Annotated in this window: 51 protein-coding genes and 1 pseudogene (2 of these 52 only partly in view); 27 read left to right on the forward strand and 25 right to left on the reverse strand. The window is 61.7% G+C overall.

The window, feature by feature from the left end:
* Positions 1-1,436: the 5' portion of an ATP-binding protein gene (locus tag HNP48_RS07545; RefSeq protein WP_184856262.1), read on the reverse strand. Its footprint begins 775 nt before the window's first position; only the first 1,436 of its 2,211 coding nucleotides appear in the window; its start codon is at positions 1,434-1,436; its stop codon lies off the left edge, out of view.
* A gap of 1,278 nt (positions 1,437-2,714) precedes the next feature.
* Positions 2,715-2,993 carry a hypothetical protein gene (locus HNP48_RS07550; protein ID WP_184856263.1) on the reverse strand — a complete coding sequence of 93 codons (279 nt, stop codon included), beginning with the start codon at positions 2,991-2,993 and terminating at the stop codon, positions 2,715-2,717.
* A gap of 921 nt (positions 2,994-3,914) precedes the next feature.
* Between HNP48_RS07550 and HNP48_RS07555 the strand changes: the two genes are divergently transcribed.
* From HNP48_RS07555 to HNP48_RS07565, 3 genes are all read left to right on the forward strand, one after another.
* A protein-coding gene (locus HNP48_RS07555) for an IS3 family transposase (protein ID WP_260420132.1) occupies positions 3,915-5,035 on the forward strand; the annotation gives its coding sequence in 2 pieces (ribosomal slippage) (positions 3,915-4,164 and positions 4,164-5,035; 1,122 coding nt in all).
* A gap of 109 nt (positions 5,036-5,144) precedes the next feature.
* Positions 5,145-5,606 (forward strand): HU family DNA-binding protein, encoded by a 462-nt coding sequence (locus HNP48_RS07560; RefSeq protein ID WP_409362537.1) that lies wholly within the window; start codon positions 5,145-5,147, stop codon positions 5,604-5,606.
* 101 nt (positions 5,607-5,707) lie between these two features.
* Positions 5,708-6,157 (forward strand): DNA-binding transcriptional regulator, encoded by a 450-nt coding sequence (locus HNP48_RS07565; protein ID WP_184856266.1) that lies wholly within the window; start codon positions 5,708-5,710, stop codon positions 6,155-6,157.
* Positions 6,158-6,203: 46 nt separating this feature from the next.
* On the opposite strand, the gene HNP48_RS07570 is transcribed toward HNP48_RS07565, so the two are convergent.
* From HNP48_RS07570 to HNP48_RS07585, 4 genes are all read right to left on the reverse strand, one after another.
* Positions 6,204-7,892: a methyltransferase domain-containing protein gene (locus HNP48_RS07570; protein WP_184856267.1), complete on the reverse strand. Its 1,689-nt coding sequence runs from the start codon at positions 7,890-7,892 to the stop codon at positions 6,204-6,206.
* Positions 7,893-7,903: 11 nt separating this feature from the next.
* Positions 7,904-8,191 carry an exodeoxyribonuclease VII small subunit gene (xseB, locus tag HNP48_RS07575; RefSeq protein WP_184856268.1) on the reverse strand — a complete coding sequence of 96 codons (288 nt, stop codon included), beginning with the start codon at positions 8,189-8,191 and terminating at the stop codon, positions 7,904-7,906.
* A complete protein-coding gene (gene xseA / locus HNP48_RS07580) occupies positions 8,188-9,924 on the reverse strand; it encodes an exodeoxyribonuclease VII large subunit (protein WP_184856269.1) in 1,737 nt (578 codons plus the stop codon). Before xseA ends, xseB begins: the two co-directional genes overlap by 4 nt.
* 278 nt (positions 9,925-10,202) lie before the next feature.
* Complete coding sequence (locus HNP48_RS07585; protein WP_184856270.1) at positions 10,203-10,502, reverse strand: hypothetical protein; 300 nt, start codon at positions 10,500-10,502, stop codon at positions 10,203-10,205.
* Between the two features lie 75 nt (positions 10,503-10,577).
* On the opposite strand from HNP48_RS07585, the pseudogene HNP48_RS07590 reads away from it, so the two are divergent.
* Positions 10,578-10,790: pseudogene (locus HNP48_RS07590) on the forward strand (integrase core domain-containing protein); the annotation flags it as partial.
* A 39-nt stretch (positions 10,791-10,829) separates the two neighbouring features.
* Here HNP48_RS07590 and HNP48_RS07595 read toward each other — a convergent pair.
* The 5 genes from HNP48_RS07595 to HNP48_RS07615 form a co-directional block, all read right to left on the reverse strand.
* Complete coding sequence (locus HNP48_RS07595) at positions 10,830-12,116, reverse strand: hypothetical protein (RefSeq protein ID WP_184856271.1); 1,287 nt, start codon at positions 12,114-12,116, stop codon at positions 10,830-10,832.
* Entirely contained in the window at positions 12,109-13,155 is a 1,047-nt protein-coding gene (locus tag HNP48_RS07600) for a nucleoid-associated protein (RefSeq protein WP_184856272.1), read from the reverse strand. Before HNP48_RS07600 ends, HNP48_RS07595 begins: the two co-directional genes overlap by 8 nt.
* Before the next feature lie 514 nt (positions 13,156-13,669).
* On the reverse strand, positions 13,670-14,188 hold the full coding sequence (locus HNP48_RS07605; RefSeq protein WP_184856273.1) for a hypothetical protein: 519 nt from the start codon (positions 14,186-14,188) through the stop codon (positions 13,670-13,672).
* 167 nt (positions 14,189-14,355) lie between these two features.
* A complete protein-coding gene (locus tag HNP48_RS35790) occupies positions 14,356-14,535 on the reverse strand; it encodes a YHYH domain-containing protein (protein ID WP_184856274.1) in 180 nt (59 codons plus the stop codon).
* Complete coding sequence (locus tag HNP48_RS07615) at positions 14,516-14,722, reverse strand: hypothetical protein (RefSeq protein WP_184856275.1); 207 nt, start codon at positions 14,720-14,722, stop codon at positions 14,516-14,518. The genes HNP48_RS35790 and HNP48_RS07615 overlap by 20 nt, the downstream gene beginning before the upstream one ends.
* A gap of 165 nt (positions 14,723-14,887) precedes the next feature.
* Here HNP48_RS07615 and HNP48_RS07620 point away from each other — a divergent pair, with 165 nt between their 5' ends.
* From HNP48_RS07620 to HNP48_RS07640, 5 genes are read left to right on the forward strand one after another with little or no spacing between them, the layout of a single operon-like run.
* Positions 14,888-16,699: an AAA family ATPase gene (locus HNP48_RS07620; protein ID WP_184856276.1), complete on the forward strand. Its 1,812-nt coding sequence runs from the start codon at positions 14,888-14,890 to the stop codon at positions 16,697-16,699.
* 7 nt (positions 16,700-16,706) lie between these two features.
* Positions 16,707-17,372, forward strand: a complete 666-nt coding sequence (locus tag HNP48_RS07625; protein WP_184856277.1) for a 4Fe-4S cluster-binding domain-containing protein — start codon at positions 16,707-16,709, stop codon at positions 17,370-17,372.
* A complete protein-coding gene (locus HNP48_RS07630; RefSeq protein WP_184856278.1) occupies positions 17,353-23,640 on the forward strand; it encodes an AAA domain-containing protein in 6,288 nt (2,095 codons plus the stop codon). The genes HNP48_RS07625 and HNP48_RS07630 overlap by 20 nt, the downstream gene beginning before the upstream one ends.
* Positions 23,637-25,001 carry a hypothetical protein gene (locus HNP48_RS07635; protein WP_184856279.1) on the forward strand — a complete coding sequence of 455 codons (1,365 nt, stop codon included), beginning with the start codon at positions 23,637-23,639 and terminating at the stop codon, positions 24,999-25,001. The genes HNP48_RS07630 and HNP48_RS07635 overlap by 4 nt, the downstream gene beginning before the upstream one ends.
* 40 nt (positions 25,002-25,041) lie before the next feature.
* Entirely contained in the window at positions 25,042-25,512 is a 471-nt protein-coding gene (locus HNP48_RS07640; RefSeq protein ID WP_184856280.1) for a hypothetical protein, read from the forward strand.
* Between the two features lie 581 nt (positions 25,513-26,093).
* Here HNP48_RS07640 and HNP48_RS07645 read toward each other — a convergent pair.
* Genes HNP48_RS07645 through HNP48_RS07655 form a run of 3 tightly spaced genes read right to left on the reverse strand, consistent with a single transcriptional unit; the run spans position 26,094 to position 29,066 of the window.
* Positions 26,094-26,924 carry a hypothetical protein gene (locus tag HNP48_RS07645; RefSeq protein WP_184856281.1) on the reverse strand — a complete coding sequence of 277 codons (831 nt, stop codon included), beginning with the start codon at positions 26,922-26,924 and terminating at the stop codon, positions 26,094-26,096.
* A gap of 52 nt (positions 26,925-26,976) precedes the next feature.
* Positions 26,977-28,023 carry a dienelactone hydrolase family protein gene (locus HNP48_RS07650; protein ID WP_184856282.1) on the reverse strand — a complete coding sequence of 349 codons (1,047 nt, stop codon included), beginning with the start codon at positions 28,021-28,023 and terminating at the stop codon, positions 26,977-26,979.
* Complete coding sequence (locus HNP48_RS07655) at positions 28,020-29,066, reverse strand: dienelactone hydrolase family protein (RefSeq protein ID WP_184856283.1); 1,047 nt, start codon at positions 29,064-29,066, stop codon at positions 28,020-28,022. Before HNP48_RS07655 ends, HNP48_RS07650 begins: the two co-directional genes overlap by 4 nt.
* Before the next feature lie 252 nt (positions 29,067-29,318).
* Here HNP48_RS07655 and radC point away from each other — a divergent pair, with 252 nt between their 5' ends.
* Positions 29,319-29,786 carry a RadC family protein gene (gene radC, locus HNP48_RS07660; RefSeq protein WP_184856284.1) on the forward strand — a complete coding sequence of 156 codons (468 nt, stop codon included), beginning with the start codon at positions 29,319-29,321 and terminating at the stop codon, positions 29,784-29,786.
* On the opposite strand, the gene HNP48_RS35155 is transcribed toward radC, so the two are convergent.
* Positions 29,729-30,268 carry a hypothetical protein gene (locus HNP48_RS35155; RefSeq protein WP_221480113.1) on the reverse strand — a complete coding sequence of 180 codons (540 nt, stop codon included), beginning with the start codon at positions 30,266-30,268 and terminating at the stop codon, positions 29,729-29,731. The genes radC and HNP48_RS35155 overlap by 58 nt on opposite strands.
* Before the next feature lie 172 nt (positions 30,269-30,440).
* Between HNP48_RS35155 and HNP48_RS07670 the strand changes: the two genes are divergently transcribed.
* The 4 genes from HNP48_RS07670 (at position 30,441) to HNP48_RS07685 (ending at position 34,393) form a co-directional block, all read left to right on the forward strand.
* Positions 30,441-31,454 carry a DUF932 domain-containing protein gene (locus tag HNP48_RS07670; RefSeq protein ID WP_184856286.1) on the forward strand — a complete coding sequence of 338 codons (1,014 nt, stop codon included), beginning with the start codon at positions 30,441-30,443 and terminating at the stop codon, positions 31,452-31,454.
* Positions 31,455-31,610: 156 nt separating this feature from the next.
* On the forward strand, positions 31,611-32,657 hold the full coding sequence (locus HNP48_RS07675) for a YqaJ viral recombinase family protein (protein ID WP_184856287.1): 1,047 nt from the start codon (positions 31,611-31,613) through the stop codon (positions 32,655-32,657).
* Positions 32,658-32,763: 106 nt separating this feature from the next.
* Complete coding sequence (locus HNP48_RS07680) at positions 32,764-33,741, forward strand: phage capsid protein (RefSeq protein ID WP_184856288.1); 978 nt, start codon at positions 32,764-32,766, stop codon at positions 33,739-33,741.
* Positions 33,742-33,793: 52 nt separating this feature from the next.
* Complete coding sequence (locus tag HNP48_RS07685; protein WP_221480114.1) at positions 33,794-34,393, forward strand: hypothetical protein; 600 nt, start codon at positions 33,794-33,796, stop codon at positions 34,391-34,393.
* 32 nt (positions 34,394-34,425) lie between these two features.
* On the opposite strand, the gene HNP48_RS07690 is transcribed toward HNP48_RS07685, so the two are convergent.
* Positions 34,426-34,722, reverse strand: a complete 297-nt coding sequence (locus HNP48_RS07690) for a helix-turn-helix domain-containing protein (RefSeq protein WP_184856290.1) — start codon at positions 34,720-34,722, stop codon at positions 34,426-34,428.
* Between the two features lie 151 nt (positions 34,723-34,873).
* On the opposite strand from HNP48_RS07690, the gene HNP48_RS07695 reads away from it, so the two are divergent.
* The 3 genes from HNP48_RS07695 (at position 34,874) to HNP48_RS07705 (ending at position 37,610) form a co-directional block, all read left to right on the forward strand.
* Positions 34,874-35,803 carry a hypothetical protein gene (locus HNP48_RS07695; protein ID WP_184856291.1) on the forward strand — a complete coding sequence of 310 codons (930 nt, stop codon included), beginning with the start codon at positions 34,874-34,876 and terminating at the stop codon, positions 35,801-35,803.
* A gap of 42 nt (positions 35,804-35,845) precedes the next feature.
* The gene (locus HNP48_RS07700) at positions 35,846-37,036 is read left to right on the forward strand and encodes a DUF3472 domain-containing protein (protein ID WP_184856292.1); all 1,191 of its coding nucleotides are present in this window, start codon (positions 35,846-35,848) and stop codon (positions 37,034-37,036) included.
* 358 nt (positions 37,037-37,394) lie between these two features.
* Positions 37,395-37,610 (forward strand): hypothetical protein, encoded by a 216-nt coding sequence (locus HNP48_RS07705; protein WP_184856293.1) that lies wholly within the window; start codon positions 37,395-37,397, stop codon positions 37,608-37,610.
* Between the two features lie 42 nt (positions 37,611-37,652).
* Here HNP48_RS07705 and HNP48_RS07710 read toward each other — a convergent pair whose 3' ends face one another.
* From HNP48_RS07710 to HNP48_RS07740, 7 genes are all read right to left on the reverse strand, one after another.
* The gene (locus HNP48_RS07710; protein WP_184856294.1) at positions 37,653-38,057 is read right to left on the reverse strand and encodes a nucleotidyltransferase domain-containing protein; all 405 of its coding nucleotides are present in this window, start codon (positions 38,055-38,057) and stop codon (positions 37,653-37,655) included.
* A gap of 282 nt (positions 38,058-38,339) precedes the next feature.
* On the reverse strand, positions 38,340-39,395 hold the full coding sequence (locus tag HNP48_RS07715) for a hypothetical protein (RefSeq protein WP_184856295.1): 1,056 nt from the start codon (positions 39,393-39,395) through the stop codon (positions 38,340-38,342).
* Positions 39,382-40,569, reverse strand: a complete 1,188-nt coding sequence (locus HNP48_RS07720) for an inovirus-type Gp2 protein (protein ID WP_184856296.1) — start codon at positions 40,567-40,569, stop codon at positions 39,382-39,384. Before HNP48_RS07720 ends, HNP48_RS07715 begins: the two co-directional genes overlap by 14 nt.
* Positions 40,570-41,003: 434 nt before the next feature.
* Positions 41,004-41,270: an AlpA family transcriptional regulator gene (locus HNP48_RS07725; RefSeq protein ID WP_184856297.1), complete on the reverse strand. Its 267-nt coding sequence runs from the start codon at positions 41,268-41,270 to the stop codon at positions 41,004-41,006.
* Between the two features lie 199 nt (positions 41,271-41,469).
* Complete coding sequence (locus HNP48_RS07730; protein WP_184856298.1) at positions 41,470-42,741, reverse strand: site-specific integrase; 1,272 nt, start codon at positions 42,739-42,741, stop codon at positions 41,470-41,472.
* Positions 42,742-43,116: 375 nt separating this feature from the next.
* Positions 43,117-43,353, reverse strand: a complete 237-nt coding sequence (locus HNP48_RS07735; protein ID WP_184856299.1) for a 4-oxalocrotonate tautomerase family protein — start codon at positions 43,351-43,353, stop codon at positions 43,117-43,119.
* Positions 43,354-43,363: 10 nt separating this feature from the next.
* Complete coding sequence (locus HNP48_RS07740; RefSeq protein WP_184856300.1) at positions 43,364-44,074, reverse strand: SDR family NAD(P)-dependent oxidoreductase; 711 nt, start codon at positions 44,072-44,074, stop codon at positions 43,364-43,366.
* Positions 44,075-44,183: 109 nt separating this feature from the next.
* On the opposite strand from HNP48_RS07740, the gene HNP48_RS07745 reads away from it, so the two are divergent.
* From HNP48_RS07745 to HNP48_RS07765, 5 genes are all read left to right on the forward strand, one after another.
* A complete protein-coding gene (locus HNP48_RS07745; RefSeq protein ID WP_184856301.1) occupies positions 44,184-45,077 on the forward strand; it encodes a LysR family transcriptional regulator in 894 nt (297 codons plus the stop codon).
* 157 nt (positions 45,078-45,234) lie between these two features.
* Positions 45,235-46,554, forward strand: a complete 1,320-nt coding sequence (locus HNP48_RS07750) for an MFS transporter (protein WP_184856302.1) — start codon at positions 45,235-45,237, stop codon at positions 46,552-46,554.
* A gap of 55 nt (positions 46,555-46,609) precedes the next feature.
* Entirely contained in the window at positions 46,610-48,043 is a 1,434-nt protein-coding gene (locus HNP48_RS07755; RefSeq protein WP_184856303.1) for an FAD-binding oxidoreductase, read from the forward strand.
* Positions 48,044-48,059: 16 nt separating this feature from the next.
* Positions 48,060-49,622, forward strand: a complete 1,563-nt coding sequence (locus HNP48_RS07760) for a tannase/feruloyl esterase family alpha/beta hydrolase (protein ID WP_184856304.1) — start codon at positions 48,060-48,062, stop codon at positions 49,620-49,622.
* An 83-nt stretch (positions 49,623-49,705) separates the two neighbouring features.
* Positions 49,706-50,659, forward strand: coding sequence for a LysR substrate-binding domain-containing protein (locus HNP48_RS07765; RefSeq protein WP_184856305.1), 954 nt, complete (start codon positions 49,706-49,708; stop codon positions 50,657-50,659).
* A 15-nt stretch (positions 50,660-50,674) separates the two neighbouring features.
* Here the strand turns inward: HNP48_RS07765 and HNP48_RS07770 are convergent, their stop codons facing one another.
* Positions 50,675-51,694, reverse strand: a complete 1,020-nt coding sequence (locus tag HNP48_RS07770; protein WP_184856306.1) for a sensor domain-containing diguanylate cyclase — start codon at positions 51,692-51,694, stop codon at positions 50,675-50,677.
* A 303-nt stretch (positions 51,695-51,997) separates the two neighbouring features.
* Between HNP48_RS07770 and HNP48_RS07775 the strand changes: the two genes are divergently transcribed.
* Both HNP48_RS07775 and HNP48_RS07780 read left to right on the forward strand, forming a co-directional pair.
* The gene (locus HNP48_RS07775) at positions 51,998-52,588 is read left to right on the forward strand and encodes a flavin reductase family protein (protein ID WP_184856307.1); all 591 of its coding nucleotides are present in this window, start codon (positions 51,998-52,000) and stop codon (positions 52,586-52,588) included.
* Between the two features lie 80 nt (positions 52,589-52,668).
* On the forward strand, positions 52,669-53,529 hold the full coding sequence (locus HNP48_RS07780) for a thermonuclease family protein (RefSeq protein WP_184856308.1): 861 nt from the start codon (positions 52,669-52,671) through the stop codon (positions 53,527-53,529).
* Positions 53,530-53,541: 12 nt separating this feature from the next.
* Here HNP48_RS07780 and HNP48_RS07785 read toward each other — a convergent pair whose 3' ends face one another.
* Positions 53,542-54,291, reverse strand: coding sequence for a GntR family transcriptional regulator (locus HNP48_RS07785; protein ID WP_184856309.1), 750 nt, complete (start codon positions 54,289-54,291; stop codon positions 53,542-53,544).
* Between the two features lie 112 nt (positions 54,292-54,403).
* Between HNP48_RS07785 and HNP48_RS07790 the strand changes: the two genes are divergently transcribed.
* The 3 genes in view from HNP48_RS07790 to HNP48_RS07800 are tightly spaced (at most 33 nt apart) and all read left to right on the forward strand, a layout consistent with a single transcriptional unit that may run on beyond the window.
* Positions 54,404-55,273, forward strand: coding sequence for a fumarylacetoacetate hydrolase family protein (locus tag HNP48_RS07790; protein ID WP_184856310.1), 870 nt, complete (start codon positions 54,404-54,406; stop codon positions 55,271-55,273).
* 33 nt (positions 55,274-55,306) lie between these two features.
* Complete coding sequence (locus HNP48_RS07795) at positions 55,307-56,281, forward strand: tripartite tricarboxylate transporter substrate binding protein (protein WP_184856311.1); 975 nt, start codon at positions 55,307-55,309, stop codon at positions 56,279-56,281.
* A 32-nt stretch (positions 56,282-56,313) separates the two neighbouring features.
* Positions 56,314-56,823 carry the 5' portion of a VOC family protein gene (locus HNP48_RS07800; RefSeq protein WP_311773814.1) on the forward strand. It continues 438 nt past the right edge of the window, so 510 of the gene's 948 nt are visible here — the first part of the coding sequence; the start codon lies at positions 56,314-56,316; its stop codon lies beyond the right edge, outside the window.

Consider the following 56,823-nt stretch of genomic DNA (forward strand, 5'->3'; position numbering starts at 1 on the left):
ACAGGCCAGTCTTCCTCTGGCAGCTCGACGGTCAACTTGATGCCCGCTGGAAGCACGTTGTCGACCAGTTGTCGGAATTCCTGGATGTGCTTATGCAAACTCGCGGTTTCCATTCGCGCATCTTGGGTCCGGCCAAATGAACTGAGCTGCCCTGTCAAGACTTTGGCGCGCTTCAATGCCTTCGAGCACGTATCGAGCAACGCGTGGATGCGCTCGATGTCGCCCGAGCGCTTTGCAAGCTGAAGTGAGGTTGAGAGCGTTTGCAGCAAGTTGTTGAACTCATGCGCAATACCACCTGTGAGCCTTCCGAGCGCCTCCATTTTTTGGCTCTGCAGCAACGCTCTTTGCGCACGCTCTGTATCGGCAATAGCCTCTGCAACCCGACGCTCGAGCTCGCGTTGGCTGGATACCAACCGATTACTCACCTCGGCTATGCGCGCTCCTACGGCATCGATTTCCATGAGGCCCTGCGGCGCGTAGGCAACCTCCTCACCTCGACCGAGCGCTTCAGCTGCAGCCTCTAGCCGTTGCATCCGGGATATGACTTTCGCTCCAATCTTGCGCGCCACCAGCAGCGAAAGGATCAAGAGCATCAAGGCGGCAGCAGCGAACAGCCCCGCGCCGCGGAACGCCGAGCGCGTGATCTCTTCCTCCGGGATGCTCAGCACCACCGTCCAGTCTGACGCTGCTACGCGATGATAGAAGGTCTTCACCGAAATCCCGTCGAGCGTTACTGAGCGGGTGACACCTTGCGTGGTAGACGCGAATAGCCTTTGCAGTCGCTCGTCGGTTGAACGACCTACAAACTTCTCGGGGTCTCGCGATCGAGCAACCACCGCTCCCTTGCGATCAACAATGGCCGCCAACCAATTCTCCGGAAGCTTCTGTTGATTTATCAGGGCCTGGACAGCAGCGGCATCGACTCCCATGACGACGAAGTACTTGATGTCCCCACGTTCAATGATTGGAACTTGGACGACAAAGTCGTATCGCTTGCCAATAGGTGCAAAAAACATGTCCGAAACCAGGGCGGCATCTGCGCCATTGCGCTGCATCAACTCGCTGATGCTTGCATTGCGTCGCGTGGGAAGTTCCGAACCTAGAGGCAGCCGAGTATTGAGAATTTGCCGGCCGCTGGGGTCGATCAAAATGACTGCCGTGTCAGGGGTTGGAGCCGTCTTCCTGGCAAACTCGTAGAAGTGGTCCAGGTCGCCACTGGCAAGCGAGGGCGCGTTTGCGATTGTCCGCAGAATCTTCTGTCTGGATCGCAGTTCGTTGTCCACAAGATTGGAGAAGGTGCGTGCTGCCTCCTTCAGACTTGTCTCCTTCGATGCCTGCTCTTCTCTGTACACATACCAGATGGCAAGCAATGCTGCCAGCGATGCTGGTAGCAGCACCGAAAGAACAAGAGCGAACAGCTGACTTTTAAATCGCATCGCCGAAGATTTGCTTAGCGTTCGGGTGCCGTCCCGAGGCATTGGTTGGGCAGGACAGGGCATTGCACACGGCCATAGGCTTGGCCGGCCACGGTCCTGTAAGCGGCCATTCTAGGCAAGACTGCATGCGTGCAGTACGATTCCAAAAAAATCGTAGGAGGATGGGAAAATGCCTCTTGAATACCTTCGGGAGATCGTAGCTCGCCAACTCCCATTGGAAGTGATTGACCAGTCCAAAGTGGATAGGATCCGCGTTCTAGCCGCTGCTGGAATGATCGTTGCCGACCTGCCCGAAAGTGGCAAAACTGGCCCCGCAGTCGTCCACTCAATCACGGGTTACGGTCGCGCATTGCTAACGTCTACTCGACATGCCGCAGTAAAAAGTGAGCCTCCGACGGAGTAGCCAAAGCTGCTGGATGGCACCGCGCCACTAACTATTCATTCTTTTCGCGTCACGTGCTCGAGGGGCACTAGTGCAGTAGCTGACCATTCGGGTGAAGCGCCTATGCACGGCCACAGCCATTGTCAGCGCCCTCAACTTTCTCTTGCGCACCCCGCCACTTCCGGGCGGCAAAGACCCCGAACACTTGGGGCCCGGGAAAAATGAGCGTCTATCCCACATACAACCAAAAAATTGCGATGCAGACTGTTCTTCCAACCGTGGGAGAGGAAGGACGTTCAATGAGCATGATTACCGCAGAACATCAGCTCCGGTGCGGCTCACGTCAGACTTGCTGGGTTCTCCTGACAAAGGGGCAAAAGTGGTTTGTGGCGTCGATTGAGCTGAGTTCGGGCGCATTGGTATCGCAAATCCCCACTGAGCCGTTTGACACTGAGCAAGAGGCGCTCAATGCCGCTCGCGTGCTCGTTTGCAACTCTACCGGACTGACATTCGAATAGGGGCGAAAACCGAGGTCTCCATCGCTGTTCGGAGCCTTTGCGGCCAGCCCAGCAACGAGCGTCTTCGCCGGTGGGTTTTCCTTCTGGGTACGCCGGGACAACCCGGCTAATGCTTTGCAACCTGAAAGGTGGGTCAATTGGGAGTCTTCATGGCGGTATGCGCCATTGACTTCGTGGCTTCGATGCATGCTTGTGGGTCGACTGGTTCATGCACTCTCTTAAGGGCCTGGTTGAGTGGGTGCAAGGCATACGGGAACCCAAACTGAAGGATTGATCAATTCGTCAGTGTGACAGGGCCTTGTCCTACACCTCCCGGCGATAGACACGGTGAGGATGTCATTGCCGGGCTGACACCTCCCGGCTGAACCATCCCTCCCTCTAGCCCGCTTCGTGCGGGCCTTTTTTTGGTACATCCAGATCAGCCAGGAGGGGCGCGGCCTTGAAATGCCATAGCTGCGCACTGGCGCACTGAACAGCCGCTAGGTACTCTTGAAGCGGGTCGTGCGCATCTTTGCGCAGCTTCTTCACCAGATCCTGCTGTTCGGCCACATCGCCAGCCTCGACGGTCAAGACCATGGATAGCAGAGATCGAGTTGCCTCATTGGCGTCTTGTTCAGCCGCAAGCCAGCGGCGAAAGGCAGTTGTGACGAACGTCATATCCAACTCCAGGCGGTGCGGTGGCACGCTGATTGAGCTGGTGAGGCCCGGTGGTCGCGGCACAAATGCGGCCAGATCAGACAAGCCAGCATTGTGTGCCCAACAGTTGCTCCGTCCCGTGTCGAGGTGTAAGCCGAATGTACATGCAGCGGATCACTTCGCATCGACAAGGCCGCGCGCTGGTCTTGAACCGATGGTCGCCCTGGCCGCTCCTGTACGTGCTTGACGCTGGTCGGGATCCGGTTGACGCAGCTTTCGCGCATGGATTGCCGTCATCGGTGAGGGCCGGGGACCAGGCGGCGCTTTCTCCGTTGAAGCGCGAACACACGGTGGCCGTCGCTGAGCTGTTGCACCAACGTCGGGTTGTTGTTCGACGCAAAAATTTGACACCTGCATAAAGACCATGCTTCCGAAGGTGCGGAGAACGCATGCACATCCCACGTGCATACTAACGTCTCTTCTGATTTGGTCACATTCGTGCCGTGGCCACCGGGCTTCTGCTCAATCAGCGTGCTATCGCACCTTTGGAGCAGCGGTTTGACACCCGTTTCGATTTCTTTTCATCGTTGGCTCGCCGCAGAGGCAGATGTGGCAGACGCTTCGCGGCTGTTGCAGTCCCTCATGCGAGGGGACGGCACCGCCCATGCTGCCAAGCAGCAAGCGGTAGTCATTGAGCTTAAATGCGTTGCCGATGCACTCCTGAGAGAGTATTTCTACCTGCTGCAGTGCGAGGACTATCAATTCCCGCCGGCAAACTTGTCTCCCGAGCAGTAGCGAAGATCGTCCCAATCACGCGTGAACATTCCGGAACGCTCTTACTCAGCGAGCTGGCTTACTTGGCCGAGGTTGAAACTGACCTGCCCCCTCCCAGCCGTACCAACGTAAAGGTAGTGAAGTCCGTCAACCAGGAGAATGACGGACATGAAGAAGAGCAGATTCACCGAGGAGCAGATCATTGGCTTCCTCAGGCAGGCTGAAGCAGGCATGCCGGTCAAGGAGCTCTGCAGGCAGGGCGGCTTCAGCGATGCGACGTTCTACAAGTGGCGCGCGAAGTTCGGCGGCATGCAGGCGACGGACGCCAAGCGCTTGCGTGAGCTCGAAGCCGAGAACGCCAAGCTCAAGCGCTTGCTGGCCGAGGCGCATCTGGACATCCATGCGCTCAAGGATGTCTTCGGCGTAAAGCCCTAGCCCAGCAGGCCAGACGCGAAGCGGCAGCCAGGATGATTGCCCAGCATTACCTGTCTGAGCGACGCGCCTGCCGTCTGGTGGGGCTCTCCAGGGACAGCTATCGCAACCCACCGGTGCCCAGTGAAGCGACACAGCGGCTCAGCGCCAGAATCATCGAGATCGCGCAGGTGCGGCGCCGCTTCGGCTATCGCCGCATCCACGACCTGCTGCGCCGGGACTTCCCCGGAGTGAACCACAAGCGGGTCTATCGCCTGTACAACCAGGCGCAGCTGGCCGTGCGCAAGCGCAAGAAGGCCAAGCGCGCGCTCAGCGAGCGCGTGCCGCTGGCGGTGGCTTCGCGCGTCAACGAGGTGTGGAGCATCGACTTCGTCAGTGACCGCAGTGGGCGGCGCATCAAGTGTCTGACCGTGGCGGACGACCTCTCGCACGAGTGCGTGGACATCGCCGTGGACTACGGCATTTCGGGCCAGAACGTGACGCGGCTGCTGGATCAGGCCGCAATGTTTCGGGGCTATCCCACCGCGGTGCGTACCGACAACGGGCCGGATTTCACCAGCCGTGCCTTCATCGCCTGGGCACAATCCGATGGCGTGAGGCACATCCTGATCCAGCCAGGCAGGCCCATGCAGAACGGCTACATCGAGAGCTTCAACGGCAAGTTCCGCGACGAGTGCTTGAATGAGCACTGGTTCGAGAGCCTTTCGCAGGCGCGCTCGACGATTGCGGCTTGGCGGCAGGACTACAACGAGGTTCGGCCGCACAGCAGTCTGGGGCGCGTTCCTCCGGCGGAGTTTGCGCAGCGCCATCGCAGCAAGAACTCGCCATCACCGGCTTCGGGCAACGAGATCAAGTAACCTTCAACCCGGACTTCCGCCTTGGTGCTACGGCGGGAGGGGGCAGGTCAGAGCTACAAGCTGATGCCTTCCTTGTGACGCATCGAGAGATGCCTTCCCTCAACAAGATATGGCTCTCGCACAGCAACCATGCGGAAGAATAGTTCTTCCAGCAAAACATAGTCATTGCGACGTCGATAGCACTGAACAATTGGCATGGGAGCTCAAGGCGAGCAATTGCAATATAAATCGCGCTCCAACTTCTTTTTTCCAGGAACCTATGAACCGCGCTGATCTCGTGGAAGTCCTTGCCTCTAAACACGACCTGTCCAAAGTGGCCGCTGGCGCCATCCTCGAAACCCTGATCGACACGATCCAGACCGCTGTCAAGAAGGGCGATGCCGTCCAACTGGTGGGCTTTGGTACGTTCAAGTCGGCCAAGCGTGCAGCTCGCACCGGCAAGAATCCGTCGACCGGCGCCGCGCTCAAGATCCCTGCGTCCACCGTACCCAAGTTTGTGGCCGGCGCAAAATTCAAGGCTGCGGTGGACCCAAAGGCCGCCAAGCGCAAGTCTGAGAAAGCCGGCAAGTAATTGCCGGTGAAATATAGGACCGCCAGGCCAAAAGCCCAGGCGGTCTTTTTCAATTCTGCAACAGTGCTCGGTACTAGCGCCCGCTGGTACACAATCCGCCCATGACTACCTTCTCCAATGCATTCCGCTCTGAAGTCATTCGCATGGCCCGCAAGGAGCTCAAGCCAGAGCTCCAGGGCATGCGCAAATCGCTGACCGCTCATCGCTCGGATATCGCAGCACTCAAGCGCGAAGTGAAGTCGCTGACATCGCAGCTCAAGACCGCTCAGCGCCAGGTCAAGGTACCGGTGAAGGTTGCAGTGGACGAAGAAGCGCCCGCGCGCAAAGGCGGTCGCAAATGGGTATTCAAACCAGAAGCGTTGGCAGCCAAGCGCGCAGAGTTGGGAATTTCGTCCAAGGACATGGCCAAGCTGCTTCAGGCGGGCCTCGCATCGGTGAACCGTTGGGAGACTGGCAAGGCACATCCTCGCGCCGCACAGTTGGGACGCATCCACGAGGTTCTCAGCCTGGGCAAGCGCAAAGTCCTGGCGCTGCTGGCTGAGGCTCAGTAGCTTTGCGTTTACCTTTCCGATGCACCTGCGGCTGAGTCGACGCAGTTCAAATTGACCAGCGCTCCACGCCACGCTGCAGGGCGGTCACTTCCACGGCCTCACGGAACCGCCCAAACATCGCATCCGCCCACCGCGGTGAGTTGCCAGGGGCCCACCCCAGCAGTTGACTCGCCTGCCGATCAAACAAGCTCGGCTGGGCTGCGCGCAGGACCTCCCAATCCTCCAGAACCGCGGTGCGCCGGTCACTGAGCAACTGCGCCGAAGGCAGCTTGTCGGACTTGTTGGCATTGACTTGGTGGTCGACCTGCAGGAGGTTCCACAGGTCATTGTTGGCCCACAGGGAGAACGGAATGGCGTGGTCGACCGCAAAGCGCTGCTTGAGCGGCCGTCCGGACCAGGTGCACCGGGTGACGCCGGCTTTTTCGTAGGCCTGGCGGGCGAGCATGGTGGCGCGCTCCGGGTCGGGGCGCGCAAGCAGCAGCGGCAGCACGTCGCCAGATGTGATTCCCTGCCGGTGCCCAAAGCGCTCCGTGAGCGCTGCCCATCGCAGCACGACCGCATCGGCGATCCAGTGCCCGAGCAGGCTCAACTCCTTCCAGATGTCCGCGGGCATCAGCACAAGGCCTGACCGGCTGTCGTATTCGAAGACGGTCCCCGACTCCAATGCTCCACCCGAGAACTCGACCGGGCCCAGGCGGATGGTCTGGGCGATCACACGCAGCACGGATCGGAGCTGGTCCTGCATGCCGCTGCTAAGCCGCCCGGCAAGCCAGTCCAGGTGCCAGGCGCTGAGGCCTCCATGCGCTCCCTGTTCGCGGTAGGGTTGCATCAAGGCAGTGAGCGCTGCCCGGAACTTGACGGGCTTGCTGCCCCCTGCCCCTTCAGACTGGGATTGGGGGATGAACTGCTGGGAAGCGAAGATGGGCCAGTAGTACATCAGCCACTTCTCTGCGATGCGCAGGAGAGGAACACCCACTTGGCCATTGGCCTGCCAGACGGCGGTCTTGCTCTCGTGCATGGCGATGTCAGCCAGGACACGGAACAAGGCCAGCTTGTAGGTGGCGACCTTTTTGTCCCGGTTGAGCACACCCTCGATCTGGTCGATGGCGCGCAGGGTGCCGGTAGTGCGCAACTCCAGCAGCAGCGTGTACCAACTGGTTCCGGCCCGGGCCAGGGCATCGTCGGAATCCCAGCGGCCGATGCACTGGAATCCCAAGCGCTCGAACAGCAGCTGGATCTCTTCGGCGGTGTACCCCTGGAACAGCCGGCCGCTGGCATCACGATGCGCCACCAGGTCGTCGCCACGGGTCAGTGGCAGAGACAGCAGTAGGCGGCCGTGGGGGTTGAGCAGTGCACGGATGGCCAGTGCAGCATCGAACAGCTGATGGTCTGGAACGTGCATCAGGACGGCGCTGCAAAGGATCCCATCGAACTTGCCGTCAAAGGGCATGCCCAACTCGGGCAGCGCCGCGCTCACGAGCCGGTTTTCGAGCTCGGGGTGGGCGGCCTTGGCTGCCGCGCGCAGACCGCCTGTCGGCTCCACACCGTACGCGTCATAGCCGCTCTTGAGGAGGTGCGCCAGGTCGCGACCAGACCCTGCCCCGATATCCAGCACCCGGGCTCCTGGCACAAATGCCAGCGGGAAGTACTTGGCAACAGGACTGCCCACCGATTCGTACCGGCTGGCTATGTCCTGGGCGTTGTCTTCGTAGAAGCGGGCCGTCGATGCGTCCATGGAGCGGTCACTCAGAAGGGAATGTCGTCATCCATGCCATCGGAGGCACCTGGGCTGGGTTCCGATGCCTTTGTCCGTGGTGGATCGGCTGCAGCATCCTTTGCCTGCTGTTGGGCACCACCCAGCGCCTTCTCCAAGGCTTTCTCCACCGCATCGATGCGCGTTTGGCAGACCTTGTAAGCCGCCACGGACTCTTCGACGATGGTGAGCAGGTCATCGATGTTGGGTTCGCTCTGCTTGCGCAGGGTCTGGGCGTGTTTCTGCAGCACACCGTAGGATTGCTTGAAGGTCTCGCTCATGGCTTGTCTTTCTGTTCGAGCTGCGCGGTCCGCAGCCCGTCTCGGAACTGGATGGTGATCTGGGTCTCGGTGCTGGCGGCGCTGGTGACGGCATGGCCGTCCTGGTCGCGCACCAGGGCGAAGCCGCGACCCAAGGTCTTGGCCGGGCCCTGACCCGCGATTTCTCGCATCAGGGCCTGGGTGTTCGTGCGCGCATCGACCAAGGTCTTCCGCGCAAGGGTGGAGGTGTCTTCGAAGGTTCGGGCCGTGGCGTCCGCCATGTAGCGCACGTCGGCCGTGGCGCGATCGAGAACGAAGCTCCGCTCAGCCTCGATGCCCGCACGCGCCATCTGCAGGGTCTGGCGTGCATCGGCCCGGACCTCTGCCAGCCTGGCCGGCACCTCGTGCTTGGCCTGGGCGACTTGGGCGGCGGCCAGGCGGCGCACGTCGTTCATCTCGCGCACGGTGTATTCCGAAGCAACGCGGATGGTCTGCGCCGCCTGCAGCTTCACGTCGCTGAGCAGTTCGCTCGCCTCGGTCCGGCTGCGGGCCAATTCCTGCCGGGCACCTGACTCGATAGCCGTGAAGCTCTGGACCACCGTGCGCCTGGCGGTGTCCGCCGCCCGCGTCGCATCACGGATCACGTCGGCGTACAGGCCTTTGGCTTCCTGGGCGCGCAGCAGGATCACCCGCTCGATGCCGGCGATGACCTTGGATGGAGTGTCGAACCGGATGTTCGCGACCTCATCGAGCACGGTGTTGTCGCGCTCATGGCCAATGCCGGTCAGCACAGGCACCTCCAGCTCGCACACCGCACGCACCAGGGCATAGTCATTGAGCCAGGCCATGTCGTTGATCGCGCCCCCACCGCGGATGATGGCCACGGCGTCCGGCGGTACCCCTTCAACACCCAGGCGCTTCACAGCACCGAGCAGCTCCATGCGGATCTCGCTGGCGGTGCCGTCACCCTGAAACCTGCTGTGCACGTAGATGAACTCGCAGATGCCAAGGCTCTCCAACCTGCGAGCCTCGGACTGGAAATCACCCAGCCCGGCACCGCCCTCGGGAGCCACCACCAGCACCCGGTTGTAGTCCCAGGGACTGGGCAGTTGGCGATTGAGTTCTAACAGCCCCTCGCGCTGCAGACGCTCACGGATCTCCCGCTTGCGGGCTTCCAGGTCACCCAGCGTGTAGTCAGGGTCGATGGCATCGAGTTCTATGGAAAAGCCGAACTGGGGTTTGAACACCGGTTTGGCCCGCACCAGCAGCTTAATGCCTGGGCCGATCTGGGCGCCGGTGGCACGCTCGAAATCAGGAAGGATCCGACTGGCCGTATTGGCCCAAATGGCTGCGCTGGCCTTGGCCACCACGACCCCATTCCCATCCCGCTCCGAGATCTCCAGGTAGACATGGCCGTTACGCACGCGCGTGTCCACCACTTCGACAAGGGTCCAGACGCCGGCACGGAAGGCCTGGGAAACGGCCGCAGCGACGCCACCCAGCAGTTGGGACAGGGGAATGCCCCGAGGAGCAGCGGACAGGCTCCTGGAGCCGCCCTGGTCCAGCTCAGGGGTGATCAGCGCGGTGGACGGTGAAGGTGGCTCCACTCCGCCGGCAGGCAGCCACTCGGAGAAGGGGGTGAGTGCCAGGCCATCCGGGACATACCACTGCCGCTTCGCAGGGTCCCAACGGGCACCCAGCGCCTTGACCCGGTCTTTGTCGCGAAACGATGAGGTGAGGTAGGTGCCGCTCATGGGCCCGCCTCGGGTGGTGCGGGCACCCAAGGTGTCCCTTGGCGCCACGATTGCACCTCCAGGAACTCACGCTCGCAGCCAATGCAGCGCAGGCGATTCGTGGGGCGCATGGCGCCGCTTTCGTCGCGCGCGATCACCTTGCGGTAGCTGGTTGCGCCGCAGATGCCGCAGCAGTTTCTGGGAGAGGGGGAAACCGAATCCATGCCTGCAGTTTTACTCCCTATTTTCCACCACGTTGAACTCGAATCGGAAATTGACCGCAGCGGTGTCTGGCAGCGTCAACACCAAGCGAGTCTCTTGGGGATGGTGATGGTCTCGCCGTCGCTCTGCACCGCGCCATAGCTCACGGACAGCGTATCGACCTTGGTGGTCGCGGTTTTGCGGGTCGCCTCCCAGCCGAACATTCCGGGGCGCAGCTTCTGGCGCTGCAGCCAGGTCCAGATTTCAACAAGCTCGGCTTCGACTTCGGTTTGCTGCGCGCGCCTGGTCTGGGCTAGGCCGGATAATTCGTACTGCTGGTCGCGCAGGACCCATTTGAATTGAAAGTGCATCATCGATCGCCGTTTGAGATCAAGCATTGTCTCAAACGCCCAGCCTTGCCTCTTCGGTGACTTGGCATCCCACCTCTAAGGCAACTGGTCGTGATGAGCGAGCGTGCCAATGGCAAGGCAAAGCGATTCATCCAATCGGCACTGCGCGAGTGGACCTATGGCTGGAGTTACCAGAACTCAGGTGAGCGAACGGCGGCCTTGGCAAGCTGGCAGCATCACTACGACTGGCACCGGCCACACAGTGGCATTAGCGGCTTGGTACCCATGGGCAGGCTCGATCCAACTGGAAATAACCTGTTGACTCTTCACAACTAACCGGCTCTGCCAGAGCACTTGGTGACAATGGAACGCTAGCTATGGCTTGGGGCTGCTAGCCACGGCTTGGGGAACTGGAGCGGATGCAGTGGAAGCGCTCGGTCCCGCCGAAGTTGTGGGCGAAGGAAGGACGATGGTGGTTGGTTTCGCGGCGCGGAGGCGGGTAAGAGCGTCCGGGGTAAGAATGGCATAGGACCAGTTTGCGAGCCCTAGCCCAGCAACTACTGACACCATGATGGTCCGGAGCACTATTGTCTGCGTGCGAGCGCGCGATTCAAGCGTAGTGAAGGTGCTGGACAGCATTTCCGCGACCGGTGCATATTCCCGTAGAAGCTGACGCTTTTGACGTGAAATTTCGTCCTTCAACACTTTCAGCGTATGTTGCTGATTGCGGATCAACAGCAGCGTGAGCGCCACGAATACCCAAGCGCCGAGGAGGACTGCAGTGTTGATGAACAACTCAGGTCCGCCCCCTTTGTCCTCTTTGAGTTGGGTCGCGACGATGATGGTCGCCACAGGGATTCCGAGCAGTTGGTTTTGGATATCAGACAAAACCTTGTGAATCTTACCGACGTACTCGACTCTCGCGGTCTCAACCGTGTCTTTCAACTTCTCGTATGAAAAGCCTGCAGCGTACATCTTGTAGCCTTGGTCGTACGCAGCACGAAGCTCCTTGGCATGGCTCAGCAGGAATGGGAATCTGGCCGAAGGCGGCTGAGCACGCACCAAATCAACGATCGCAGTAGCAAGAATCCCTACACACTGCTTCTTGTGGGTGTCCGTAGGGATGAGCGTGGTAAGGGCTTGGACCTCGTCTACGTCCATCTTGCTGAGGTCGTCAGCGGTGTAGTTCACTGGCACGTCGAAACGACCGTTGCTGATGAAGACTAAGCTCTGGTCGTCTGAGTCGAGGAAACCGGCTACCTCCTTGAAGGACTTGACCAGTTTGACGGCAAGGAGATACCGGCCTACCTCGCTCTCCAATTTAGAACCGTCGTCAGACGAAGATTTGGTATCGAGAATCAGGAATCGTTGGCGGGCGCGGACGCGGTTGCCAGGCTGCTTCAAAAATTCGTTGAGATTGGGAGCGACGGCAGCCCAACCCACCCTCGGCTCAAACGAGATTTCCACTGTTTGACCAAGGGCAGCGGCAGCGGAATCACCGTGGACGAGCACGCCGGTATCGTCGCTGTGCCCAAGACAAAGCTCCAAGGCCTTGAGGTCAGTGTCTTCGACGAGAACCAACGAGCCGCGCATCTCGCCGGCCGCGCGCGGCTCGAGCCGCTTCGCCACATGGGCCAAGGCTGCCCAGACGAGGTCAGTCATTCCTGCCGCCTGCACCATCGTCCTCGCCCTCTCGAACCTCGCCGTCCAACGCGGACTTCAACGTTTGCGGTAGGTTTCGGAGAATCAGCTCGCCGCGCGCCTGAACATACTGCGCATCGCCGCTGCGCAAGGCACGACGGTCAAGGTCCACAGTCCAAAACTTGGCCTTTCCATGGAACTTGATGAGAGACTTCAAACTGCGACCGTCAGGAACAAAACCATCACTTATTTCCACCGCGCTTGCCGCCAAAGACTGCGCAAGACGCTCTGGAGCTTCCGGCCACGCGGCGTTGGTCAATTCCTCGAGGCTCAACGGCTCGCGTGCTTTGCTGCGCTCTGCGCAGAACGCGTGCGCGCGCCGCAGGAAATCGTCCTCCTGAGCTTGGTCCAGATTCTCGGCATGGGCGAAAGCACGCAGTCCATCGACAAGGCGCTTCGTATCTTCTGCGTCCCTCACGACAACATTGCAACCCAGGAAATATTTGAAGTAGTCCGCAACATCGCCGCGGTGTTTTAGAAATCCGAGGTAACGATCCTGCTCGCTGCCTTCCAACCAATTCGTGAGATTAACCCGTCCAGCCACACGAAGATTGTCTACGTCGACATGCACTGACTCCTCGATTTCCAGCGTGACCTCATTGACAGCATTGCTTGGGACGTTGTTGATAATCGCCACAAGGAACCAGGCATTCCCTGCGTCGGAATCGCCGTGTGCCATGAGTACGTACCCGCCCTTGGACAGCGGTGCCTGCCGAGCTTTTCCGGCGAGCACATCAAGGAGCTGCTTCGAACCATCGACGAAGTTGAGGTCGCTGACAACGAACATCCGCCGAAGAACCGTCGAGGTCGGATAGGTTAGTACGTCCTCTTCAAAACGCCCGTACCCCTTGTTGGCCCTGGAACCGTAGAACTTGCTGATTGCGTTGATCAAGTTCTGAACGGGCTCGTTCAACGGCAAAGCTTCATCACGGGTCTGTACTGTCGTTGGACCGTGCGGCTCCTTGATGAGCTTGTGCAAAACAGCGGCGGTGATAGCCATTTTTCTCCCTCAGGCAGGTGGCATTTTCTCTCAATTCAACATGCCCTTTCGGCGAAGCTTCGAGCGTGTTGAAAAGGCGAATCGAAAACTGGAGGTCGGTCAGCTCAGAGTGCAAACCACCTTCCTGAATAACAGGCGTCCCAGGGCGACACTTTCCGCCATCAGACGATGTCGTACCAGGGGCAGGGAACAAGCCAAGCATGAACTTAGTCCGCCGGCAGTGAATCAGTCTTTTCAGACTGAAGCCTGCCGAATTTCATCCCAGATGACCGCATCTAGCAGACAGCGCAAGTCCACCGCTGACGTCGATGAAACGGACGGCGCGCCTACACCAACGGTTGAGATAGCGAGATCACTCGTAGTCATCGTGATCGAGGTAGTCACCGACTTCCGAAATGCTTATAGAAATTCGAGCACTTGCTGCTGCACAAGCAAAGACGCGTCCGCGTGACTGCCGCACATACCTCCCGGACGCCCTGCATGGCACACCGCCACTTCCACACTTGTGATCGGCCTACATATTTCGTACCAGCTTGGCCCGCTTCTCTTCAAACTCAGCATCCGTCAGAAGCCCCAGCGTGTGGGCTTCCTTGAGCTTGTGCAACAGATCAACCGAGGATTTCGCATGCCCCCTCGCTTTCGCCACCGAGCCCTGCGCACGTTGTTCAGCCTTCGCTTGCCTGATCTGTGACTTTGCCTCGGTGATAAGGGCTTGAATTTGCGCCACTCGATCCTGCGCACTTGCTTTGCCGGCTGCGATTTTCTGGCGCTTTGCAGCTACGTCCTTTGCAATCGAAGCATTGGACGCAGCTGCACCAGCTCGCATTGCAGAACGAAACTTGGCCCCAAGAAACGAACTCACCAGCCCTCGGCCGGCGCCTTGATTCTTGGCTCGCTCTTGCGCTGCGCTTCTCGACAAGGATGCATTCGCATCCACCCATGACTGAACGTCGTTTCGAGCCTGTAGCAGTTGATTTTGCAAGTCCGATAGCGCGTTTTCGAGGCGTATAACTTCCTGGCTTGCAGCACTCATCTTGGATCCCCAATGACTCTCTCTAAGGTAGAAGGGAACAGGCCTCGGGAATGCGCCTGCTCTCGTTGATCATCTAGATGCCTTGGCCTCACTACGGAAGAGACCAAATCATCGATTCACGCCGAATGCGCTAGACAGCGTAGCACCGGGCTCCGACATCCAGACCTTCAGTGACAGTGGTAAGTCCCGCTCTTGCGATCGTTGTGGCAACCGGCTTTGTTGGTTCGGCCACCATGCGCACTGGCATAGCAAGCGAAGGCCAGCAGGGAGAGGAGGACGACTGCCGAGCGCAATCCACTGCCGGGAGATCCTCGCGAAACGCGCTCCTTACTTATGGCCACCCACATAGCGACCGCCCTTGCCACTGCGCCCAGTACCACCTACACGCTTGCTGCTTGTGCGCCCCTTCGTCTCGAAGACGGAGGCCACCTGGCCCATCGACACCACGGTTCCGGACTTGGCGCCGAAGTTGGTAGCGGTTGCATTGGCTGAGCCGGCAGCGCAGAGAACGATGGCAAGCAAGATGGTTTTCATGGCGTCTCCTTGTTAAATGTGACGACATGTTACGCACAGATGTTCCAAAATGTGAAGCAATAAATCGCACATAAGCGTCGACCCACCCTTTTGGGTGATAGCTGGCGAGGCAACACCATATGGTCTAAGGTTGCGACTGACACAACTTCGGGGGGACAGTTCAAGATGACGTTCAGCGAGCCGCGGTGGCTTCAGGATTTGCGACGGTTTTTGCCACTCAAGAGCCAGTTCGTGCTGACAGGCAACATCAGGGATCTTCAGGCAACGGAGATTTCGCCTGGGCTTGTCACATCGCAGCGCTTTGACCAGACGCTTGCAAACGCCCTCTTCTCGCACGGCTATGGCCAAGTCGTCTTGTTCAACCAGGTTCGCGGTTTCCAGCCCATGGCCTGCACGATCCCCTCTATCAACGTCACGCCGGCAGGCGGTCTTCAATTGCCGTCCGGAAACAATGCCCCCCAAGGACCGGAAGCTCTTGCGCCAGTGGTCGCGCAATTGGTGCGGCATGAGCAGGCACCGGTCGCGCTGATCATTGATTTCGCGTCGCGCCTGACGATTCGCCCAGAAGGCCTGTCTCCGGCAGAGCACCAGCTTTTCACCCAGGCTCTGGTCCTGTCGCATGAAGCCCGTGCTCGTCCCATCGAAGGCCAGTCCAAGAGCTTCTACAACACCATCGTCTGGGTCGTCGAAAGGGAAGGCGACCTTCCCGACTGGATGGTGGTTGGCAATCCCCGCCTTCGCGTGATCAATGTGCCCAAGCCCGACCAGGTAGTCCGCCGCGCACTGGCTCCCTCATTCCTGCGCGCGATTGCCGGCTTCAAGGATGCTTCGGATGATCAACGTGCCGCTGCCGTGGACGATTTCGTAGATGGAACCGACGGCCTGCTGCTGCTGGACCTCAACGCAATCTCTGTACTGGGACGGGTCGAGGGCATCAACGCTGCGCACATAGCTGACGCAGTGCGCCGCTACAAGGTCGGGGTGACCGAGGATCCCTGGCAACGCCTGGACCGCAGCAAGATCCGCAACGCAGATGACCTGGTGCGCAGGCGAGTCAAAGGACAGGACCTGGCCGTCACGCACATGCTGGACTTGGTCAAACGCGCGGTGACCGGCGTCGGGGGCAAGCGCGGCAATCGGCCGCGGGGCGTGGCTTTCTTGGCGGGCCCAACGGGCGTCGGCAAAACGGAGCTGGCCAAGACCATCACGAGCCTGCTGTTCGGCGACGAAAGCGCCTACATCCGATTCGACATGTCGGAGTTCAGTGCGGAGCACTCAGACCAACGGCTGATTGGTGCCCCACCCGGTTACGTCGGCTACGACATGGGAGGCGAGCTGACCAACGCGGTCCGGGAGAAGCCGTTCAGCGTGGTGCTGTTTGACGAGATCGAGAAGGCGCACCCACGCATCCTGGACAAGTTCTTGCAGATCCTCGACGACGGGGTCCTGACCTCCGGTCGCGGGGACCGCGTGTACTTCTCTGAGACCTTGATCATCTTCACCTCCAACCTGGGCATCTACCGCTCGGATGAATCAGGTCGCCGCATCGCCAACGTGGTGCCTGAGGACTCCTACGACACCATGCACGACAAGGTGCTCTCGGAGATCCGCGACCATTTCAAACTGGTGCTCAATCGTCCCGAAATCCTGAACCGAATCGGTGAGAACATCATCGTCTTCGATTTCATCCGCCCTGATGTGGCGGCGCAGATCTATGACCAGATGCTTTCCTCGATCCTGGATGATCTGCAGGGCAAGGGCTACACCATCATCCTGGACGAACCAGCTCGTGCGCATCTGCGCGAACAATGCCTGAGAGATCTCTCCAACGGTGGCCGGGGCATCCGCAATCAGCTCGAAGTAGCACTTGTGAACCCCTTGGCACGGCAGCTGTTTGACCAGGATGCCCAGTCAGGACAGTCCTTTGCCCTGATGTTCCAACAGGAGTCTGGGCGCCTCGCACTGGCTTCTGCCTGAGACAGCGGTGAAGATCGCCCTATCCCGCCTGCATTTTCCGGTGACCACATTGGGGCCAGGCCGGCGCATCGGTATCTGGTTCCAGGGCTGCTCCATTCGGTGTCCAGGGTGTGTCTCGGCAGACACCTGGGCAGAAGGGCGAGGGACTACGACGGTCGACTCTGTTGTCGACGCGGTGGAACCTTGGCTGCTCGAGGCCGATGGGATCACCATCTCGGGCGGAGAGCCCTTTGACCAGGCGCAGGCTCTTCAGGCTTTGTTGCAGGCGTTGCCACGTTCTTCATCCCAAGACATTCTGGTGTTTTCTGGGCACCCTTTCGAGACGCTGACGAATGAACCATCGGTAAGCACCGGATGCATTGATGCACTCATCTCCGACCCTTTCCTCGATGGCACGCCTCAAACCCTTCCGCTTCGAGGTAGCGACAACCAACGACTGCATCTGCTGACCGATCTGGGCAAGCAAAGGTTTGCTCGCTACCAGACACCTCTTGAGGCCGACCTGCGCAGTCTCGACGTCATGTTCGACGATGACGGGAGCGTCTGGCTGGCTGGCATCCCCAGACAAGGCGACATGCATCGCCTGGGCGCACTCCTGGACCATCAAGGCCACAAAATCCACACCACCGCTGCACCGAGTCGAGAACCCCGACATGATTCGCTTCTGCCCTAATTGCAAGACCGAGCGTCCACTGACCGAGCTGTTCTGCGAAGGTACCCTTTCGGGATCCTCGTGCGAATGGTCCTTGTCCGACGAGCCCATTCGCAACGAGGGCTGGCGCCCGACGGTGATCACGACGGAAACAGAGCAGACACCTGTACAACCAGCAGTCGACCAGCATTGCGTCAATGGCCATGCCATGGCAGAGGACGACTTTATCTGCCTTTCTTGCGGCGCCGATCGCGTCGCCAGTGCCCCGCCATCCGCTGCACCGGTCCCGCCCACCGAAGAAGTCCAGCTTCAAAACACCACGTCCTCGATTGAAGGCTGGCGGCTGATTCGACAACTGAGTTCGACCCCCAGGGTCAGGGATCGTTACATCGCACAGCACGAAGGCAGCGGAGACACAGGGGTGTTGACGCTCTACCACCACGGAGCGGAGCCGGACACAGCTGTGTATGAGGTGCTGCGGCGCTTGCCGCATGACCACGTTCCCAGGTTACTGGCAACGGGCCGCTGGGACGATCGCGCCTATGAGGTTTCCGAGGAACTCACGGGCGGCGCACTGAGCGATCTGGGCATCGTAGCCACTGACTTGGAGGCGATCCGACACATCGTCTCCGAGGTGGGCAAAGCGCTTCACGCCTTCTCAGAGGTGGGCTTGCGGCACCGGGACATTCGCCCGGCCACATTGCTCGTTCGCAACCGGGATCCTCTGGACCTGGTGGTGGGTGCTTTCGGCTCGGCCCGCCTTTCCGAGTTCGATTTGGACATCGTCTCGCCACTGGAAGTCACCCGCTACATGGCCCCCGAAGTCGTGGCTGGAGGCGTTGCGGCCGCATCCGATTGGTGGAGCTTGGGAATGGTGCTGCTAGAGCAGGTCACCAAAGGTGCGTGCTTTGAAGGAATCAACGACCACGCATTCCTGATCCACGTTCTGGCCAATGGCGTTCCACTGCCCGAGGACCTTCCGCCGTCCCTGGATCTCCTTTTCCGCGGATTGCTCGCACGTGATCGGCTCAAGCGCTGGCAGTGGGAACAAGCGCGTGCCTGGCTGAATGATGAGCCGGTAGAGGCAGAGCCACGCGAGTCGGCTGTGGGAGCAAACGAGAATTCGGCCGCCTCGTTGGACCTCAATGGACGGCGCCATCGGATGCCAGGGCAATTCGCGCTGGCAGCAGCTGAGGCTTCCAACTGGGATCAAGCACGCGACCACCTGGTGCGCGGAGCCATTGCAACCAGTGCGCAGGAAGCCAGTGTTCAGCCCCGGCAACTGGCGGCACTGCGGCAGATCACACAGAACGATGCGATCGATGACGACTTCAAGCTGATGCTTGCGCTCAAGGTCTTGAACGCTGAGATGCCGTTGATCCACCGCGGTCACATCGTCACTCCCCGCTGGCTGCTGGATCATCCGCTGGAAGGTTACGAGCTGATCAGCGGGACGATACCAACATTCTTGGAGCGGCTCGACACCGAAAGCTGGATCCTTCGCCTGAAAACGCGAAGCGAGGCGGTGCGCAGGCGGGCCAAGAACCTTTCGATTGAAATCGATGAAGACTCGCTGAGGATCTACGTGCTGACGACGTCCAAGGCAAAGCTGGCAGCAGCCTGGGAGGAACGGCGCCGCTTGTTTCCTGATACGCCTCACAGTGGACTGCAGAGCATCGCTGAGAAGTCCGCCATTAGCGAAGAAGATCTCATCGTGCTGCTGTCAGCAACGCTGGGCTCCATGACGTCGCTGGAGCAGGTCATTGGCGAATCGCGGCAGTTGGCAGCTCAAGCAGGACTGCGTACGTTCAATGAAGAGGACGCCAGCGCCCACGCCCTGCTTCCTCGTCTGGAACTCTCCCATCGACTGAATGAACGGATCGCCGGCTTCGCGACATGCCCCTACCCCATACTGAACGAATGGGCAGAAGACTTCCGGATCGAGCGTCGCATCGCCCTGCCTCGGGCGCTGGCCCTGATGTCGGTACCAGCTGCCGAATGGGCAGCGCCGCAGAAGCAACAGTACATCTCTCAAATCCTTGAGTTCTTCGAGAAGCGTGTTGCCGGTGCAGTTCTGCGTGGCCCCCTGGTGCGAATGACCATTGGGACCAGCACTGCGCGGGTGGACCTCCATGAGCTGGGCACGGCCCGCGCGCCCGCAGCGGCCATGCTGGACCATCTGCTGCTTCGCAATCAACAATCCGTCAGCGTCGATCCCGCCGCGTTTGGAGGCGAAGGCTCGACCGAGTACCGACTTCAAAGCTTGGCGCGGCATACCACGCTGTACCGCCGCGACACGGGCATTGATGGCCTTTACCTTGGCTTCCCGTTCCTTCTGGCCCAGGATGGGCGCGCATCGACACGCACGCGGATAGCACCGGTCCTGCTCTGGCCCATCCAGCTCAAGCACGAAGTCGGGTCCCGTGGCATCGCTTCGCTGGCCTTTGATGGTGATCGCGAAGAGGTGCGGCTCAATCCTGCATTAGAGGCCATCCTTGGGCCGGAGAAGGCCAAGCAATGGCGCCAAGCCGCGGAGGAACTGCTAAGCCGTTCAGCATTCGATGCGGCTGACGTGATGGACATGTTCGGGCAGTTGAGTGATCCCCGCTCACGGGCACTGCGCGCCCTCCCCCGACCCTCTACCAGCCTGACGGCACGAACCACAGCACTGGAATGCTCTGCGGTTCTGTTTCACGTCACCTTCATGGGCCAGGCCATCGGCGAGGATCTGAGAAACCTGAAAGGCTTTTCGCCTGCAGGCACCGGACTGGAGACGGCACTCCGACTGCGGTCCAATGGCAAGCCAGAGGAACAGCAAGCTGTCGTTCCCCAGGGTCAGCACAGAGAGCTGGATCGATTCTTCACGGTGTCCAGCGATCCATCCCAGGAAGCTGCCGTCCTGCAGGCACGCAATGGTCCTGGACTGCTGATCGAAGGGCCCCCAGGCACCGGTAAGAGCCAGACCATCGTGAACATCGTTGGCGACGCCATAGGTCGCCAAAAGAGCCTGTTGATCGTTTGCCAAAAGCACGCCGCGTTGGAAGTCGTGCAAAAGCGCCTGGTCGCAGAAGGCTTGGGTGACCGAATCGTGATGGTCAACGACGTCAACAGCGACCGGGGACCGATCATCAAAGCGGTACGTGAACAGCTGGAGGCGCTTCATCGACGAGGTGCGGATCCACTGGTCAGCGTCAGGCGCAAGCGGGAAGATACAGCGGCACGCATTGAGTCGTTGGAGGGTGAGCTCGACAGGCATCACACCGCGCTGCACCGCGTGGACGAGCAAACCGGTCTGAGCTACCGAACGCTGTTAGGTGAGCTGATTGCTTTGGAGACACCAGAAGCTCCCCTGGATATCCCGGCCTTGCGCACCCCGCTGCAAAGCCTGAGCACCGGTGCGCTGGCAGCCCTTGAGGAGGAGATCGCGCCCATCGCCAGGCTCTGGCTGCCGGCCCGTTACGAAGGAAGTGCCCTGTCCAGCCTGCTTCCATTCGCTGCGGACAAGGCCACGCAAGCGGATTTCATGGAGTCCTTTGGCAAGTTCCAGCAAGCCGAGAAGCTGAGAACGGAAGTTCTGTTGACACGGCCCAGCGCCTTTGAGGTGGAGGACCCTGGTCCTCACCGGACATGGCTTGCCGCCTATGGACAGCAGTTTCTGGATCTGCCCGATTTTCAACGTGGGTTGCTGGCGAAATGGCTTCCCCTATTTCGACCTGATGGCACCAACACGCGTGGTGGCCGACTGATTGCAGAGCTTCAAGACGTCTCCGCACAGCTCAAGTCGATTGCGAGCCTTCACCACGACAAAACGCTGTCTAAGCAATTGAGCAAGGTCACTGACGCTGAGATCACAACGCTGATCAACAACGGCACCGAAGCCACGTCCCCTGCCGCCTGGTGGCAGATCTTCAACCTTGGCCGGCACATGCGAAAGAGCCAGGTACAGAAGTACCTGAAAGCCCAGGGTGAAGCGACATCCAACCAACGAATTGAAGAACTGGTCCGGGCGGCCCAGCTTGAGCTGCAGTGGCGGCCACTTCGCTTGCGACTGAGCAAGTTGCATCAAGAGCTGCAGCTTCCGGCCATTGCACCGGATGCAGGGCCCTCTCTCCTGTCGGACTCAGGCGCCACACTGCAGGTAGTCACCAAAGTCGCGGAGCTCGCGAAACATCTCGCCGCAGCGCCATGGGCTGACAAGTTGGATGCGGCGGCGCTGCAAGCCTCACGAGATGCCATTCTGAAGATGTATGCCAGCTTTGACGCAGCGTTCGCTCGGTTCGAAGTTCGGATGGCCAGTGCGCAGGCGCTCAAAGGGCTTGTGAGCTGGATGGAGGACACCTGGATCAAGTCGTGCGGCGAAGCGATTGCCAGGAACGAACCCAACCAGGCCCGTCTGGAGACGATCTCCAATGCACTGCCATCCTTGGCGCACTATCAACTGTTCAGAGGCCGCGCTCAACGACTGAGCCCGGTCGCGATGTCGACGCTGGGGCTGCTGCGGACCAAAGAACAACTGCTCGATGCCATGCACCCCACATTGCTGGAACGCGAGGTGCGCAGGCTGCTCAATCGGGAAGCCCGCCTGGGTTGGAAGCGCCGGCTGGAGCAAGCCGATCCTGACTTGCATCTTGAGCATGCGGAGATCGACATCAAGGTCGCAAGCCTGGCCGCGCTTGACCAGGAGATGCGTGCGCTCAACCGCCAATTGCTCAAGGACGATTTTGACGTCGCAAACATCCGGCCTGTGGCCGACTGGGAGGACATCACACGACTCACAGGTCAGCGTGCCCGTCGCCTTCGCGAGTTCATCGAACTGGGTGCCCCACTCGGGCTCATGAAGCTGCGGCCCATCTGGCTGATGAATCCGGATGTTGCCAGCCGTGTTCTTCCGCTGAAGGCCGCGCTCTTCGATTCCGTGATCTATGACGAGGCCTCCCAGATGCCGGTAGAGCACGCGCTCCCCACACTCTTCCGTGGCGGGGTGAGCATCGTGAGCGGCGATGAAAAGCAAATGCCACCGACCGCATTCTTCTCCAGCAAAGTGGAGAGCGACGAGGCAGAGGCCTTCGATGGCGAAATGCCCAATGAAGACGCGTCCGAAGAAGAGCGCGACGCCTTCGAAGAAACCTGGAACCGTCGAGAGATCAAGGACTGCCCGGATCTCCTCCAGCTCTCACGGAGCAACTTGCCCAACTCGACCCTGCAGATTCACTATCGTTCCGCCTACAGGGAGCTCATCGGCTATTCCAATGCATGCTTCTATGGGAACCACCTCAGTGTGCCTGTACGGCACCCAGAGGCCACCGTCCGGCAGGCACGCCCCATCGAGGTCATTCAAGTCAACACGGTCTACCAAGACCAGACCAACCCCGGCGAAGCCCAGCGGGTCGTGGAAGTGCTGGCAGAGCTCTGGAAACAGCCGGCCCTGGAAAGGCCCTCGGTGGGGGTCGTGACCTTCAACCGCAAGCAGGCTGACCTGGTGGAGGATCTCCTGGAACAACGTGCGGAACTGGATCCTGAGTTCCGAGAGGCCTACAGGCAGGAGTCCGAGCGGGTGGAGGCAGGTGAGGACATGGGTGTTTTCGTCAAGAACGTGGAAAACGTCCAGGGAGACGAACGAGACATCATCGTGTTCTCGTCGACCTTTGGCCGCAACAGCCAGGGCACCTTCCGACGCAGCTTCGGTGTGTTGGGACAAAAGGGGGGCGAGCGACGCCTGAACGTTGCGGTGACACGGGCTCGTCGGAAAATCATCCTGATCACGTCTATGCCTGTCCCAGAAGTCTCCGACTTGCTCAACACACATCGCCCACCGTCCACGCCCCGCGATTTCTTGCAAGGCTATCTCGAATACGCGCGCTCGGTTTCAAGTGCCGAGTTCAACAGTTCGCGCGCACTGCTCCAGCGCATGATGGTGCGCCGCGATGGCCGGGCGGCTCAACAGGCGCAGTCCTCAGAGGACGGCTTCAGCGAATCGGTCGCGGAATTCATTGCCGGCCTGGGATGGCGCGTCGTGAAGTCGCCGGACCAAGACGCCTTCGGTCTGGACTTCGCCATTGAAGACCCACAGACGGGACTGTTCGCGATCGGTATCGAGTGCGATGCGCCACGCCACGGTCTACTTGCCAGCGCACGGGCCCGTGAGGTCTGGCGTCCGAGCGTCTTGCGCCGTGCGATCCCCAAGCTCCACCGTGTTTCATCCTACGCGTGGTACCACGCACCTGAAGACGAGCGCCAGCGGCTACGCGAGGCAATTGAATCGGTGTTAAAGACCAAGGAGGCTGCATGAGTGGTCCCAAAGTAGTTCGCGTCGTCACGCGTGAAGAACGCATTGACACCTGCGAGACCTTGCTCCGTCAACTCGACGCTGCAATCTCATCCCTGAAGAAGACGGCCAAGCGATTCGATGACACCAAAGCCCATGGGATTGCCGAGATGACCCAGCGTCGCTCCGCGCTACGCGAACTGGTCGCCAACGACAGATTCGACGAGGCGGAGCAAGGCATCCGGCAGGAGATCGCGTTCTATCAGGCAGAGAAGGAGCAGGCGATCATGCGCGCCACCCAGGCCGCCACCAGCGCACGCGCAAAGTCCTCAAGGCAACGGATCGCAGCACAGATGCTGCTTGAGAAAGTCGCGCAACTGGCCCAAGGCGAGCACCAAGGGAAGCTTGATCAACTGCGGGCCATTGCGAAGACGGAGAGCCACACTGATGAGGCCGATCGCGTGCTTGCAGCGGCCACACGGCTGGTCACGGCGGCGGTCAGCCGCGGAGCATCGCTTTTATCGAATCAGCAAGCACTGGCCAATGCGCTCAAAGGAACTGAAGTTGCGAGTGGTCCTGACGGAGCATGGCGCGTGCCGGTGACGCAGGATCAGCGACTGGTGGCGCTGCAGGAGCGTCTTTCCCAGATCGAAGTACTCAGGGACCACGAATCCGCCTCGCAGTTCTCTTCTCGGCTCATGCAGCTGGAAACGGAGCCTGATTCACCAGCTCGAAGCATGCGCATTGACGCGCTAGTGCTCGATGTGGTGTCTGCGGCCGAAGCAATCAAAGCTGATGCCGAGCTCTTCTCCAATGCAGATCTTCTTTTGAGCGAACTTGCCACAACGATGACTGGTGAGGAAGAGAAGGCATTGCAGGCGCGACTCAGCGAAGCGCTGGAGTCCCGCAATGTTCAACAGGTTCGAGAGCTCACAACGGACGCCACGGAAGCAATTGCTCAAGCGCGTAGGCGCGTAGCTGCTACCGCCCGTCGAGATGCAATTCTGTCTGGCTTGGCCTCACTTGGGTACCAGGTGAACGAGTCCATGGCGACCTCATGGGTCGAACAAGGCCGGGTTGTGCTGCAAAAACCTGGGCAAGCAACGCACGGATTGGAGATAGCGAGCCCGGCTGATGCGCAGCGACTACAACTTCGGGCCGTTGCGTTTTCTGAATCTCGGCCCAGTTCTTCTGATCTGGCGGCAGAAACCGCCTGGTGTGGCGAGTTCGGAAAGCTTCAAACGCTTCTTGCCCAGCAGTCTTCGCAGCTGATCCTTGAGAAGGCACTACCGGTTGGGGTTGTGCCTTTGAAAGTCGTTCAGTCAACAAGCCTGGGCTCAACGCAGGCCACAGAATTCCGCCAGTCGGTGAGTAGGCACCGGTAGTAGCGATCACCATCCATCCACAGGTTCCTCTGAAGACTACATGACTCCATCTCTTCCAGTTCCAACCGACAACATCTACAAGTTCTCGGCGCTGTTCGGGCTTGCACTCGTGGTTTCAGGCATCTTTGCATTCACGACCGTCTACACGTCCTCGCTGGAGAAGAAGATCAAGTACACAGAAGCGATGATCGGGCTCGAAGCCAGAACGACGCGAACCAAGCTCGAGGACGATACGTTGGCGTTTAACAGAAGACTGGTAGAAGTCACCCAGTCCAATGAAATGGCGGCTAACTACGCCCTCGGCGGATTGATAGCACTGGGACTTGTACTCAGTTTCTACGGTGCGCTTCGTTGGCATCAGGTCATCCAGCCCCGTGATGACGAAATCGCAAGGCTTCAGAAAGAGAAGCTAGAGGCTGAAATTGCGAAGCTCCAGACAGAGGCAGATCGTTCGGTATCACAGCAACCACCACCACCAAGCGCGACACGCCGATCAAACAAGAAGCCGTGAGCGTCGGATGTTCAGAGACTATTTCAAGGAATTGGCGACCAGCGGCCGCTTAATGTCATGCGACCATTGAGTGACATGGGTGATGCAGCCGTAGTGCGACACGACAATGACGGCATCCTTCCTCAAACCACTTCTGCGCTGTCTTCACCTATGGATGGCCTGCAAAGCCTCCCCGCCTGATCCTCCTCAGCGTCAGGCCAAACATCCAAGACAATGGCGCCATGGATCAATACACCCTGGGACTTGACCCATTGCCCAAGAAGGCCCACAAGGAAGTCTTCCTCAATGTGGATCCTCTAACCTTTTAGAGTGCAATCGAGATCGGCACAAATTTTCGCCGTAAGGCATCGGCATTTTCGACTCGCCCTTCGCGAACGTGAACGCTGTGTGTCGCTCGGCCACTTAGAGCACGAGTTCCTCAGAGTGCCAGCAACGGCAGTAGCAGCTCTTTGGTCAATGAGACTGCGGCAATCGGATCACGATGGGGCACTGCTCCGGCAATAGGGTATTTATCGTGCCTACCAGCGTACCGAGCAAACCGCATCAGCGGGCGGTGAGCTTTTTCTCGCAGGGTTGGCAATCTATTGCTCCAAGCCACTCCCGTTGCGGATTCGATCCACAGCGCCAGGAGGTGGATTGCCGTTCTCATCAAAGCTCGCAATCAGTCTCTCGATCTTCGCGTCGTACTTGCTTTTCGCCTGTGCGAGATCTTCGGCATTGCTCCTCTGCACGAGCACCGTAACCAAGGGCGTGAGGACTACCATGACAGCGAGCCAAATGCCGATAGCGACCCCGAGGGAGATGGGCACAGCAAGGACAGCCACGGCGAGCACACATCCGACGCCCAGGATGACTGGTCCTGGACCCATGCTGCTGAGCGGACGCATTGGCATCAGTTCGTGCGCACGTGCTTCAAGTATGGTCCGTTCACGCAGAGTCTCTGCCTGTTGGCGTTGCTCCTCAAGATCAGCTTCGCTGGCGGGCTCTTGTTCGACAAATGCCAGCAGCCAGTGATACGCGCGCTGATCCGAAATGATGGCGTGCAGCGCGTAGCCATCGTGGAATTCAAGCTTGACTGTTAAGTCAGTGCTCCTGGTCTCTACGGCAGAAGAAGTCGCCTTTGTGGTCTTGCCACCTGTGGTGGCACCGATCAGAGCTCCTGTGCCACCACCCACAATCCCTCCAACAACGGCTCGCCCAAGCACTCCTGACGCATCAGAAGTCGTCGTGGCATGAGTGGCGCTGGTAGTGACGGAGGTGCTTGAGTCCAGCAGCAGATGCACGTTGACTAGCTGGTCTAGCCGGTGACCGTTCAATGTGAAGGGACCGTGCGTCTCATAAAGCCGCGAAAAAGTGAAGACGGCGCCGGCTGCTCGGCCAAGAGGATGAATCGTCGTGTTGTAGTCTGTCATCTACTCGTTCTTTCTCTTCCGCTAGCGATCAAGACAGAACATGCCTCGAGCTTCATGGCGCGTTCTTCAGAAATTCCATTGTGTCCCGCACAGCTTCGGCCTGAATCGCCTTCGCATCTCCGCCTCCGCGTGATCCTGGCACCATCGCCTGGCACTCGTTGACCGCCGCCGTGAACTCCGCGCCGGTCGCCAAAGGCCGCTTCTTCTTAAAGTCGTACACGCTGTTGCCCAACCCGCTGCCTGCCTTCATGGTCATGTACAACTCCATGTCGCAATTCTTGGAACTGGTGGTGCGCGGGTTGACGCGGTAGGTGAAGTTCAGCGTGTCAAAAGCATGGCGCGCTCCCTTGAATTCCTTGTAGCGGATGTTGTTGCCTTTGGCGATCAGTTCGTCGTACCAGCGACGGCACACCGCCACGTCCTGGGCTTCTTCCAGCTCGCGGTCAGCGAGCAAGACCAAGATGGGCGCAGTCGCCTTCTCGCGGTCATCGGAGCGGTAGCGGATGTTGCAGTTGCCGGGGTAGAACACCACATGTCCAGCGAACTTCACAGTGCTGGTATTAACCGGGTCAGACCATGTGGGCCAGGCAGTGTCGAATGCCGTGCTGCCGCCCCGAGAGAATCCGATGTTAAAAATGCGCGCCGCATCGATCTGTGGGTGGGTCACCAGCATACGCAGTGCGTTCATCGTGTCGGCCACATGGGCGGGATAGGGCACCAGTTCTTGATTGGAATTGGTCTCCACCACGCCCCGAGGCTTGTAGCTGTCGGCTATCAGTACCGCATAGCCTGCGGCATTCAACTCTTTGGCCCACACGTCGTAGAGATTGCTCTCCACGCCGCCGCTGCCGTGGCTCAGCACCACCGCCGGCACCTTGGCATCTTTAGCGAGGCCCTTGGGCATCAACAACTCGGCGGGAATCGTTGCCGCTGTCGTGCCGGCAAGCAACTGACGGGCGTAGAGATGCCGGTTCGGTGGAGTGATGGACTCGTACTCGAACCGCCCTGTCTGGCCGCTGCTGAGGTCTTTCAAGGGTGCGGCCGGACTCAGCACTGGGAGCATGGCCAAGACCAGCGCAAATATCAGTCGGATGCTCATTTAGAAGCCCCCAGGAAAGTCAGAACGTCCTGCACTGCCTTCTCACGGGCCTTCTCGTTACTCTCCACCGTGATCCAAGAGGTCTGCTTGCACTTCTCCAGATAGGAACTCCACTCTTTGTGATCGGTGAAGGTTTTGCCTGAGTACTTGTCATGGGCCGGGCCCCAGCTAGGATCGTTTGCACCGTACGGCATGCGCACATCGAACGAGCAGCCATTGAAGTTGCCCTCGTTGAACTTCCTCCATGGCTGGTTGAGCCGATCAAACACATGCGTCGCGCCAGCGTAGACCTTGTAGCTCACAGGCAGCCCGGCCGCGGCGTATTCGTCGGCCAGTTCCATGCAGGGCTTGGGCAGGGTCATGTCGTCCTTCTCCCCCAGCAACATCAGGATGGGGGCCGGAAGCTTGCTGTGCTTGTCTACGCGATAGCGCATGTTGCAGCCCGGGTAGACAGCCACGCCACCAGCCCACTTCACATCGACCGGAACGACGTGTTGTTGGTAGGTTGGCCAGGCCGCATCCAAAAGGGCCTGCCCACCCCTTGACCAACCCATGTGGAAGATCTTGCTGCGATCGATTTGCGGGTGTGTCGCAAGCAACTTGAGCGCATAGAGGGCATCTGTCGTGTTGGCCATAGTGTTCCAGGTCAACTGCTTCGTAGTTCCCGTCACGCGGTCTTCGCCTCGGGGCTTGAAGCTGTCCACAACGAAGACGGCATAGCCGGCGTTGTTGAGTGCCTTGGCCCAGACGTCGAAGTACAGGCTGCTCACACCCTCGCTGCCGTGAGAAAACACCACCGCAGGCACCTTGCCCTCGACTTTCGGCGACGGCATCAGCAAATCACCGAACACCGTCACCTCCGGGCCCAGGTTGCCCCGAATCAGCGCCCAGCGATGGGCAGGGGTGGCCGATGTGAACTCGATACGGCCCGTTTGGGCGCCACTCAGATCGGCAAGTGGAGCCGCAGCGGCGATCTGCCCCCATCCAACGGCGAGTGCGGCAGCGGCAATCAGTCTGCGTCCGATGGTTGTCGTTCTTTTCATTCCGTCCCGCTCCGTTTGTAGTGATGGTTTTGGCCGCAGAAATCGTAACGTATTGTGTCCATTTCGACCTACGACATATGGGTGAGTACGGGTGCCGGCTCAGCTCGAGAAATATGCGATTTAAAAGAATCTCAGACATATATCACCCAAGCGAGTCATACCCAGGCTTTTCCCTGATCTGACGTCACCCCCCCTCTACCCAGCCCCGGTTCCCTCGCACCGGGGCTTTTTGCTTTCTGGAGCCCCATACCCATGTCCATCCCTTGCATCACCCCCTACACCCGCCCTGCCCTCGTCCAGCAAGCGCTGGATCTCATCGCCTGCAAGGCAACGCCTGGCACCTCGCCGATCCTGTCCTGCCCTGCAGCCGTGCGTGACTACCTGCGCCTGCTGCTGGGAGATCGCCCGCACGAAGTCTTTACGGTCGTGTTCCTGGACTCCCAGCACCAGGTCATCTGCGTTGAAGAGATGTTTCGCGGCACCTTGACCCAGACCTCGGTGTATCCACGCGAGATCGTGATCGCGGCCCTCTCTCGCAACGCGGCAGCGGTCATCCTGGCCCACAACCACCCGAGCGGCCACTGCGAGCCGTCGCAGGCCGACCAGGTCATGACACAGACGCTCAAGGCGGCCCTGGCCATGGTGGAGGTGCGCGTTCTGGATCACTTCGTGGTCACCCGCTCCACGCTCGTGAGCTTTGCGGAGCGCGGTCTGCTGTAGCAGGAGGTCGGTGCTCTTGGTTTCTTTGCACCCGTCCTTCTTTCACCCCGGGTCTTCGTGCCCATTCTTTCTGGAGATTTCCCATGGTCTTTTGTCCCCATTGTTCTTCCACCCGCATCGTCGGCCGACACATCGCCCGCAGTGCCGGCGGTGTCGTTGGCACCGTGGCGGGTGCAGCCGGTGGTGCAGCAAGCGCTCTTCGCGGTGCCCAGGCGGGTGCAGCGGTGGGTGCCCTTGCCGGCCCGGCTGGCAGCCTGCTGGGCACCGTTGCCGGTGCCGCCCTTGGCGTACTGCTGGGCGGTGCTGTCGGCTGCGAGATCGGTACTGCGGTTGGCGACGTTGTCGACGAGAACTTGCTCGACAACCTGGAGTGCGTTTCCTGCGGCCACCACTTTCACATCCGGCCTGACTGAACCAGGTTCTTTCCTGCGGTTGGAGCCCTGGCCAACGCTGATGGCATCTCGACTTCGTACGTCGGCCATCCGGATCCTGCGGATCCCTGTCTCGCTTTTCTCCTTCCCCCGTCCCCTCCCTTCCCTCTGAACACGGTGTTGCTGCCCTCACTGGTGGCGGCTTTGCCGTGGGCGGTTGGTTTTGGGGGTTTGGTCTTTCCCTTTCTGTTCTTTCTTCTTCAACCTTCAAGGAGCACTTTCAATGGCACACCTTCTCCAATCCATGGCCTATGTCGGCGAGACCCCATGGCACAACCTCGGGCAAAAGCTCGAGCCCAAGCAACCCATCGAAGTCTGGGCCCGCGAAGCAGGCATGGACTGGACCATCCGGTCCTCCCCCGTGCGCTACATGGCCTCGGACGCCGAGTGCCAATCGGTGTTTTCAACCCTCATGGGCGATTTCATGGAGTTTCCGGAGCAGCATGTGCTGTACCGCAGCGATACCAAGGCACCCCTGTCCGTGGTATCTGGGCGCTACCAGGTGGTCCAGCCCCGCGAAGTGCTGGAGTTCTACCGGGATCTGACCGAGGTCTCTGGATACGAGCTGGAGACCGCGGGTGTCCTGAAGGCCGGCCGCAAGTTCTGGGCCCTGGCCCGCACGGGCAAGGAGTCGGCCCTCAAGGGCAATGACGTGGTCAAGGGCTATCTGCTTTTGGCCACGTCGTGCGATGGATCCTTGGCCACCACGGCCACACCGACCACCGTGCGGGTGGTCTGCAACAACACCCTGTCCATCGCCCTGCAAGGCACGACCAGCGCGATCAAGGTTCCTCACAGCAGGAGCTTTGACGCGCAGGCGGTCAAGCAGCAGCTGGGGATTGCGGTGTCGCAATGGGATGGCTTCATGGTCCGCATGAAGGCGCTGTCCGAGCGCAAGGTCAAGGCCAAGGAGGTGGAGAACTTCTTCCTCAAGGTCTTGTGCCCCACCGAGTCGGAAGCGACCACCCTGTCCAAGGGGCCTGGTGGTGCCTCGACCGGCATGGTCAACGAGCGGGCCCTGCGCAAGGTGCAGAGCCTGTTCGAGGGCCATGGCCGCGGCGCTGAGCTCTCGGCGGCCAAAGGTACGGCCTGGGGTCTTCTGTGCGCCGTGACCGAGTTCGTGGACCACGAGCGCCGGGCACGGAGCCAGGAGTACCGGTTGGACAGTGCCTGGTTTGGCCAGGGGGCCACCATCAAGCAGCGGGCGCTGGACAAGGCGTTGCAGCTGGCGTCGTGAGCTGCCCGTTCATCTCAGCCTCTGGGCTGTTCTTCAATTCACCTCTTCATCTCAACCCACTTCCCCAACGGCATAAGCCCCGGACCTTTTGAAGGGTCTGGGGCTTTGTGCTTTTTGAGGGGTGGTTTTGAAGGGGTGCTTTTCAAAGGAGTTCGTATGGCCAATACCTTGGTCCCTGCCGGAGCGGAGCACGCTCTGGCATCCCCTGTGGCAGCGCTGCGGGGTGGTGCAGTGCGGCAACGCCCTGCCCTGCGCCTGGTGCGCACCCAGGATCTGAATCGTGAGCAGTGGCTGCAGGTGCGCCGCGGTGGCGTGGGCAGCTCGGATGCGGCCGCGGCCGTAGGGCTCAGTCCCCACAAGTCGCAGCTGCAGCTGTGGATGGAGAAGACCGGCAGGGCCGGCATGCTGCCGGTCACCGAGACCGATGACGACATGAGCCCCACCTACTGGGGTGCGCTGCTGGAGCCCATCGTGGCGGCGCATTACACACGCCGCACGGGCAACCGGGTGCGCCGCGTCAATGCGGTGCTCCAGCACCCGCAGTTTTCGTGGATGCTGGCCAACATCGACCGTGAGGTGATGGGGGCCCCCGATGTCCAGATCCTGGAATGCAAGACCGCCGGAATCCAGGGGGCCTGGCTCTGGCGGGACGGGGTTCCGGAACATGTGCAGCTGCAGGTGATGCACCAGCTGGCCGTGACCGGCAAGCAGGCCGCGGATGTGGCGGTGCTGATTGGCGGGCAGGAACTGCAGATCTACCGGATCGAGCGGGACGAGGCCATGATCAACCAGCTTGCCACCCTGGAGTGGATGTTCTGGGACTACGTGGAACAGGATCTTCAGCCGCCGGCCGATGGGTCGGAGTCTGCGGATGCGGCGCTGCGAGCGCTGTATCCCCGGGATTCAGGGGCCACTCTGGACCTTCGTCAGGACCTGGTGATGTCTGCGGTGTTCTCCGATCTTCTGGCGGTGCGGGAAGTGCTGAGCACCAACAACGCGCGGGAAGCCCAACTTAAGCAGTCGATCCAGCAGCGCATGGGGGATTCCAGCCGGGCGCTGTTCGATGGCGGGGAGGTGAGCTTCAAGCGCAGCAAGGATGGCAGCACTCTGGATACCGCCAGGCTGCAGGCAGCCCATCCGGATCTGGTGCAGCAGTTCACCGTGAGCAAGCCGGGAAGCCGGCGGTTTTTGGTGCAGACGTAGTCAATTCATTTTTCCCTTCCCCCTTTTCTCATAGCGGGCCTGACCTTCACCGGTTGGGCCCGTTGTGCTTTGGGGGGTCAACAACATCATTCGAAAGGATTCCAACATGCTCAAGGGTCTTGCCTTGACCCCGCCCGTGATCGGGCGGATCTCCATCGGGCGCGTGGTGGAGAAGAACGGCCGTCGCCTTCCCGAGAAGGACGATGGTTTCACAATCACCAGCCAGGTGCAGAACTGGGATGGCTGGGTGCTGCATCCGGTGGACGAGGTGCTGCGCAAGGAGGCTTCGGCCAAGCTGCGCAGCATTCCGGTGAAGCTGCTGTTCGATGACCCGGATCTCAGCCTGCGGGCCAGCTACACGATGTTTGAGCGGTCGACCGGGAGACCGCTGTGCGTGGGCGATGGGCAGACGTGCAAGCGGGTCTCGGCCCAAAGGATGCAGAGCCTGGCCTGTGAAGGGCCTCAGGCCTGTGCTGTGGGCGCTGCAGGAGGCTGCAGGCCCTATGGGCGGCTAAACGTGCGGATTGATGCCCAGGAGGCCCAGGAGACCTTCTGCGACGAGATGGGGGGCTTTGTGTTCCGGACCACGGGGTTCAACAGCATTCGCACGCTGGCGTCCAGGTTGCGGTATCTGCATGCGGCCACGGGTGGCATGCTGGCTTCGTTGCCTCTGGAGCTTCGGCTGCGGGGCAAGTCGACGACCTTGTCGCATGGCACGCCGATCTACTACGTGGATTTGACGACCCGGCAGGGCAGCACCCTGCCCCAGGTCATTGCGCTAGCGCGCAAAGAGCGGGAGCAGGCCGCGGCGCTCGGGTTTGACCAGGCGGCGCTGGACGAAGCAGCGCGGCAGGGGCTGGCGCTGGGGGAGTTTGAGGAATCGGACGAGGACGGGGCTACGGTCGTTCAGGAGTTCTATCCGGACTTCGAGAACGAGACGCCGGGCGCAGACGACCAGACCCAACAGCCTGGCCCTTCGGCCGCCAACGGCACCAGAGTCACTCCGGCAAGAACATCGCTGCGCACGAAGTTGAGCCGCAAGCTGGAAGGAGAGCCAACAGTGCAGGGGGTTGCTCATGCATAGGCCGGCTCCTTCGGATTCGGTGCACCAGCAGTTTGCGTACGGGCTCCGCTTCGTGACGGAACTGGTTTACCGGCTGCAGTTGCCCAATGGCAGAACCCGGCACCGGCGGTTGCTGCGGGAGCCTTCGCCGCTCGTTCCTCACGAGGGAGACCTGAGCGGGGCGAAGACCTGCGTGGCGCTGGCGACGGCCATCCTGGCGCAAGCCAGGGTGAGGCCGGTCCCGAAGTCCGATACCTTGGAAGCCAATGACCCGGACCAGGTTGCAGCGCTGCTGTCCCGCTGCCTGCCAGCCCACGAGGTGCAGGTGCATGGGCCGCAGTTGTTACCCGACTGGGGGAACATCTGCGCGGGAGCGCTGCGCTCCAATGGGCTGGCGTTGCTTCAACTGTTCGAGCGATCTGGCGCCCGCTGGTCGTTGGTGGTGGGGCTGGAGTGGCGCGAGGTCAATGGCACTCCGTCCCCGCCGCTGGCCATGCTGCTGATGGATGTGCACTGCTCTCCGGTCTGGGGAGTTGGGCACAACGCGCGGTTCGCCCCTGCAGGGCCGTTGCACCCTCACCCATCCGGTGACAACCGGTTATGGCAGTTGCGGACGCTGGACGGTGGCTTGATCTCGGTCAGTCCTGGAGCGCTGGTGACGGTGCGGCGGTAAACGCCTGGTGCGCGCCGGGCTGCGCGGGCCGGTCAGGCCTGCGCGGGAGCCTTGCGCTTGCGCGACTTGGGCTCCGGCTCAGGCGGGCGCAGCAGGGTCCAGGGCTCTACCCCCAAGGCCTGTGCGATGCGCTCAATGTTAGACAAGGACACGTTCCAGCGCGAACGTTCTACGGCGGACACGTAGGTGCGATCTAGTTCGCACTCCAGTGCCAACCGCTCCTGCGACCATTCCTTCTCTACCCGCCTGAGCCGAATCCAGTACGCAAGCACATCGCGAACGTTCTGGGGATCCGGCAAATGGGTGGGTGGCGTGGGCTTGGCAGACACCCCTGGAGCATCTCCGTCTGATACATTTGCATCTACGGAGTTTGCTTCTCATATCAACCTGATTTAACCCTCTGCGGGTACACCCAAGCGCGTCACCGCGTGCCTGGTCAGCTTTGCCGTGGGCGCAAGAACTTAGATAGGCATCTCAACCATGAATGATTTCAAACCAAACTGGCGCTCAGTCGGGTGCCTGACGGCTGCGGCTGCAGTCGTGTTTCTCGCAGGGTGCTCCGACGCCGGCATCAAGGCCGCCAAGCAGGAGCCCTACCCTCGCCATTCCGGCACCACGTTTGAGAAGGTGTTGGATAACTACCAATGGTGCAAAAACAAGAAGTGGGAGCGCAAGGAGCTCAAGACAGGCGAGAAGTATGTGGAGTTCACGTGCCTGGCCACAGCACCGGACGTCAAGGCCAAGATCGCGGAGTACGTCGCCGAGTTGGATGCGAAAGCCGCGCAGGAGCTGGCCAAGATCAACGGGAGCGACGAGGAGTTCATGACACGAACTCGCGAGTACGCGTACTCCAAGCAACTCGGTGCGGCCCAGAACGTGGAGTTGGATGAGGAGCGCCTGCGAAACTTTGACGCAGGGAGACCCAGCGCGATGGGCATGGGCGAAACCAGGGCAAGCATCGTCTACGACTTGAAGCTCTCGCGTGAACGGCTGGCGTCGTTTCAGACACCCGAGTACATCGCAAGTGCGGAAGCCTTGATTCGAGACGAGAAAGCCAAGCGCGACGAAGTCATCGCGGAGCGCACCAAGCGGTGGGAAGAAGGTTCGGTCCAACGTCGTCAAGCCGTGGTCGATGGGACGATCCAGGTGGTGTTTCAGTGGCAGTTGACCCAATCAGGCGGTGTTGGCAACTACGCCATGGCGGTGAACTTCGACTTCGGTGGCCGGCCGTACACGGTCGACGGACAGGACGGCGTGGGTAACTCCATGTTGGCCGCGATCTACCAGGACCAGCCGATTACCAGTGGACTGCGCGAAGTTCTCAATCGCGACGCGATCTTCAATGCGCCCGACGGCGCAATCCTCTATTACCTCTCGCGCAAATCAATGAAGGCCAAGAGCCAGTCCTGATGATCTGGCTAGCACGTAGCAACTTACCTTTTGGAGAAGTACATGAAGAAGGTTTTCTTGTCTCTGTTCGCTGCTGTCGCGAGCTTGGCTTCCCAGGCTCAACCGATGGCTGTTCCTATCCACACGCAAATCGCTGAGCACTATTTCGAAGACCAGTCGCCTGCTTCCATGATGGAAGTGGACGTCAACTGGGAAACGGCTCCAGCGACTGGCTGGGGTAGTTACGCTCAGTTCTACACCCGCTTTCAAGCGGGTGAGCGCAGCGGCGCGTACATGGGCCTGCAGCAGGACGACCGCGACGGCAAGAAGATCATCTTCTCCATGTGGGATGCTTCTGCGTCGCACAAGGTCCGTCCCTATGCTCTGCCCCATTGCCAACGTTTCAGCCACGAAGGCAACGGCGCTATGTGCATCATGAAGTTCCAGTGGAAGCCTGGTGTGAAGTACAAACTTGTCATGGGCATCATTCCAGCAAAGACAGGTGATGTCGGCTTTACCCGTTGGGGTGGCTGGCTCGTGGACTCTGCCGGTGTGGAAACCTTCATCGGTGGCTACGAGGTGCCTGACTACAACGGTCTCAAGGGTGTGGGGGGGCTCCTGCCTGCCAACATCCTGATGGTCATGGAGTACTACCTGGCTCCTTCGAATGTGCAGTGCAGCTCGCTGCCTCAGCAGTCGCTCACCTGGTCAGGTCTGCGTGTGAACGGTAGCCGTGCTCCGAAGAACGTCTATGCACGCTACCAGACGTTCCTGAGTGATTGTGTCTACAGCGAATATGTGCGCTCGTATAGCAAGGGCAGTGACTCGATTACGCAGACCACCAACGTGCTGAACGCTCCACGTGCCAACGAAGGTGCTTTCCTGTGGACGTCTTCGGTGACTCCTGTACCGACGACTCCTACCACGCCTGCTCCTACGCCGACCACTCCCGTCGTGACGACGCCAAGTGGCGACAAGATGTCAGCGGCCTTTCGCCAGCAGGTGGTCTGCACCTATGGCCGGGTCATCCGTCACTTCAAGGACCACTTCGCGGCAGCTTTGCCTATCCGCGAATACGTCTCTGACATCACCTACCAGATCGGCTACCCTGAAGACCAATGGGGTAAGAACGGCTCGTTGGTGGCAGCACTGGCATACGTTCACTCTGAAGGGCAGATGACAGTGGTATGGGCTGACGGTACCCGTCAGAACTTCGGTCCTATTGGTGACTGGATTTCAGCTGCTGGCTGCTAAAGCATAGAGCCTGGGGAGACATCCCTGGGCCTCTTTTTTTTCAGTCGAGCCCTCTTACCGCGCGGTCAGTGCGAGATGTAGTAGTGCTTCGAGCTTGCCGGCCCCTCGCTCGCTGGGCTCGGCCGCATTGCCACCCGTGCTGCGCCGATTAAATGATCGGGCCTGGGGGGTGCTTTTGAGGACTTCCAACAACGTTAAATCGTTACGAGATGAAAGAACCAACCTGCAAGGTCGAGCCATCTTGGTGCATGACGAGCATGTTCGATCAACTTCGACTCGAAGGCTGGCGAACTGGTGAGGCTTCCCAAGCGGACCAGAACCCTAGAACATGAGGGTTCCAATACTCAAGGACCTCAAGATGGATGAAGATGATTTCGAATTCGGCTACGAGCACCGCCCAGACGACGATAAGCCGGACTTTGATGGAGCCATCGAAGAACAGGACGTTGAGATCGAACTAGATGAGCTTCTGAATGACAACTACAACTGCGACGACCGTGATGAAAATTACGGGCAAGCCATCGACGACGCTCACAAGGTGATCGACTCCCTTGAGCCGATCTCAGAGCCATAACGTTCCATCCTTTCCGGGTATCGCAGACGCCCAAATGAGATCTTATTTAGGCCACACCCGAGTGGCCAACTCTTCACGCTCAACGAGATCACCAAGCGGGTCGCCGAACTCTTCGTCCGGCACCCACTTCGCACCGATGTACTGAGCATTCCGTGGCGAATTCATCTTCCACCTCCATTGTTCAAGCGACCCCGACTTCTTGCTCCAAGGGTCGATGAAGTCGTTCCCGTTGAACACGACGAGACAGTCGATCCCAACAGGAGCATCTCGCTTCTGCAGCGAGTCAACAAATTCGGCTGACGCAAAGACCAGGAGGTCTGTATCCGACTGGTCTGTGGCCCAGCCGTTCGCTTGCGAGCCGATCATCCAAACCGCTTGCGGCGGGGAAGAAAGCGCCGCAATAGCTTGGATGAATTCAACTACATGCGGTCTCATAGCGATACTCATTCGTGCTCCTTAGGGCCACTTTAGTCGCACTCATGGAAAAGGCCCGTGATGATCATCACGGGCCTCTCACACTGGCAAGAAAAAGGATTGACTCAGTGGATCGATGTCGAGCTTGGCTCTTGATCCAATCTGTCAGGGCAGCCTCACCTTACCTCGCTTTTCGGTGTACTCACTATCTGCTTCGACTGAGCCATCGCATACAGCAGCCTGATGGCTTCTTCATGCGCCCTTCAATGAGGTGAAGCCTAGCGAGGCAGTTCATGACTGGCACTGGTATCTTCGTCAAAACAGTGCAGTCGAGTGGCGACCACCCACACGTTGATTCGCAAACGGCCAACTGGCTGCGGATGGCTTGAACTCGGCTATGGAGAGCGCATCGCGTCCAAGCATGCTCCAATGGGTCAGCCAATCGGCGAATCCAAAGTACACAGCCAGCCGCCTCCTCTGTTCGGTCGCAGGCAGGTGTTGAGACAAGCTCATCGAGCGATACGCAAACCTCGAACCTTTTCCATCGAGGCAGTAGCAATCGCCTGCACCTCTTGTGACCTCCTGCCATGCATTGCTCATTTCTGCACCTGCCGAGAAAGGTGAGGTGTTCCGCAGTATCAGCAGAACATCGTAACGAGTGCCCTCTGGCACAAAACTCGCTCTCATCACCACACCGCGTACCGATTCAGGAAGGCGTGCTCGTATGTTTGAGACGAGCTCATCTTTGGTCTGACGAACGTGATTCAACTGTTCGGAGAAGGGGCTGCAACTTGGCTCGATCAAGCTGAAGCTAGACATCTCAACAAACGGCTCACTTTTGGCAAGTCGATCCAAGAAGACCTCCACCCTCTTGGACGCACTGCGGCAGCGGCTATGCCACTTTCGGAGCGCCTCTTTAAACACCTGGCTCTTGAAGCCCATGCTCACATGGGCAACAAGGTCATTGAGTGCTTGGGCTAGGTCAAACCCGGTGTACTTCTGTAGAGCGCGCCGTTCATCCACCTGTTGCTCGAACAGAATAGTTGAGGCACGTGGACTGCGCGTGCACGCTTCCAAGCAAAGTTCCAAGATGGGGTGGAAACGAGCGCCCTGGTGTACCGACATCAATCTGAATGGATTGCTTCCGAGCAACCTAAAGAGCTCGGCGGCAACATCACTGGAGAACTCAATTCCTCCATCACTGGTGGTAGAGAACAAAGCGGACTTGGCCTTTGCCACCTTTGGAAAGAGCGCGATCAGTTCGAGCGTCTGGTTGACGCACCTACCGAACTCTTCCACCGAGCTGAAAGGACCGCGGTGCAAGTGAAACTCGCCTTCTGAGACGCAGGTCTCGATTTCATTGATGTCCATGATGCGCTCCTTGTGGCCCCTCTGAGGGCTTCTTCAAGCGGCGCGATGACGTGCGCACTTGCGACTTTCCAAACGTCCGGAATCCAGCAACGTCAAACCGAAGATAGAAATCGATCTTCGTTAGGTAGGCAGCGATCAATCTAACTCCGTCCATGTTTTCCTGAGAGTCCCGGTGCAACATGCCGATGCCCATTGCATCAGTCGGGTAGGCGCCTTTGTTTGCATTGCAGTTGAAGTATGTACCGGTGCCTTCCGTTACCACGTTGACCCAGTGTTCTCCCAGACTCTTTGCGATGCCCATGTCCCCTCTGTGTTCGCTCCCATTAAACAGCAGCCAAAAGTGAAAGTGGAGGCCCTTGAGGCACGCGCTTTCCATCGCCCATGCGTATCCAACAAGGCCATTGGGATAGGTCTTTCGTATGTGATCAATCATCGCTTCGCGATGCTGCGCCGCTTCCTCTATTGATAGCGAGGTCGAAATTTCCGTGCCATCAAGTCGTCCCGCACCATATGCGAAGTCAACCCGAACCGAAAGCAACCGTGCATGTCGGGAAAACAGCTTTTCCAGCAAGCTTAAAAGTTGCTTGAGAGATTTCTGCGAGGTTCTTCGGAAATTTCTTAGCAGCTTTCGCACCGTCTCTGAAGACATCTCCGCCTTCAACTCAGCCACGAGTAGATTTAGCGCCTTGACCGCGCCCTGCTTCTGAGACGCGTTCCCAAAGTCCAACGCATCCTTTAGAGAGTAAACATCAAATTTGGAAATGACTTTTTGATAATTGTCCTCATAAGGATGGAATGCATGTGATCGAAAGTATACTTTCGCATCAACGAATGGAACAGTCAAGTCCCGAACAAGCTCAGCCACGCACTTATCGCTGTACTCCACTTTTTCAATTATTCGCCCTCTGAGTCCTTGGCTTTCGGCATAGACCGCGGCAGGTTGCCGCGGGTCTAGCGTGTTGATCTTTTGAAGCGTCCTCCCATGCGCTTTGAATCGAAGGTAGAAATCTGCCTCTGGCGTGACAAAGGCTCGTCCTCCACTAAGAGATCCATCTTCGTTTTCTTTTCCTTCGGTGGCATCCTCAATCACCAAAAACCGGTATTTCTCGAACCAATCCAATTCTTTTGACAGACGAGCATGGTCGATCATGCTCTTCTTCTTTCTGAACTTCATGAATTTTCCTTGATGTATCGAAGGCTTTGCACACCCCGTCAGCACACAATCACGACTCAAGAGTACTGAAGACAGGAGATCCATCTACTCTGTTCACTACGTTCATATGCAAACAGGCATGCTCACGCCTTACCATGTATATACCCACATGGATTAAATAGAGTATTCCTGGGAGATCGGCAGTCTAAACACCGAAAATGACACGGCCACGCCGAGCATTCGCAAGGTGTGAGATATAGAAAGTTAGTGACCCAGCTGCATGTAAGAAGTAGCCAACCTGACTACTCGGCGAGAGAACACCGAGCAGTCTTCATGGCGGTGCTGACGAAGGCGGAGAATTGAAAGTCTGTTCGCCTTCCCACGTACGGGGAGCCCGCTTTGACGCTTTGCAATGTTGGGTATCCTGCGCGAACAGTCCCAGCAGAGAGCCTGATTTATCCCGACTGAGAGTCGGGCGGATTGGTCATTTGAGCCCTCACCCAAAGTTCGATTGCAGAAAAATCGAAATAGAGGGCACCTCGCTTGGTGAGGCGGAAGGGCTGGGGGAACTTGCGGTCGAAGTTCTTGCAGCCGTTGGTGTGCAGTTCACGGAGAAGCGTCCGACCGATTGACAGCTTTCTACAGACAAGCGAAGCCTTGACCAGCATGGGGGCTTCTGCACCATCACCATCGTGTTCGGCAAACGCGTTACTTTTCTTCATTCCAACTCCTAGCGTAATAAAACAACTAACAACAAAACACCGCTCACCACCCCATGTGGCAAGCTACAGGCAAGGTCAGAGGAAACACCTCTGACCGTTTTGTTGCGTGGTCATATAAACGCTTCGCAACGGTTTGAATTCAAACGCATACGCATCTTACGACAAATTCCAGGATGTTGCAACGGACATCGAAAAATAGTCACTTCGTAGGGCTAACAAAAGATTGGGACAGGAAGACGGTTCGCCTAGCTGCAACGGCATCGGACGATGAGCCTGGAACACTGGAATTGCAAAACTGGGCCCAGTCTTCCATGAGATGCCGACGCTTCTCAAGCGCATCGCCTCTTCTATAGGCAGCTTCAGTCTTGCTATCTAGCGTGTGCGCCAAGGCAATTTCAACAACGTCTCTTGGGTAGTCAGTTGCATCACCAACCCAGTCCCTAAAGGTAGATCGAAATCCATGGGGGACGGCATCAACCTGCATGTCTCTCGTGACCTTGCTGAGAGACATGTCCGACAGATCGCCTCCCTGCCGACCCGGGAAAACATAGTTGCTCCCATCAATCCTCGGCAGCGCCTTCAACAACCGCATTGCTTCTCTGGAAAGGGGCACACGGTGCTCCTTTCCAGCCTTCATTCGTTCCGCGGGAACAGTCCACATGCGGGATTCGAGGTCAATCTCTGACCAGACTGCGCCACGCACTTCACCGCTTCTCGCAGCGCACAGGATCGCAAACTCAAGTGCTCGAGCTGAAAAGCCTTCACGCGTACCAAGCGCCTTCATGAACTCCGGCATTTGTGCGAAGGGGATGGCTCGATGGTGCTTGACCTTAGCGACCTTGTTTGGCGCCGGCAGCAACTTGTCTAGATGGCCTTTCCAAGCGGCTGGATTGTCTCCAACGCGATATCCACGAACTTTTGCCCAATCAAGAACGCTTTCTATACGCCCGCGAAGCCGTGATGCGGTCTCATTTTTTGTCTTCCATATGGGCTCGAGCACCCTCATGACTTGTTCTTGCCCCACGTCCTTGACGTACATGTCGCCAAACACAGGGTAGACATAGGTCTCCAGGGTGGAGCGCCACTGCGCTCGATGCTTCTCACTCTTCCAGCTATCCCCGTGCGCATCGATGTAGGCTGACGCTGCTTCCTCAAACGTCTTGAGCGACTCTTGCTTAGCTTTGAGCTGGCTCGCTAGTTCCTTGCGCTGCAGCTTAGGGTTGATGCCTTGCTTGAACGACTCCTTGGCCTCCTTCGCTTTGGCTCTGGCCTCGCCCAATCCGACCTCTGGATAGGGGCCAAGACCCATGTACTCGCGGATCTCGTTAACCGTCACGCGGAGGACCCACGAACTGCCTGCAGCGTCGTTCAAGTACAGATATAGACCTGCTACGCCCCCGACGGCGAACCGTCCAGGGCCCTTGAGGCGGCGGACTTCGATGGGAGACATCTCACGAGCTTTGCGAACCATTGGACAACCCGAACAACAACTAAAGGAGAGGCGGCATAAAGCGAGAAATCTTCCGCCATAGGCCAAAACATCCCCGAGATGCTATCACCCTGCGACGGATTCATTTGCACCTTTCTTCGCACCTATGCAGAAGGTGTTAGAACGACAAGCTACGATGAGAAACGGTGAGCAAAATACAAGCAATCCAAATAAAATCAACAACTTATTCTCATCTCCAGTTTGGATCGACGTACTTCGATGAGCTATCGGGCAGACGCCCTCTCCGCCAAAGATACAACCCCAAGTGGCTCACGCTGCTTGGGGTTTTTTCTTGGCGGCCCTGTCCCGCCGGTCCTTGCGAGCAAAGCGACGCTGTCGGCTTCGCTGGGCCATCCATCAGCCCGGCGGCGCCTTGGAGCGCGCACGCCACTCGGGCACGGTCACGCCGCCCACGCCCCAGCTGTCGAGGTCGACCTCGTCGATGACCACGAAGGTGGAGTCGTGCGGCTTGCCCATGACCTGGTACAGCAGGTCGGAGACGCCCTGGATCAGGGCGCGCTTTTGCTCCGGGGTGGTGGCGCTGGCGCCGGGCGCGGTGCCCTCGCGCGTGACCTTGATGTTGACGTAAGGCATGGTGCTCTCCTTACCAGCGGCCGGCATGCTGGCCGCCGTCGACATTGAGGGTCTCGCCCGTGACGAAGGCCGCGTTCTCCAGGTACATCACGGCCTCGGCCACCTCGGAGACTTCGCCCATGCGCCCCATGGGGTGCATGCCGGCGAGAACGCGGTGCGCCGCCGGGTCGTGCATGGGGGTCTTGATGATGCCGGGCGCGACGGCGTTCACGCGCACGCCGGTCTGCGCGTACTCGATGGCCAGGCCGCGGGTCACCGCGTCCAGCCCGCCCTTGGTCAAGAGCGCCAGGCCCGAGGGGGCGCCCGCGATCGCCTGGTGCACCAGGGTCGTGGTGATCTGCACGATGTGGCCGCGGCCCTGGCGCAGCAGGTGGGGCAGCACGGCCTGCGTGGTGTGGAAGAAGCCGGCCAGGTTCACGTCCACCACGCGCCCAAACTCCTCGGCGGTGTACTCGGTGAACGGCTTGCCCAGGAAAATGCCAGCGTTGTTGACCAGCGTGTCGATGCGGCCAAAGCGCTCCAGCGCGGCGGCCACCAGGCGTTCGGCGGCCGATCGATCGCGCACATCGCCCGCCACGGCGAACACATCCGCATCGGCGCCAGGCTGGATGTTGCGCGAGGTGGCGACCACGGCAAAGCCGTGCCGGCGGTAGGCAGCGACGATGCCCGCGCCGATGCCCTGCGATGCGCCCGTGACGATGGCGACTTTTTTCTCACTCATGAAAACTCCTTGGGGAAGTGTCGGTACAGATGGACTGCGCCGGGGTCTCCCGACGCTCTCCATAGAGTAGGGACGCCCCCCTGGGAGCGGTAGCCGTTATCCTTGCACAATGGCTGATAGAAAACGCACAGAGGTTGACTGGCAGGACGTGCGCGTCTTCCTGGCATTGGGGCGCTACCGCAGCCTGTCGGCCGCAGCCCGGGCGCTGCAGGTGAACCACGCGACGATTGCCCGGCGCCTGCAGTCGCTGGAGCACAGCATGGGCGAAAAGCTCGTCGAGCGCCGGCCCGACGGCTATCTGCTGACCCCGGCAGGCGAGGTGGCGCTGCAGGCGGCCACCGGCATGGAGGCAGCCGCACAGGCACTGACCCGTGCCGAGCAGGGCCAGGGGGAGGCCCTGCGCGGGCTGGTGCGCGTCAATGCACCACCGGCGCTGGCCCATGCCTTTCTGGCCGCGCAGCTGGCCCGGGTCACCATGCTCCACCCGGGGCTGGACATCGACCTGGCGACGGACCTGCACGCCATCAGCCTGAACCGGCGCCAGGCCGACATTGCCGTGCGCCTGGGGCGGCCCGCCGACGGCGACCTGATCGCCAGGCCCGCGGGCCGGATGGCCTTTGGCTTCTATGGCACACGCCAGCGCTGTGAGGAGATCGGGCGGGGCGAGCCACCGGTGTTCATCAGCTTCGACGAGCAGCACTCGGACATGCCCGAATCGAACTGGCTGGTGCAGCAGTTCCCGCGCGCGCGCTTTTCCCTGCGCGCCGAAAACCAGGTCCTGCAGGCCACCGCCGCGCGGGCCGGCGCAGGCATTGCGCTGCTGCCGCACTACATCGGCCGGCAGGTGCCCGAGCTGCAGCCCTGCGCGCTGGCACCGCTGCCGCCGGCGCGCGAGATCTTCGTGCTGACCCGTGGGCAGGACCGGCATGCGGGCCCGATACGCGCCGTGGTGCAGCACCTGCTCGAGGTATTCCGAGAGAACCGGGCCCTGTTTGCCGCCTGAGCCTGCGCCTGTGCCTGCGCCAGGGTGCCCGTGCGGTCATCTCTTTCAGAGATACGAAGCTCGCCAATCCATATGCATTTTGCGTAGTAACCCCCGGCGGTGCAGGCCCGCACCGGTGCAACCATCTCGCCACACCAACAACGAAAGCGAGACCTCCATGGGTTCCCCCGCCATCACGCAGCCGTACCCGACCAGCGCGACCGACGACCTGGCCGACGCGACCTACCGCAAGGTCGGCTGGCGCCTGCTACCGCTGCTCTTCGTCTGCTACATCGTGGCCTACCTGGACCGCGTGAACGTGGGCTTCGCCAAGCTGCAGATGCAGGGCGACCTGCAGTTCAGCGAGGCGGTCTACGGCCTGGGTGCAGGCATCTTCTTCCTCGGCTACTTCCTCTTCGAGGTGCCCAGCAACGTGGTGCTGCACCGCGTGGGCGCACGCCGCTGGATCGCGCGCATCATGGTCACCTGGGGCCTGCTCTCGGCGGGCACCATGTTCGTCAGCTCGCCCACGGCGTTCTACGTGGTCCGCTTCCTGCTGGGTGCGGCCGAGGCGGGCTTCTTCCCGGGCATCATCCTGTACCTCACCTACTGGTACCCTGCGGCACGGCGCGGCAAGGCGACCTCGCTGTTCCTCGCGGCCATCCCGTTCGCGGGCATCCTGGGCGGGCCGGTCTCGGGCTGGATCCTGCAGGGCATGGGCGGCGTCAACGGCTGGGCCGGGTGGCAGTGGCTGTTCCTGCTGCAGGGCCTGCCCACCGTGGCGCTGGGCCTGGTGGTGTGGCGCTGCCTGGACGACCGCGTCAAGGACGCGCGCTGGCTCACCCCGGAAGAACGCACACTGATCGCCCGCGAGATCGCAGCCGAAGAGGCCGGCAAGGCGGCGCCGAAGATCCGGGCCGTGCTCTCCAACCCGCGCGTCTGGCTGCTGGCGCTGGTGTACTTCGCCTTCGTCTCGGGGCTGTACGGCATCTCGTTCTGGCTGCCCAGCATCATCAAGGCCCTGGGCGTCCAAGGTGCGCTCGACATCGGCCTGGTCAGCGCCATCCCGTGGACTTTCGGCGTGGTGGCCATGTACCTGGTGGCGCGCAGCGCGGACCGCCGGCTGGAGTACCGCTGGCACAGCGCCATCGCCGCCCTGGTCGGCGCGCTCGGGCTGGTGCTCAGCGTGGCCTGGCATGGCCATGCCGTGTGGGCCATGGCCGGCCTCACGCTGGCCACCATGGGCATCATGGCCACCCTGCCCGTGTTCTGGGGCATGCCCACCTCCTTCCTCGGCGGTACGGCCGCCGCTGCAGGCATTGCCTTCATCAACTCCTTTGGCAACCTCTCGGGCTTTTCCGCGCCCTACCTGATCGGCCTGATCAAGGATGCGACCCGGAGCACCGACGCCGGCCTGCACATGCTGGCGGCCCTGCTGGTGGCCGGCGCGGTGCTGGTGCTGTTTGCCAGGCCCGGCAAGCCCGTCCCCACGCGCTGACCCTCCCGCGCTGCTGCCGGCAGCGCCCTCCCCCTTGTCCAGAAAGAGACTTCCCATGCTTGCGGAACTGAGCCCTCCTGCGCGCGCGCAACGCCGCGCGCCCTCCCCCGACCTGATCGCGCGCCTGCGCCAGCACTTCGGCGAACGCTGTTCCACCAGCCAGGCCGTGCTGCTGCAGCACGGCACGGACGAATCGGCCTATGCGCCCCAGCCGCCCGACGCCGTGGTCTATGTGCACAGCAGTGAAGAAACCGCCTTTGTCGTGCAGGCCTGCGCGCGCGAGCGCGTGCCCCTCATCGGCTTTGGCGTGGGGTCCTCGGTCGAGGGGCACCTGCTGGCCGTCGAGGGCGGTGTCTGCGTGGACTTCTCGCAGATGAACCAGGTGCTCGCCATCCGGCCCGGCGACCTCACGGCCACCGTGCAGGCGGGTGTGACGCGCGGGCAGCTCAATGCCGCGCTGGCGGGCACGGGCTTCTTCTTCTCGGTGGACCCGGGGGCCGATGCCTCCATCGGCGGCATGGTGGCGACCGCGGCCTCGGGCACCAACACCGTGCGCTACGGCACCATGCGCGACAACCTGGTGAACCTGACCGTGGTCACCGCCAGCGGTGAGGTGGTGCGCACCGCCTCGCGGGCGCGCAAGAGCGCGGCGGGCTACAACCTCACGCAGCTGTACTGCGGGTCGGAAGGGACGCTGGGCCTGATCACCGAGGCCACGGTGCGCCTGCACCCGCATCCCGAGGCCTGCGCGGCGGCGGTGGTGCACTTCCCCAGCGTGCGGGCCGCGGTGGACTGCGTGATCGAGTCCATCCAGATGGGCGTGCCGCTGGCACGCGCCGAGATGCTCGATGCGCTGACCCTCTGCGCCGTGAACGCCCACAGCCGCACCACGCTGAGCGAGCACCCCACACTGTTCCTGGAGTTCAGCGGCAGCCAGGCGCAGATCGCCGAGCAGTCGGACACCGTGCGCGAGATCGCTGCCAGCCATGGCGGCGGTGACTTCGCCTGGGCCCACCTGCCCGAGGAGCGCTCGCGCCTGTGGACCCCGCGCCACCACGCCTACTTCGCCTGCCTGCAGCTCAAGCCCGGCAGCCGCAGCCTGACCACCGATGCCTGCGTGCCCCTGTCCGCGCTGGCCCAGTGCATTGAAGAGACCCAGGCCGACCTGGCCGAGCACGGTCTGCTCGCGCCGGTGTTCGGCCATGTGGGCGACGGCAATTTCCATTGCCTGGTGCTGGTGGACCCCGACAGCGCCACCGAGAACGCCGCGGCCGAGGCCTTCAGCCAGCGCCTGGTGCAGCGCGCGCTGCGCCATGGCGGCACCTGCACGGGCGAGCACGGCGTGGGCCTGCACAAACAGCACTACCTGGCCGAGGAACACGGTGCCGAGGGCGTGGCGCTGATGCGTGCCGTCAAGCAGGCACTGGACCCGCACAACCTCTTCAACCCCGGCAAGGTCGTTGCGGCGGCCGGCCCGCAGCACCCCTGAACGCAAGGAGACCCCCATGAAGACAAGGATGCAACTTCTGCTGTCGGCAGCCGCTTTGGCCGCACTGGCCGGCTGTGGCGGCGACGGCGCGCCTGCCATGACACTGGCCGAGAAATGCCCCACCCTGCAGGGCAAGACCCTGGCCCATGGCAGCGTGGTGATCGACGACGCCAGGCTGGCCGCCGCCGCACCGCCCCAGCCCGAGTACTGCGTGGTGACGGCCCGTTTCAAGGACTCGGCACTGCGCTTCGAGGCCCGGTTGCCCACCATGGGCTGGAACGGCAAGCTCGCCTTCCTGGGCGGCGGCGGCTTCGATGGCGCCATGCCCACGGCCGCTGCGGCACAGTTCAGCGAGTCCATCTTCACCGAGCGCTACGCGACCATCGGCACCAACGGCGGCTACGATTACCCGCCGCCGCGCGACCTCAACTACTTCAAGGGCGAGTTCGCGCTCGATGCCGCCAAGCTGCTCGACTTTGCGCAGCAGTCCGAGCACCGCGCCCTGCCGCCGGGCAAGGAGGTGATGGCCCAGTTCTTTGGCATGCCACCCACGCGCAGCTACTTCGAAGGTTGCTCCATGGGCGGGCACGATGCGCTCATGCAGGCCCAGCGCTTTCCCGAAGACTTCGACGGCATCGTCGCGCGGGCGCCGGCCGGCAACGTGATGGGGCTGTTCGTGCAGTTCAACCGCATCGCCCGGCAGGTGAAGGCCCCCGGCGGCGCGCTCAACACCGCCAAACAGACCGTGCTGGCCAATTCCGTGCTGGCGCAGTGCGACGGGCTCGATGGTCTGAACGACGGCATCATCGCGCGGCCCGCCGCCTGCCAGTTCGACGCCAGGGCGCTGCGCTGCACGGGCGGCGCCGATGCTGGCGACAATTGCCTGTCGGACGCGCAGATCGCCACGGTGCAGGCCGTCACCTCGCCGGTGGCGAGCGCCAGCGGTGCCTGGTCGCACCCGGGCTACCCCTTCGGCGGCGAGAACTCGGCCAAGGGTTGGGGCGAGTACATCTGGCCACAGGCCAGCCTGGGCGGCGCCTCCACACAGGGCCTGTTTTCGGACGGGTTCATCCGCTCCTTCATCGCGCGCGATGCGTCCTTCGACACCGCCACCTGGAACCCCGACCAGTGGCTGGACCGCATGGCCACCATCGGCGGCCTGTTCGGCGCGACCGACCCCAACCTCGCGCCGCTGCACGCGCGCGGCGCCAAGCTGATCCTGTGGAACGGCACGACCGACACCTCGGTGAGCGCGCGCGACACCACCCGCTACTACGAGCAGGTGGTTGCCACGCTGGGCCAGCGCAAGGCCGACGAGGCGGTCGAGCTGTTCCTGGCGCCGGGCGTGGGCCACTGCTTTGGCGGCGCGGGCCCCGACAAGGTCGACCTGCTGCAGGCCATGGCCACCTGGGTGGAGCAAGGCGTGCCGGCCTCACAGCAAAAGCTGCTCTCGCGCAAGACCGATGCCGCGGGGGCGACCACCATGGCGCGGCCCCTGTGCAAGCACCCGGCCTACCCGCGCTACAAAGGCACGGGCGACGTGAACGCGGCCGCCAGCTTCGACTGCACGGTGGATTGACGCCGGTGCGTGGCGGCCTGCCACGCCTTCCCTACAATGGCCTGCCGCCCCGCGACCGGGGAGAGGCGGCCGGAGATTTGCCGATGGAATTGCGCCAGTTCAAGTATTTCGTGGCCATCGTGGACTGCGGCAGCCTGTCGCGCGCGGCCCAGCAGCTCTATGTGGCGCAGTCGGCGCTGAGCAAGCAGATGACCGAGCTCGAAGGCGAGCTGGGCACCCAGTTGCTGCTGCGCGGGCGCAATGGGGTGGCCATGACCGAGGCCGGCAAGGTGTTCTACGAGTATGCGCAGGGCATCACCAAGCAGGTGCTGGACGCCAAGGCCGCCGTGCATGTGGCGGCCGATTCGGTGGTGGGCACCGTCGTGGCCGCCGTGCCGCAGAGCGTGTCGCCCATGATCGCGCTGCCGCTGATGCGGGCGGCCGCGCGCCGCTACCCCGAGGTGGTGCTGCACCTCAACGAGGAGCTGACCGGCAACATGGTCGACCAGCTGCTGCGCGGGCGCGTGGACATGGCGATCTTCTCGCCCACCATGCCATCGGAGGACAGCACCTTCACGCCCCTGGTCGAAGAGGAGTTCGTGTTTCTCGAATCGCCCCAGGACCCGCTGGCCCTGCCGCCCGGCGAGGTGAGCCTGGCCCAGGCCCTGGCCCGCCCGCTGGTATGGCCGGCCAACGCGCACGGCCACTGCACCCGCTGGCTGGTGGACACGGCCCTGGGCAGTGCGGGCTACCCGGCCGCGCGCGTCGCTGCGGAGATCAATTCGGTCTATACGCTCAAGGCCGCCGTGGAAGCAGGCCTGGGCCCGACCATCATGCCCCTGGGCCTGGCGCAGCGCGAGGTCAGCGAAGGCCGCCTGCGTGCCCACCGCATCGCCTCGCCCGCCATGTACCGCACGCTGGGCCTGTGCCTGTCGGTGCACCTGCCCACGACCAACGCCAAGCGCGCGATCTTCCGGCTCATCGGCGAGGTGATCCGCGGGCTGTGCACCAGCGGACAATGGCAGGGAACGCGCCTGCCCGCAGGCACGAAGGCATAGCGCCCCCAGGCACCCTCAGTGGTGCACCACCATCCGGCGCTCCTGCTTGGCCGCATACATCGCCTGGTCGGCGTGGCGGATGGCCAGGTCGGCGGTGCACAGCTCGGGGTCGACGCAGATGACGCCAACGCTCGCCCCCGGGTACTCCAGGGTGCGGTGGTCAGCCAGGGTGACGCGGCAGACCGTGGCCTCCTCCAGGCGGTGGCGCAGGCTGCGCACGGCCTCGGCGCTGTCCTGCCCCTTTTGCGGGCCCGGGCCGACAAAGACGAACTCGTCGCCCCCGAAGCGACCCACATAGTCGCTCTCGCGCAAGGCCAGGCGCAGTTGCCCGGCAATGGCGCACAGCAGTGCGTCGCCCGCCTCGTGGCCGTGTTCGTCGTTGACCTGCTTGAAGCCGTCCAGGTCGAGGAAGGCCACCATCACCTGCCCGTGCGAGCGCCGCGCGCGGGCCTGCAGCCGCTCGAGCTCATCGAACAGCGCACGGCGGTTGGGCAGGCCGGTGAGGGAGTCGATCAGCGCCATGGTCGACAGCAGGCTGTTCTTGCGCTGCAATTCCTCCAGCAGGTGCTCGCGCTCCACCTGCTGGGCGATGATGCTGGCAAAGAGCTGCAGCATCTTCTCGGTGTCGGGCGACAGCTCGGCGGGCTCGGCACTGGCCGCGCACAGCGTGCCGTAGACGGCGCCATCGGACAGCCGCACCGGCATGCTCACATAGGTCTGGATGCCCAGGGCGGCGGCCGCGTCCGAATCGCCCCAGCAGCCCTGCACGTCGGCGGTGAACATGCGGCCCTCCTTCAAGGCCCGGTAGCACAGGGTGTCGCCCCAGGGCACGGTCAAGCCCTCGGGGATCTGCATCTTGCGCGTGTTGCGCGAGAACAGCACATGCTGCACGGCCCGCTGCAGATCGATGGTGGTGAGGTAGGTGGACTCCAGCCGCGTGATGGTGCCCAGCATCTCCAGCAAGGGGCGCGTGAGCTGTTCCAGTGTCTTGGCCTGGACAACGGAATCGGAAAGGCGGGAGAGAAGCGGATCCATGGCAGCGGCAGCAGCAAGAACGACAACGATGGCGATTGGATATGGGCGGCACGGCGCCCAGCAGATGCCACTGTACGCCAATCCGGCCCGCCTGCCACGCCCCTGGAACCCGGATGGTAGGACAAAGCCCCGCCTTCCTGTCGGACCACCACGCCAGGCCCGGCAAGGCCGCCAAGGCGCTCCTATGATCCCGAAGGGGGCGGCTTCGCCCTGCCCCCATTTACGGATGTTGACAATGCTTGCAGCAGGTTGCCAGCGCCCGCAACACCCGGCCCCTCGACCTGCCCCAAGGACCTCTTTGCGATGACTCCAGCGTACCTGGCTCCGGTAGAACTGCCCAAGGCCTACCGCCTTCTCAACCACGGCCCCACGGTGCTGGTGTCGGCGCGCCACGGCGGCGTGGACAACGTGATGTCCGCCGCCTGGGCCTGCGCGCTGGACTTTGCGCCGCCCAAGCTCACGGTGGTGCTCGACAAGGCCACGCGCACGCGCGGGCTGGTCGAGGCCAGCGGGCAATTCGTGATCCAGGTGCCCACGGCCGCGCAAATGCAGCTCACGCACGACGTGGGCAACACCAGCCTGCACCAGGACCCGGCCAAGCTGCAGCACCACGGCGTGGAGCTGTTCGGCCTGGAAGGGCACGACCTGCCTTTCGTCGCAGGCTGCTCGGCCTGGCTGGCCTGCAAAGTCATCCCCGAGGCGCACAACCAGCAGGCCTACGACCTGTTCATCGGCGAGGTGGTGGGCGCCTGGGCCGACACGCGCGTGTTTTCGGGCGGGCACTGGCACTTCGAGACGGCCGGATCCGAGTGGCGCAGCCTGCACTATGTGGCGGGCGGGCAGTTCTATGCGATCGGCGAATCGCTGGTGGCACGCACCGAACCCCGGGGCTGAGAGCCTGAAAGCCTGGATTTCCGTGACAAAAGTCACTGGCCTGGGCCGCTGCTGCGCACCACAATGCCGGACCACTTTTCATGGGAGAACCGGCAATGATCCAGGTGCGCGTGGGCCGTGCGGGCCACCATTTTTCGGCCATGGCCTTGGGTGTGGCAGCCCTGCTGTCCAGCACTGGCCTTCGGGCTGAATCACCGCCGCCGGTGTTGCCGGAGACGGCGGTCAAGCCGCGCCCCGCATCCTGCGAGAACGCCCAGGTGCTGCGCGTGATCGATGGCGACACCCTGGTGGTGGCAGGCGCGCAAGGCACCGAAAAGCTGCGCATCAGCCAGGTCTCGGCGCCCAAGAGAAGCCAGCGTTCCGGCCCCTATGCGCTCGCCTGCCTGCAGAACCTGGCGGCCGGCAAGCCGGTCTCCCTGTGCCGGGACGGGCGCGACCGCTACGGCCTGACCCTGGCCAACCTGGCGGTGGATGGCAAGGACCTGGCGTCCTCCCTGGTGGAAAAGGGCTGCGCCCACCCGTACTTCAACTACCTCGAAGCCGGCAGCCCGCTGCCGGCGCTGCACGGGCACTACTGGATGAACCGCGACCCCCTGCCCGTCGACACGCCGGAAGCGGCTGCGCCCTGGGTCTACCGCGCCGCCTCGGTACCGGTACCCGTGCTCGCCAATGGCCAGACGCCCATCCAGGTATCGAGCAGCACGCTGGCCAAGCCCGTCAACCGCCTGCTGGACTGGGCCGAGTTCAAGTTCGATGCCCTGCTGCAGGGCGGCTCCAACACCCAGGCGGTGGGCACCGCGGGCGATGGCTACCGCTGCTACAGCAACGGCCAGTGCCTGGGCCTGATCGACGGCGCTGTGGTGTTCCACGACGGGCAACAGATCCGCACCCTGCTGCCCGCGGCCGACGCGCTGCGCGCAGCCCAGGCCGACGGCTACTGAGCCAGCCGGGCGCTACCGCCCGCCCACGGCCGCCCGCCCTGCCGACAGCCCTTGGCTGGCCGCCAGCGCCAGCGCAGTCGTCTGCTGGAAATGCTGCTGCAGCAAGGCCGTGGCGCGCGCCACGTCGCGCGCCAGCGCGGCCTCGACGATGGCGGTGTGCTCGGCCGCGATGTCGCGCTGCACAGGCTGGGCGGCAGCCTTTTCGCCCGCGCGGCCTGGCGCCGCGGCCGAGAGAAAGCGGTAGCGCGTGAAGCGCTCGCGCAGGTTGGCCGCCAGCTCCAGCAGCACGCGCGAACCGCAGGCCGAGAGCAATGCGTCGTGAAAGGCCATGTGCGCCTCGTCCCACTGGGTAGACAGAGCCGCCGGCATGCCGGGCTCGCGCAGGGCCAGGCGGTTGAGCTGGTGGTGGGCAGCCACCACGCGCGACTCCCAGGCCACATCGCCCTGCAGCACCGACAGGCGCAAGGCCTCGGTCTCCACCAGCACCCGCGCGCCCGATATCTCCACCAGGTCCTGCGCCGAGGCGCTCGCGACCTTGAAGCCGCGCTGGTCCTCGGCCTGCACGAAGCCGCTGCTGGTCAGGCGCGAAAGTGCCTCGCGCATGGGGATGGGGCTGGCGCCGTAGCGCGTGCACAGGTCCTTGATGAGCAGCTTGGAGCCCGGGGCGAACACGCCGCCCACGATGTCCATGCGCAGTTGCGCCACGAGCGAGGAGGTGCGGGTGGTGGGCGCGGTCGAGAGGGGTTCAGTCGCTGTGGGCATGGGCTTGCGCCAGTGGGGCTGGCGGGTTTTGGAAATTATAGGGTTTGCACTAACATATACTTTTCAATAAAATATATATATTTCTTCCATTCACGCAACCCGGACCCTCCCCATGAAGCTCTGCACATTCACCCTCCAAGGTTCCCGCCGCCTCGGCCTGCTCGATGGCGAGCAGGTGCGCCCCCTGCCCGCCGACGTGGCGCGCGACGTCGGCGACTTCGTTCGCCAGCTGGCCGCTGGCGCCAGCCGCGAAGAACTGATCGCCGGCGCGGGCGCGCCCGTGCCGCTGGCCCAGGTGCAGTTTCTGCCGCCCGTGGTCGCGCCCGACAAGATCATCTGCGTGGGCCTGAACTACCACGACCACACCAAGGAGAGCGCCTATGCCCAGCCCGACTACCCCACGCTGTTCCTGCGCCTGACCACCAGCCTGTGCGCCCACGATGCCCCCATCGTGCGCCCCGCCTGCAGCGACAGCCTGGACTACGAGGGCGAGCTGGCCGTGGTGATCGGCACCGGCGGCCGGCATATCCCCCTCGACAAGGCGCTGGACCATGTGTTCGGCTACTCGGTGTTCAACGACGGCTCGGTGCGCGAATACCAGTTCAAGACCCCGCAGTGGACCGTGGGCAAGACCTTCGACGCCACGGGCGGCTTCGGCCCCGCCGTGGTCACGGCCGACGAGCTGCCGCCCGGCGCCCGCGGCCTGAAGCTGGAAACCCGCCTGAACGGCCAGACCGTGCAGTCGGCCAACACCGACGACATGGTGTTCGACGTGGCCACCCTGGTGCATGTGATCAGCGAGGCCATCACCCTGAGCCCGGGCGATGTGATCGTGGCGGGAACGCCGGCCGGCATCGGCTGGGCACGCTCGCCGCGCCTGCTGATGCGCGACGGCGATGTCTGCGAGGTGTCCATCGAGCGCATCGGCACACTGCGCAACCCCATCGCCGACGAGGTGCTGGCAGGCGCCGTGGCCGCGTAAACAAGCACACAAGAACGACAGGAGACAACCGCCATGAACCGCCTGCTTGCCCCCTTGGCCATTGCCGCCGCGCTGCTGGCTGCCCCACCCGTGCAGGCCCAGCTGGCCGGGCGCACCGTCAGCATCATCGTGCCGCAGCCCGCCGGCAATCCCACCGACGGCGTGGCGCGCAAGCTCCAGCCGCTCTTGCAGAAGGAGCTGGAGCAGACCGTGATCGTGGAGAACACGCCCGGCGCGGGCGGCTCCATCGGCGTGCAGAAGGTGCTCAGCGGCCAGGCCAACACCGTGCCGGTGCTGATCGCCTCGCAGACCGAGCCCATCCTCACGCCCTTCACCATCAAGGGCGCGCGCTACAAGCCCGAGGACTTCCGCGCCATCGCGCTGGTGGCGCGCCTGCCCTACATCCTGGTGGCGCGACCGGGGCTGGCGGCCAGCAGCCCCAGCGAACTCGCGGCGCTGGCCAAAAAGTCGGCCACACCGCTGAGCTTTGGCAACATTGGCCCCGGCTCCATGATCCACCTGCTGGGCGAGCAGTGGGCGCGCAAGACCCATGCCAAGCTCAACCAGATCTCCTACCGCGGCGTACCGCCCGTGACGCAGGACCTCATGGGCGACCAGATCGACCTGAGCTTTCTGCCGCTGGGCGGGGCCACGCTGTCCATGATCCAGTCCGGCAAGGTCAAGGCCATTGCCAGCTCGGCCGCCACGGCCCACCCGCAGCTGCCGCGCCTGCCGACCATCGCGGGCTCGGACAAGGCACTGTCGGACTTCGTCTATGGCACCTGGATCGCCCTGCTCGTGCCCACCAAGACACCAGCCGACGTGGTCGAGCGCCTGAACAAGGCGCTCACGGCCTCGATGAAGGACAGCGACTTCCAGGCCTACGTGACGACCAGCGGCATGGAACTGGCCACGGGCAATACGCTGCGCGAACTCGACAGGTTCTATGCTGTGGAAACCCAGCTGTACCAGGGGCTGGCCAAGGACATCGGCGTGACCGCTGAATGAGCACCACGACGCACCACGACAGGAGACAGACCGTGACGAACCCACCGTCTCAGAACCGCCCCGCCATCCACTCGGTCGACGAGTTCGTGTTCAGCGTGCCCGACCTGGCCGTGGCGCGCCACTTCTACACCAGCTTCGGCCTGGACGTGCGCGACGAAGGCGGCGCGCTGGCGCTCCACACCCATGGCCACCCGCACCGCTGGGCGCGCGTGCTGCAGGGCGACGGCGGCCCCAAGCGGCTCGAATGGCTCAGCCTGGGCATCCACGCAGCCGACCTGCCGCGCTTTGACGACCTGCTGCACGCGCGCGGCATCGCCCGCCTGGCACCACCCCAAGGGGCCGATCCGTCGGGCCTGTGGCTGCAGGGCCCCGATGCGCTGCCCATCCAGCTGCGCGTGGCGCCCAAGGTGTCGCCCGATGCCCCAGGCCCGCGCGATGCGCCGCCCGCGCCCGCCAACGTCGGCCGCGCGCCCAGCCGCAGCACGGCCCAGGCCACGCGGCCGCTGTACCTCTCGCACATCCTGCTGTTCACGGCCGACGTG

The organism is Acidovorax soli (genome assembly GCF_014207955.1).
Lineage (GTDB): Bacteria > Pseudomonadota > Gammaproteobacteria > Burkholderiales > Burkholderiaceae_C > Acidovorax > Acidovorax soli_A.

Excerpts from the sequence above, each read along its gene's own strand:
- HNP48_RS07550 (WP_184856263.1), bottom strand. The coding sequence starts at position 2,993 with ATGACGTTCGTCACAACTGCCTTTCGCCGCTGGCTTGCGGCTGAACAA.
- HNP48_RS07560 (WP_409362537.1), top strand. The coding sequence starts at position 5,145 with ATGGCTCTCGCACAGCAACCATGCGGAAGAATAGTTCTTCCAGCAAAA.
- HNP48_RS07565 (WP_184856266.1), top strand. The coding sequence starts at position 5,708 with ATGACTACCTTCTCCAATGCATTCCGCTCTGAAGTCATTCGCATGGCC.
- HNP48_RS07570 (WP_184856267.1), bottom strand. The coding sequence starts at position 7,892 with ATGGACGCATCGACGGCCCGCTTCTACGAAGACAACGCCCAGGACATA.
- xseB (WP_184856268.1), bottom strand. The coding sequence starts at position 8,191 with ATGAGCGAGACCTTCAAGCAATCCTACGGTGTGCTGCAGAAACACGCC.
- xseA (WP_184856269.1), bottom strand. The coding sequence starts at position 9,924 with ATGAGCGGCACCTACCTCACCTCATCGTTTCGCGACAAAGACCGGGTC.
- HNP48_RS07585 (WP_184856270.1), bottom strand. The coding sequence starts at position 10,502 with ATGCTTGATCTCAAACGGCGATCGATGATGCACTTTCAATTCAAATGG.
- HNP48_RS07595 (WP_184856271.1), bottom strand. The coding sequence starts at position 12,116 with ATGACTGACCTCGTCTGGGCAGCCTTGGCCCATGTGGCGAAGCGGCTC.
- HNP48_RS07600 (WP_184856272.1), bottom strand. The coding sequence starts at position 13,155 with ATGGCTATCACCGCCGCTGTTTTGCACAAGCTCATCAAGGAGCCGCAC.
- HNP48_RS07605 (WP_184856273.1), bottom strand. The coding sequence starts at position 14,188 with ATGAGTGCTGCAAGCCAGGAAGTTATACGCCTCGAAAACGCGCTATCG.
- HNP48_RS35790 (WP_184856274.1), bottom strand. The coding sequence starts at position 14,535 with ATGTGGGTGGCCATAAGTAAGGAGCGCGTTTCGCGAGGATCTCCCGGC.
- HNP48_RS07615 (WP_184856275.1), bottom strand. The coding sequence starts at position 14,722 with ATGAAAACCATCTTGCTTGCCATCGTTCTCTGCGCTGCCGGCTCAGCC.
- HNP48_RS07620 (WP_184856276.1), top strand. The coding sequence starts at position 14,888 with ATGACGTTCAGCGAGCCGCGGTGGCTTCAGGATTTGCGACGGTTTTTG.
- HNP48_RS07630 (WP_184856278.1), top strand. The coding sequence starts at position 17,353 with ATGATTCGCTTCTGCCCTAATTGCAAGACCGAGCGTCCACTGACCGAG.
- HNP48_RS07635 (WP_184856279.1), top strand. The coding sequence starts at position 23,637 with ATGAGTGGTCCCAAAGTAGTTCGCGTCGTCACGCGTGAAGAACGCATT.
- HNP48_RS07640 (WP_184856280.1), top strand. The coding sequence starts at position 25,042 with ATGACTCCATCTCTTCCAGTTCCAACCGACAACATCTACAAGTTCTCG.
- HNP48_RS07645 (WP_184856281.1), bottom strand. The coding sequence starts at position 26,924 with ATGACAGACTACAACACGACGATTCATCCTCTTGGCCGAGCAGCCGGC.
- HNP48_RS07650 (WP_184856282.1), bottom strand. The coding sequence starts at position 28,023 with ATGAGCATCCGACTGATATTTGCGCTGGTCTTGGCCATGCTCCCAGTG.
- HNP48_RS07655 (WP_184856283.1), bottom strand. The coding sequence starts at position 29,066 with ATGAAAAGAACGACAACCATCGGACGCAGACTGATTGCCGCTGCCGCA.
- radC (WP_184856284.1), top strand. The coding sequence starts at position 29,319 with ATGTCCATCCCTTGCATCACCCCCTACACCCGCCCTGCCCTCGTCCAG.
- HNP48_RS35155 (WP_221480113.1), bottom strand. The coding sequence starts at position 30,268 with ATGGCCGACGTACGAAGTCGAGATGCCATCAGCGTTGGCCAGGGCTCC.
- HNP48_RS07670 (WP_184856286.1), top strand. The coding sequence starts at position 30,441 with ATGGCACACCTTCTCCAATCCATGGCCTATGTCGGCGAGACCCCATGG.
- HNP48_RS07675 (WP_184856287.1), top strand. The coding sequence starts at position 31,611 with ATGGCCAATACCTTGGTCCCTGCCGGAGCGGAGCACGCTCTGGCATCC.
- HNP48_RS07680 (WP_184856288.1), top strand. The coding sequence starts at position 32,764 with ATGCTCAAGGGTCTTGCCTTGACCCCGCCCGTGATCGGGCGGATCTCC.
- HNP48_RS07695 (WP_184856291.1), top strand. The coding sequence starts at position 34,874 with ATGAATGATTTCAAACCAAACTGGCGCTCAGTCGGGTGCCTGACGGCT.
- HNP48_RS07700 (WP_184856292.1), top strand. The coding sequence starts at position 35,846 with ATGAAGAAGGTTTTCTTGTCTCTGTTCGCTGCTGTCGCGAGCTTGGCT.
- HNP48_RS07705 (WP_184856293.1), top strand. The coding sequence starts at position 37,395 with ATGGATGAAGATGATTTCGAATTCGGCTACGAGCACCGCCCAGACGAC.
- HNP48_RS07710 (WP_184856294.1), bottom strand. The coding sequence starts at position 38,057 with ATGAGTATCGCTATGAGACCGCATGTAGTTGAATTCATCCAAGCTATT.
- HNP48_RS07715 (WP_184856295.1), bottom strand. The coding sequence starts at position 39,395 with ATGGACATCAATGAAATCGAGACCTGCGTCTCAGAAGGCGAGTTTCAC.
- HNP48_RS07720 (WP_184856296.1), bottom strand. The coding sequence starts at position 40,569 with ATGAAGTTCAGAAAGAAGAAGAGCATGATCGACCATGCTCGTCTGTCA.
- HNP48_RS07725 (WP_184856297.1), bottom strand. The coding sequence starts at position 41,270 with ATGAAGAAAAGTAACGCGTTTGCCGAACACGATGGTGATGGTGCAGAA.
- HNP48_RS07730 (WP_184856298.1), bottom strand. The coding sequence starts at position 42,741 with ATGGTTCGCAAAGCTCGTGAGATGTCTCCCATCGAAGTCCGCCGCCTC.
- HNP48_RS07735 (WP_184856299.1), bottom strand. The coding sequence starts at position 43,353 with ATGCCTTACGTCAACATCAAGGTCACGCGCGAGGGCACCGCGCCCGGC.
- HNP48_RS07740 (WP_184856300.1), bottom strand. The coding sequence starts at position 44,074 with ATGAGTGAGAAAAAAGTCGCCATCGTCACGGGCGCATCGCAGGGCATC.
- HNP48_RS07745 (WP_184856301.1), top strand. The coding sequence starts at position 44,184 with ATGGCTGATAGAAAACGCACAGAGGTTGACTGGCAGGACGTGCGCGTC.
- HNP48_RS07750 (WP_184856302.1), top strand. The coding sequence starts at position 45,235 with ATGGGTTCCCCCGCCATCACGCAGCCGTACCCGACCAGCGCGACCGAC.
- HNP48_RS07755 (WP_184856303.1), top strand. The coding sequence starts at position 46,610 with ATGCTTGCGGAACTGAGCCCTCCTGCGCGCGCGCAACGCCGCGCGCCC.
- HNP48_RS07760 (WP_184856304.1), top strand. The coding sequence starts at position 48,060 with ATGAAGACAAGGATGCAACTTCTGCTGTCGGCAGCCGCTTTGGCCGCA.
- HNP48_RS07765 (WP_184856305.1), top strand. The coding sequence starts at position 49,706 with ATGGAATTGCGCCAGTTCAAGTATTTCGTGGCCATCGTGGACTGCGGC.
- HNP48_RS07770 (WP_184856306.1), bottom strand. The coding sequence starts at position 51,694 with ATGGATCCGCTTCTCTCCCGCCTTTCCGATTCCGTTGTCCAGGCCAAG.
- HNP48_RS07775 (WP_184856307.1), top strand. The coding sequence starts at position 51,998 with ATGACTCCAGCGTACCTGGCTCCGGTAGAACTGCCCAAGGCCTACCGC.
- HNP48_RS07780 (WP_184856308.1), top strand. The coding sequence starts at position 52,669 with ATGGGAGAACCGGCAATGATCCAGGTGCGCGTGGGCCGTGCGGGCCAC.
- HNP48_RS07785 (WP_184856309.1), bottom strand. The coding sequence starts at position 54,291 with ATGCCCACAGCGACTGAACCCCTCTCGACCGCGCCCACCACCCGCACC.
- HNP48_RS07790 (WP_184856310.1), top strand. The coding sequence starts at position 54,404 with ATGAAGCTCTGCACATTCACCCTCCAAGGTTCCCGCCGCCTCGGCCTG.
- HNP48_RS07795 (WP_184856311.1), top strand. The coding sequence starts at position 55,307 with ATGAACCGCCTGCTTGCCCCCTTGGCCATTGCCGCCGCGCTGCTGGCT.